Below are 57,671 nucleotides of genomic sequence, written 5' to 3'. Positions count from 1 at the left end.
CGGCAACTTCTCGGGCGACCAGGGAACCCTTGCCATGGCAGCGGTCGGCTCTAATGTTCCGCTTACCAGTCTTATGCTCAACCTGTTTATTGGCATGTCGCTTGGCTCCAACGTGGTCATTGCCAACGCTATCGGCCGCAACGATCAGAACATGGTCAAACGTGCCGTCCATACCTCGATTTTAATGGCGCTCGTGGGCTTTGTCGTCATCGCACTGGGCGAGATCTTTGCCGAGCCCATGCTCGCCGCGCTCAACGTGCCTGCCGAGACCATGCCGCTCGCCTCACTCTACCTACGCGTCTTTTTGCTGAGCATGCCCTCGATCTTGCTCTACAACTTTGAGGCCGCGATCTTCCGCTCCGTCGGCATCACCCGCATGCCGCTGCAGGCGCTTGCCGTGTCCACCGTCCTCAACATTGGCCTGGACCTCATCTTTGTCCCCGTACTCCACTGGGGCGTCGCGGGCGTCGCTATCGCCACCGCCATCGCCTACACCGTCAGCGCCGCCACGCTCTTTATCCGCCTGCTCAAGACCGACTCCGTCGTCCGCGTCACCCTACACGACCTAGCTATCGACCCCGTCGCCCTCAAGCGCATCGTCAAGATCGGCCTGCCCGCCGGTATCCAAAGCGCCGTCTTTGCCGTCGCCAACATCATCATCCAGTCCGCCATCAACAGCCTGGGCACCGAGGTCATGGCGGCATCCAGCGCCGCCATGAGCTTGGAGTATGTGTGCTACAACCTGCTCAACAGCTTTAGCCAGGCTTGCACCACCTTTGTGGGGCAAAACCACGGCGCGCGCCAGATCGACCGCTGCACCAAGACGCTCAAGGTCTGCCTGGTCGAAGGCGGCATCGTCGCGCTCACCACCATCGTCATCATCGTCGGTCTGGGGCGCGAGATCCTGGCGTTGTTCAACAGCGACCCCAACATCGTCTCGATCGGCTATATCCGCGTGTGTTCGATCTTCCCGGCGTACGCCTTTAGCATGTTCTACGAGAACATGTCCGGTTATCTGCGCGGCTTTGGCATCTCGCTCATGCCCGCCCTCATCACCATGATTTGCGTCTGCGGCATCCGCTTCTATTGGGTGTTCTGCGTGTTCCCGCACTTCCGCACCTTTGCGAACATCATGATGGTCTACCCCATCAGCCTGGGCACCACGGCGTTCTTTATGGTCGTGGCGGTACTGCTCTGCCACCCGGCACGCACCTACCGTCTGGCGCAAGCCAAAGCGACAGCCCGCTAAACACCACACTCAACGTCACGCCAGTCATTAATTAACAATATGCGAGCTCATATAGTCGATAAAACGCCTCGTGGCGATGGGCATGGTGTCCCAGCTGCGCCAGGCCGCCACTACGTCGCGCGAGGGGGCATGCACGATGGGACGCACGTGAATATCGGCCCGCATGCCCTCGACGGTACGGCGATACAGCATACTCACGCCTAGGCCCTCCTCCACCATCGCCATGATGGTATAGTCGTCGGTCACCTCGCTCGTCACGTGCGGCGACAGCCCATGCGCCGCGAATGCATCGAGCACCAGACTCTGTTCGCCCTCATCCAGCAGCACAAACGGCTCGGACGCCAGGTCGGCAAGTGTCACCTTTTCCTTTGCCGCCAGCGGATGCGCGGCCGGCAGCAGTGCCACCAACTCGTCGTGATAGACCACGCGCTTCTCGAGCCCAGCGGTAAAACCGCGTGCCGTAAAGCAAAAGTCAACCACGCCATCGTGCACCCACTGGGCGTTGCGCGTGTAATCGCCCTGCTTGAGGGTAAAGTGCACGCCCGGATGCAGGGCCCCAAAGTCGCGGATCACGCGCGGCAGCACGGTACGACTCACGTTGGTAAACGTCGCAATACGAATATCAGTCGAGGAGAGCCCCAGCAGCTCCTGGCGCTTGCCCTCAAGCTCGGCCTCGGCAGTTACGATTTGGCGCAGATACGGCAGATACTGCTTGCCGTCGCGCGTAAGCGACACGCCCTGCTTGCCGCGCTCGATAAGCGTGGTGCCCAGCTCGCGCTCGAGTGCCTTGACGGCCTGGCTCACCGCACTTTGCGTATAGCCTAGCTCGTCGGCCGCGCGTTTCAGGCTGCCGCAATCGACCACCATACACGCAATCTGATACCGCGATGCCATCGTGCCTCCCCATCGATGTAGCCGTAAAACGTTTTGCCAGGGCTTTTTCTTCCGACATTAGCATTTCTTAATCATACTGAAGATACATTCGCTTTACTACATCAAAATCTGGGAGCAGAATCCTTTTTACGAAACCGTTCTGCAACAAAAGGAGTCCCATGGATCGCAAAAAAGCAATCGCGCTCTCATTTTCCGTTCCCGTCGCATGGGGCTTTTCGTACCCCCTCATGAAGATCGGCATGGACAGCATGAACGCCACGAGCATCGTTGCGCTGCGCTGCATCATCGCCTTTGCGGCCTGCCTGCTGCTCTTTCACAAACGCACTTTCCGCATCAATCGCGACCTTATGGTTCGCGCCGCCATCATCGGTGCCATCATGGCAACCGAGCTCACCTGCATGTGTCTGGGCTCCAGCCTCACTTCTGCCTCCACCGCCGGCTTTTTACAGAGCCTGACGGTCGTGATTGTGCCGTTTGCCAACGCCGCCCTGCTGCGCCGCGCCCCCGAGCGCAAAGTGCTCGTCGGCACCGCCATCGTCACCTGCGGCATGCTGCTGCTCTCGGGCGCCGACTTTACCAGCCTGAATCCCGGCGCGATCATCATGCTGCTCTCCGCCTTTGTCTATGCCGGCCATATCATTGTGGCGAAGCGCTTTGTCGAAGATGTCGACCCGCTGGCTCTGGGCGTTTGGCAGCTAGGCTTCGGCGGCTTATTCTCGGGTATCGCCGCGTGCGTCTTTGGCGGCTTCACCCTTCCCAGTACGCCCAGCGAGGTCGTCGTTGTCGTCGCACTCGCACTCATCTGCTCTGCCTACGGTTTTATCACCCAAACGCTCGTGCAGCCCCACGTGCCTGCCGAGACCACCGGCTTCGCTTTCTCGCTCGAGCCGGTCTGCTCTGCCGTCTTCTCGTTCTTCCTGGTCGGCGAGGTCCTGAGCCCCATCGCCTTCTTTGGCGCCGCCCTCATCCTCACCGGCGTCATGGTGGCAACCGTCGAGCCTCCGCGCCTCCGCGCACATGGACAGGCTCGCATGGCAGGAGCGCCCGAGCACATCTCGTAGACCCCACTTCTCATACAGCCGCGGCATAAAGGCAACCGGTGTGCCTTTACAATAGATGTCAACAGAGCATCTGTCATAAAGGAGCCCCATGGACACCGCAGCTCGCGACCGCAACATAGCAACTTGGTTGGGCGATGCGCCGCAGCCGGTACGTGACACGACGAACCAGCTGCTCGAGCGCATCGCCCTTTTGCGTGCCGAGCAGACCATCTACCCGGCACAAGACGACATCCTCAATGCCCTCGCCTACACGCCAGCCGACCAGGTCAAGGTTGTCATCTTGGGTCAAGACCCCTATCACGGGCCCAACCAGGCCATGGGACTGTCGTTCTCGGTCCCCGCGACGCAAACCAAGTTGCCGCCGAGCCTGCGCAACATCTATAAGGAACTCAAAGCCGATCTGGGTTGCCCCATTCCCGCCACGGGAGACCTAACACCATGGGCACAGCAGGGCGTCCTACTCCTCAATACTACGCTCACCGTGCGCGAGCATGCCGCCAACTCGCACGCCAAACTAGGCTGGAGCACCCTGACCGACTACGTTATCGAACGCTGCTGTCAGCTGCCCCAGCCGGTAGTCTTTTTGGCATGGGGCCGCTTTGCCCAGCAAATGGTTGAGGGCAAGCTCGCCGCGACCGGCGCGGGCAAGGCAACCGGCAAGTTCTGCCTGGCCTCCACGCACCCCTCGCCGCTTTCGGCCAACCGTGCCACGGCAGAACTCCCCGCCTTTATGGGGTCGCGTCCCTTCTCCGCTGCCAATCGGCTACTCGAACAGCACGGCTCGACCCCCGTCAACTGGACTTGCCTCGACTAAAAATCGAGACATCAAAAACGCGCCCGACGGCTTTCCATCGGACGCGTTTCCTATTCGGGCCAAATAAATTGTGTGCGGCCGGCCTCGCCGCCATCGATCAGCAAACTCTGCCCGGTCATAAACCGGTTGGTCACGCCCACAAAGTAGATCCACTCGGCGATCTCTTGGGCGGTGGCCCAGCGCTTAAGCGGCGTGAGCTCCATAATCTGGTTCCACAGGTGCTCGTCATCCATCACGCAACGGTTGAGCGGCGTGATAACGCCGCCCGGGTCCACACTGTTGGCGATGGCCTGCGGTGCCAGGCGGTTTGCAAGGTTCTTGGTGTAGGCGATAACGCCGCCCTTGCTGGCGGCATAGGCGGGAAACTCCGATCCCGTATGCCCGCTCGCCGACCCCACATTGACCACGGATTTAATAGCTGGCGCCGGCTTGGCGGCGAGCCCCTCCCCCACAAAGGCGTAACGCTCGGTCACGTTGATGGTGCCACACAGGTTGGCGGCGATGTCATCGGCCGAATCCTGCGTACCGGCAACGTTCACGATTACCTGGGGTTCAAGGTCACCTGGAAACGAGTCCGGTTCGCGGACATCAACAATCAGATGGCGGTAGCGCTCGTGTTCGATCGCCGCCGGCAGCAGATCAAAGCCCACGACCTCGTGGCCCTCGTTCAAAAAACGCTGCACACACGCGGCTCCGATACCGCCCGAAGCGCCCGTGATCAAAACCCGCATACTTGCCCCTTAGGCGGTTGCGTGGCGCTCGAGGTACTCGGCGCCCACATTCTCACGCTCCCAGCCACGCACGACCTTGTAGCCCACGGGGCTCAGGAAGACCTCGCACAGCAGCTCGGCAACAGCGCCGGTCAGCGAGCACATAAGGACCTGCACCCAGGTCCAACCAAAGAACGTGTGGCTCACCACAATGGCAAAGACCAAGTTGTCGATAAACTGGCCAACACCCGTGGACACATAAGAGCGGAAGGCAAAGCTCGCAAAGTTATTCTTTTTGAGCATACGACCGAGCGACTGGTTGAGTGTGGAGTTAACCACGGCAGAAACGAGCATTGCCAGCGAAGAGCCCAGCACCACGTACCAGGTGCCGCCGATGGTGGCGTTAAGGGCGGTGTTGACCTCGATCATACCCGTGTCGTAGTAGGCGCCCCACATGCCGGGCGTGAGCGAGCATGCCCAAAAGCACAGACTCACGGCCAGATTGACCAGCAGCGCGAGGATAGAGATTTTGATGGATGCCTTGGCGCCAAAGCGCTTGCAGATCATGTCCTGGCACAAAAACGAAACCCAGCTCACCACAAAGCCGCAATCGAGTGCCAGATACGGCAGGCTGATAAGCTCTTTGTTGGCCAGCAGGTTCATCATGATGACACTCACGAAAAACAGCGAAACCGTTGCCGCGGGAATGCTCCGCAACAGGACCTTGTAGTCCTCCATGACCTTCTTGATCATTATGTACTCCTTTGGTTTTAGGTTTAACGAGCAGGATATCGGACCCGAACTGCTCGGACGCCCCGGTCTTGAGACGACGGTGGGTATGATAGCCGCTCACACGGCATCAGGCAAGTAAATGGCGCGGCAGCCCCGCAGGGTCACCGCGCCGATGCGTTAAAAGGCCACGTTGCCAAACTCCGACAGGATAAGGTCGGGGTTGTGGTCGGTTGCCCAATCCACGTTCCACGGACTCGTGAACAGCAGCAGCTTGCCGCCGCGCATGTCCTCGACGCGCAGGGTGTCGCGCGTGAGCGAAAGGCCCGGGATATCGATGGTGTCGGGGTCGTTCTGGATCCAGCGGATGTCCGTATAGGGCAGCGGCTGGCGACGAACCTCAACACGGTACTCGGCCTTGAGGCGGCGCTCGAGTACCTCAAACTGCAGCACGCCGACCACGCCCACGATGACGCTCTCCATACCGGCACCCAGCTCGCGGAAGATCTGGATAGCTCCCTCCTGGGCAAGCTCCTCCATGCCCTTGACGAACTGCTTGCGTTTGAGCGTATCGACCTGCGTAATGCGAGCGAACATCTCGGGGGCAAACGTCGGGATCTGCGGATACTGCACGTGGCGCTTGCCGGAGCACACGGTGTCGCCGATGCTAAAGATACCCGGGTCGAACAGGCCCACGATATCGCCCGCATACGCCTCGTCCACGATGGCGCGGTCATCGGCCATCATCGAGGTACCCGTGGCAAGCTTGAGCTTGCGGTTGCCCTGCACGTGGAAGGCGTCCATGCCGCGCTCGAACTTGCCCGAGCAAATGCGCACAAAGGCGATGCGGTCGCGGTGGTTCTTGTCCATGTTGGCCTGGATCTTAAACACAAAGCCGCTAAAGTCGTCGCGGCAGGGATCGACCGGCTCGTTGGTGAGCGTATCGGTATAGGCGCGCGGCGTCGGGGCCAGGCGCAGGAACTCCTTGAGGAAGGGCTCCACGCCAAAGTTGGTGAGCGCCGAGCCAAAGAACGCCGGGCTCAGCTTGCCGCAGGCCACGGCATCCAAGTCGAGCTCATCGCCGGCGCCATCGAGCAGCTCGATGTCGTCCATCAGGTTCTTATGGTTTTCCTCGCCGATGAGCTCGTCCATAGAAGGATCGCCCAGCTCGGCCTCGACCTCGGCGACCTTCTTGGTGGCGTTGGCGTGGCCATCGCCCTCAAAGGCAATGACACGACGGGTCTGACGGTCGAACACGCCGCGGAAGTTGCGGCCGCTGCCGATCGGCCAATTCATGGGATACGTATTGATGCCCAGAACGTTCTCGATCTCTTCCATGAGCTCAAACGGATCGCGAGCCTCGTGGTCGAGCTTGTTCACAAAGGTGAAGATGGGGATGTGACGCAGTGTGCAGACCTTAAAGAGCTTTTTGGTCTGGGCCTCGACGCCCTTGGCGCCGTCGATGACCATGACCGCAGCGTCGGCGGCCATAAGGGTACGGTAGGTATCCTCCGAGAAGTCCTGGTGGCCGGGGGTATCGAGAATGTTGACACAGGCGCCGTTATAGGTGAACTGCAGCACCGAGGAGGTGACGGAGATGCCGCGCTCCTTCTCGATGTCCATCCAGTCCGAGACAGCATGCTTGGCCGAGCTCTTGCCCTTGACCGAGCCGGCAGTCTGGATGCTGCCGGTATAGAGCAGCAGCTTCTCGGTAAGCGTGGTCTTACCGGCGTCCGGGTGGCTGATGATCGCGAATGTGCGGCGCGACGAGATTTCATCCGACAGGCTTGCCATGCGGATCCTTTCTTGCGTTCTATATGCATTACGTCGATGTAACTGCCCTATTGTAGCCGTGAAACCTCGCCATAGGGCACCTATCAGGACAAATTCATCAGTTGGGGTCTGGGTAGCCGGCTTAATCCGAATTTGTCTCTTGCGTAACTGTGCATAGTGTATATATACTGTGCCTACCGGTTATATACACGTGTAGCCCAACAGCTAAGGAGCCGCTGTGGACATTATCCTATCCAATTCGAGCGACAAGCCCATCTACGAGCAGATATCCTCGCAGGTCAAAGCTCAAATCCTTTCGGGCACGCTCGCTGCGGGAGCCAAACTCCCCAGCATCCGTGCACTCGCGAGCGACCTGGGCGTGAGCGTAATCACCACCAAGCGTGCCTACGCCGACTTGGAGCAGCTTGGCTTTATCTGCACCGTGCAGGGCAAGGGCTGTTTTGTCGCCGAGGGCAACCAGGAGCTTTTGCGCGAAAACCAGCTCTGCCATATCGAAGAGCTACTTGCGAAAGCGGCGAGCCAAGCCGAAACCCTGGGCGTCACGCGCGACAAACTGCACGAGATGCTCGACCTGGTAGCCCCCGAAACCATGCAGTAGCCATCTGCAAGAAAGGCTATACCATGCAAAACTTGCTTGAACTCAAAGGCATCTCACACGCTGTAAGCGACCGCTTTTCGCTGCGCGACGTCACGCTTGCCGTGGAGCCTGGCCAGATCATCGGCTTTGTTGGTGCCAACGGTGCTGGCAAAACAACGACGATTCGAGCTGCTCTCGGGCTTATAAAGCTCGATGCCGGCGAAGTGCACCTGTTTGGGCAGCGCTGTGGCGCCGACGCGCCCGATGAATCGCAACGCCATCTACGCTCCCGCGTCGGTCTTGTCCTGGACACGTGCCCCTTCCCCTCCACGCTCAGGGTGGGCCAGATCGAGTCGCTCGTAGGCCCGGCGTACCCCACATGGGACCGCGAAACGTTCGCCGGATTCATCAACCGATTTGGCCTCGATCCCAAGACAAAGGTCAAGGACCTCTCCCGCGGCATGGGCATGAAACTGCAGCTTGCCTGTGCACTCAGCCACAATGCCAAGCTGCTCGTTTTGGACGAAGCCACCGCGGGCCTCGATCCCATGGCACGCGAGGAACTGCTTGATGAGCTGCTTGCCTTTGTCGCCGACGGCCAGCACAGCGTGTTACTCTCGAGCCACATTACGTCCGACCTCGATCGCACCGCTGATCGCGTCATCTGCATCGAAAATGGCTCGATTATTTTTGACCTGCCGCGCGAGGACATTACCGACCGCGCCGGCATCGCCCACTGCACCCAAGCACAGGCCGCCGAGCTTATGGCTTGCGTCGAAGGCGCCCGTGCCGCCCACCACGCCTATAGCGTGGACGTGCTCGTGCCCAACCGTCACGAAGCGCTCGAGGCCTTTCCCGAGATTCCCTGCGATCGGGCAACCATTGATGACTATCTGCGCCTCATACTGAAAGGGGCTTCGAAATGAAACGCGCCTTTATGTCCGAACTCGCCATCGTTCGCACGCTCATCCCGAGCATTGCGGGCGTCGGCCTGTTCATCTTCGTCGTGCTAACCCTTGCCAACGCATCGGACGGCGATTCCGGTATGAGCGCCGGCGCCTGCGCGGTCAGCGCCATGTCACCCATCATAATCATGAACTCACTGGCTGGCTACGATAACCAAAACGGTTGGGAGCGCTATCGGGCAACGCTGCCGTTCTCGCGCAAAGACATCATCTGCGCACGCTACCTGTGCATTATTGCTTTCTCGGCCGTCATGGCATGCGCCGCCGTGCTTTTGAACATCATCGCCCTTCCGTTCTTCGGTCACACGGGCATTCCCTCGACGGGACAGACCGTCTTTGAGATCACAATAGCCTCCGCCGCATCGATGCTCATCTCCCTCATGATGGTGTTTTTGGCACAGCCGCTGTTCTTTCGATTTGGACACATGGAGGCGCTGCGCCTTTCCGTCGGCCTGTTTGCCCTGATGGGCTGCGGTACCATGGCAATGCTGAGCTCTTCCAACCCCATTAGCAACTGGCTCATGTCGATTGCCGGAGCGAATCCCGATCCTGCCGTCCTTGGCGGTCTGTGCGCAGGAATTGCCGTACTGGCCCTCGCGCTATGTGCAATCAGCTGCACCGTCAGCACCAAGGTCTATCGAGCACGCGATCTGTAATCGACAGCTAAAGGACTTGGGCGGCACCCCACCTCATTTACTAGATAAGACGAAGCAGCAACAACGCCGCCGCCCTTCGAAGCATGCCGTTTAGATCTTGGAAACCAAAGAGAAGTCGACAGCATATCGACAATTCGAGCCTTCACCAAATGGCTCCCCGGAACATAACCCCCGTCTCGCCGCGGCCATATCAAACCTTCATGGCGGGGCGGTATCCTCATGTCCATAAAACTCGCAGGATAAACCCATTATCCAAGGAGGCACCGCACCCGTGTCGTGGGTTGTCGCAGCATTTGCGTCAGCATTCTTTGCCGGCATCACATCCATCTTGGCCAAATGCGGCATCAAGCAGACCGACTCCGATGTCGCGACGGCCATTCGCACCTGCGTGGTGCTCGTTTTCGCCTGGGTAATGGCGGGCATTTCTGGATCCATTGGAACCATTGGCAGCATCGAACCCAGATCCTGGCTCTTTCTCGTCCTCTCGGGACTCGCTACCGGTGCTTCGTGGATCTGTTACTTTAAGGCGTTGAGCATCGGAAATGTCAATAAGGTCGTACCGGTCGACAAGATGAGCACCGTGCTCGCCGCGCTGGTCGCCATCGCGCTTTTTGACGAGACGAGCAACCTTGCGGTTAAGCTCGTGGGAACCGCTGTCATCACCCTCGGCACGTTTTTAATGATCGAGAAGAAGCAGTCCGCCGAACCCGAGCAGCAGCAAGACCGAACCTGGCTCGCTTACGCCCTCGGCGCCGCCGTGTTCGCGGCACTCACCTCCGTCCTCGCCAAGATCGGCATCGAAGGCGTCGAGTCAAACCTGGCCACGGCAATCCGCACCTGCGTGGTACTGGTTATGGCATGGGCAATCGTGGCAGCCAAGGGAAAACTGGAGCAGTTCGCGCACGTTGACCGGCGCGAACTCACATTTCTCGCAACATCGGGCATCGCGACTGGAGCATCGTGGCTGCTCTATTACTATGCCATCGCTGCAGGCCAGGTGAGTGTCGTGGTGCAGATCGACAAACTATCGATTGTCGTATCGGTGCTATTTGCGCGCCTGGCATTCAACGAAAAACTCTCCCGCCGCAGCGCCATCGGTCTCGTCCTCATCGTACTGGGCACCGCCGCGCTTGCAATTTGGAAGTAGCGCCGATACCGAACGAAATCCAGTCCACCCGCAAATCCGTGACACAGCGCCCGCACCGGACTTGAGATGTTTGTACTGACCGCGCGCTGCCGCGCTACTTGCGCAGCGGCTTGGGCAGTGGAATGCCAGCGGCAATGGCTGCGGCGATGATCATGCAGACGATACCCTTGAGTGGGAAACACATAAGCAGCAGGCCCACAACCATGACAGGCTGACGCATGACCGCACCCATCGTCGATGCCGTGCAGACGGCGACGCAAAAGACCGGATCTGCGCCGGTGAGGATGGCAAGGCCATAGCCCAGGCTTACGCCCGAGAAGATAACGGGGAAGAAGTGGCCGCCGCGCCAACCAAGGTTGATGAGGGCGGGCGTCAGCATGGCCTTAACAAGACCGGTCGCGATAAGCACGCCGGCGGGAATGGTGAGGTAGGTCTCCATAAGTACATCGGCCTGGGTCTCGCCGGCAAACATGGTGTAGGGCAAGACCGTGCCGCAGATGGCGAGCGCCAGACCGGCCAGCATGGCCTTGACGACAGGACGCTCCCCTATTGCATGGGACAGCGCCTCGCTCGCGTGCTCCGAGACAAAGTACAGCCAGCCGCAAACGGTGCCAACCAACGCCAGCGGGATGAGCCAGGCAAGCTCCAGGTTGCCCACCTCGGCGGCCTCGAACCTGGGCATGCCCATGCCGCCGCCCATAACCTGGCCGAGCAGCAGGTAGGTGCCCAGACCGCCAGCGATCGCGATACCGTAGACCACCGTCTTCTGTGCCTTGGGCAGCTTGATGGTGATCTCGCCGGACGCGGACCCATCGCCGGCGTCTTCGCCCTGGCCGTCGGCGCTACCGGCGAGCGGCGCCACAAAGCCAAAGACGGGCGCGGTAAAGAGCGCCGTCAGCGCGGCCTGGGTGCCCAACAGCGTGAGCTCCCTGAACTCGGCGCCAAAGCGGCGCATGCGGTCGCCGACCCAGCTGCACAGACCCGCGATAACGCCGGTCAGGCCGGCCTCCGGTCCAATACTTCCGCCAAACAGCAGCGGCAGCAATGCCGCGAGCGAAAGCTTGCCCAGGTTGTCGTACGGGTAGCGCCCGTCTTGCTTAACCTTAGCCATCACCTGGTTGAGGTCGTCGGTCTTGGTGCCCGTAAGCTTTTCGTACAGGCCGATCAGCAGGCCGCCCAGCAGGCAGACGAAAAACGGATACGGCAGAAAACCGAACGGGCCGCTGGCGAGTTCGGGCGACGCCGCGCCCAGCATGTGGGGGATCTCGGTCCACAGATAGTCGATACCGTGCTCCATCGCAAAAAAGAACAGCCAGACCGCGGCACCTGCGAACGCACCGGTCACGGCAACGCTAACTAAAAACAGCACGCGGTTTGTGGGTTTGGCAAGGTTGTCCATCGGGTCCTCCCGCGGTCAAAGTCGACATAGTTATGTTTTATTGTAGAGCGAGCGTTGTTTCGCGACTACTGGCTTGCCGAGCAGGCAGGGGTCATCCTGTCAAACCCGATGGGAACGGTTTCCCTAGCCGCCATTCACAGCAGCAGCAACCTGAACAGTGACCTTAAGAACATCGCTTGCACAGCAGACGCGATCGTCAACCGTTTTGAGCTCGCAAACCTATTCCCCGACGCAAAGGTAACCGAGTATCCGAATGACAACGAGGCACGCGAAGCCCTCAATAAGGGGGAGGCAAGTTGCATCATTGTCCCCAGCACGCGCTTGAAAACCATCCGCGACACCTACGATATCGAGGATTTCCAAACACAGGAGCTCACCGACACGGCACAGCTATCGTGTTTGATTTCGCGCGGCAAGCCCGTGCTGTTGGGAATCATTAATAAGGGCATCGTCAATGCTGGCGAATCGCTCTCTGCAAGCAGTTATTCCCCCACATCGTACTCGGCGCAAGAATCGGATGCGTTTCGACTTCTCTACCGCAACCGCATCGTCATTGCGGCAGTCGTCATCTGCATTTTGCTCACCGGCATCGTCATCCTTGTCTGGTCGCTTCACCGCGCGCAGAAAGAACAGCAGAAAGCCGATGCCGCCAACGCCGCTAAGACGGCATTCCTCACGCGCATGAGCCACGACATCCGTACGCCACTCAACGGCATCCTGGGTCTTATCGAAATTGAGGAATTGAAAGACGGCGACATGCAGGCCGCCCGCGAAAGCCGCGCCAAGGCGCGTGTTGCCGCCAATCACCTACTCTCGCTGATCAACGACATCCTCGAGATGGGCAAAATCGAAGACCGCAAGCTAACTCTGGAACATGCGCCTTTTAACCTCAAAGAGCTCTGTGACGATACGCTGGTGCTGTGCAAGCTCCGCGCATCCGATAACGGCATCACAATGCAGGACAATAGTCTGCCGTACGCCACGGGGCCATACATGATCGGCAGTCCCACCCATATCCGACAGATCATAATCAACCTGTTAGACAACAGCATCAAGTACAACAAGCGCGGCGGCTCCGTCACCTTTAGTTCAAAGACCAAGCCACTCGATGATGGGCGCGCGCTCTTTTGCTTTAGCGTTTCGGATACCGGCATTGGCATGGCTCCCGAGTTTTTAAAGCATATCTATGAACCGTTTGCCCAAGAAGGTGACGATGCGCGCAGTAAGTTCCAAGGAACCGGCATGGGCATGCCAATCGTCAAGTCGCTTATTGAACTGATGGGCGGTACGATTGAGATTTCGAGTGAGATTGGCGTGGGGAGTACGTTCAACGTCCAGATTCCGCTCGATATCGACAAGAACCCTCAGGCTAGAGAGGATGCGAGCAGGCAGACAAACAGCTGCTCGCTTGCCGGCATGAACGTCCTTTTGGCAGAAGACAACGAGCTCAATGCCGAGATTGCCCAGACTCTACTCGAAAGCGAGGGCATCGTCGTAACTCGCGCCGCCGACGGCAACGAAACGGTCGACCTATACGCTGGTCGTCCCGCCGGCAGCTTCGATGCGATTCTGATGGACATCATGATGCCGGGCATGGACGGCTATGAGGCAACCCGCGCGATTCGTCTGAGCGAGAAGGTCGATGCAGCCGATATCCCCATCATCGCGCTCACCGCCAACGCCTTTGCCGAGGACGCCAAGGCGGCACACGATGCCGGCATGAACGCCCATCTGTCCAAACCGCTCGACTTTAACAAGCTCAAAAACATACTCGCGCGCATCAAGAAAAACGGATCCGTTTCGCTATAGTTTGTGCTCAACCACCACGCACGACCAGAAAGGAAGCCAACGATGTTTAGGCCCTTACGTCGAAAGAAACGCGCCATCACCGACGAGGAAGCGCGCGAACTGCTCGCTACCTGCAAGCGCGGCGTCTTTGCCGTCAACGGCGACGATGGCTACCCGTACGCCATTCCCGTCAACTACTTCTTTGACGCCGAGCACGACAAGATTTATTTCCATGGCGCCAAGGCTGGCCACAAGGTCGATTCACTCAAGCGCGATGACAAGGTCTGCTTTACCGTTTACGGCAACGAGTGGTACAAGGACGGTGACTGGGCTCCCTACGTTATGAGTACCGTGGTCTTTGGCCGCTGTCGCCTGGCGAATGACACCCCTGCTTTTATCGAAGATAAAGTTCGCCAGCTCGCGCTTAAGTACTACCCTTCTGCCGAAGAAGTCGAAGAGGAAATCGCCAAGGACATTAAGGGCGTCCAGCTCTACGAGATTACAATTGAGCATCTTTGCGGCAAGCAGATTCAAGAAAAGTAAGCCTCTCAGCAGGTCTGCGCCCAATGGTTACAGATGCCTTACCACACGGGGCCTTCTAGCCAACTTGGCAGAAGGCCCCACATGCAGCGCACGCTTACCGTGCATTAAAAACGTAGCGGTCCAGGCGGTCGCACGCTTCCCTCACGCGCGAAAGCGGCAGCGCCAGATTCACGCGAATGTGGCAGGGCCCGTGGAACGGGCGGCCGTCCTGATACCCCACGCCCACGCGCGCCCCCTCGTCGAGCAACCACTGAATATCGCGGCCATGCTCGCGGCACCACTCGGTGCAGTCCAGAAACACCATGTACGTGCCCTGCGGACGTGAAAACGCGACGCCCTTCCAGTGCTTTTCTGCATACGTGCAGAAGTACTCGATATTGCCGGCAAGTACCTGGTTGAGCTCGTCCACCCACTCGTAGCCCTGCGGCTGATAGGCACCGATAAGCGCATGCATGGAGAGGACATTCATCTCGTTGTAGTGAGTCTTGTCGGACACGGCGCACATGCGGTCACGCAGCGTCTCGTTGTAGACAATGTGGTAGCTGCCGACCAGGCCCGCCAGGTTGAACGTCTTGCTGGGCGCGTAGAGGGCAACCGTACGCATGCGGGCATCCTCGCTCACCGACTGCGTCGGGATATGCTTGTGCCCCGGCAGGATGATATCGGACCAAATCTCGTCCGAGATCACCACGCAATCGTGCTGGCGATAGATGTCCATGGCGCGCTCGATCTCGTCGCGCTCCCATACGCGGCCGCAGGGATTGTGCGGCGAGCAGAACACCGCGGCATGGATGTGGTTTTGGGCGAGCTTGTGCTCCATGTCCTCAAAGTCCATACGCCACACGCCTTGATCGTCGAGCTTAAGCGGGCTGTGGACAATACGATAGCCCGCGGCTTCGATGGATTTGGTAAAGCCGATGTAGGTGGGGCTATGGACCAGCACCGCATCGCCCGGCTGGACATACGCGCGCAACGTCGACACGACACCGCCCAGCACGCCGTTTTCGTAGCCGATATGTTCAGGGCGCAGGCCCTCGACGCCATTGCGGCGGCTCTGCCATTCGATGATGCGGTCGAAGTACTCGGCGCGCGGGTTAAAGTAGCCAAACATGGGATGCTGAGCGCGCTGAATGATATGCTCCTGGACCGTGGGCACCGTGGCAAAATTCATGTCGGCCACCCACATGGGAATGCGGTCGAAGCCCTCGTCGGGTGCGTTCGGAGCCATACCGGGGATCTCGCCCCAGGAGTCAACGGCGATGGAGTCCATGCCGTGGCGGTCGATAAGCGAGCTAAAGTCGTATTTCATGCTGAGCTCCCGTGCAAAGTAGGCTGTTTCGATAGGCGTTATTGTCCACCAGCGTAGGCGATTTTGGCATGGGGTTTGGCGCTTAATTTGACGGGTGCAGACGGATGGCTGGTTAGTCTTGCGCGTCGTTGACGGCGACTACGGTTAGCTGGGTTTCATCGACCGTAAAAGATATGTCGAGTCCGGCGTAGGCCAAGTGGTAAACGCGGTTTGGCTCGTGCTTGCTGCCCGCGCGGCGCGGATCTTGGCGAAGAACCTCGACCAGACCGGGGAGCTTTGCGGGTGGGACCATGTCTTGAAGAGCTTGCGGGAACTCGACGTCGAGCTCTTGCCACGGAGCGTCCTCAATCCAGCCGCCGGTCGCATCCGGATGACAGTCCGCAAACGGGATGTAGGGCTTGATATCGTAGATGGGCGTGCCGTCACGCAGGCCGGCCCCCAGCACATGAATGATGGGGCCGTCGTCGGTGAGCTCCACGCGGTCGAGCTTGACGCAGGTAAGCCCAATGGGATTAGGGCGAAACGGACTGCGCGTGGCAAACACGCCCACGCGCTCGGCTCCACCCAGACGCGGCGGGCGCACGGTTTTCGACCATTTTGCGTTGGTGCCGGACCTGTCCTGCGTTTTGGCATCGGCGGCTATGTCCTCAGCCGTGCCGCCGGGCGTTCCGTTTTCGAAGCGCCACAGCAGCCATAGGTGAGAAAAGGAGTCCAGGCCCTCAACTGCTGCATTGGAGGCAAATTCCGACTCAAAAACGATGCGTCCCTGCAGATGGGGCGCCAAAAAGCTGTTGCGCGGAATGCCAAACTTCTGCGGCAGGTCGGTATGTATGTGTGCGATAGGTTCCATGCCGGTTATTGTACGGCATGGAGGCGTGGGGCGTTGCGCGCAATTCTTCGCCGCGGAGTCCTGTCGTGCAACCAACGGTTGCTTGGAAGGGCGCCTGCCGCCGCGTATGCTTAAGCCATCAACCAGCAGAAAGGAGCCGCTATGGCCTTTGCAGAAAAGCTCATTGCCATCCGTCGCGCCCATCATCTTACCCAAGAGCAGCTCGCCGCCAAACTCTTTGTCACGCGCCAAGCCGTCAGCCGTTGGGAGCGCGACGAGGTCACCCCGGGCATCGACATGATGAAGCTCATTGCCGCCGTAACCGGCGAGCCACTGTCCCACCTGCTCGAAATGCCCGAGCACTATTGCCAGAGCTGCGGCATGATACTCACGCCCGACGACTGCGGCACCGATGCCACAGGCGCCACGACCGACCATTACTGCAAGTGGTGCTACGACCACGGCAAGTACACCTACGACACCACCATGGAGGCGATGATTGAAGATTGTGCCCCGCGGCTGGCACAAAACACCGGTATGTCGCTCGACGAAGCCGTCTCGCTCATGGGAGCCGTGCTGCCACAGCTGGAGCGCTGGCACACCGTGCAGGAAAACGAGGAGCGCTACGGTGCCGAGGCGCGGTCGCGCTATGGCGATGAGGCTATCGATGCAGCAAACGAAACGTTACTGGACATGAATCCTCAGACATGGAACGACATGAAGGAACTTGAACGCGCTATTCTGGGTCAGCTCTCGATTGCCATGGGCGACGGCGATGCGGATGGAAGCGAGGCTCGCAAGCTCGTCGCGATGCATCACCGCTGGATAGCTCTCAACTGGGGCAGCGAGCCCCAAGACGAGGCCTATCTGGGGCTCGCCCACGGCTACCTCGCCGATCAGCGCTTTATCGACTACTACGACAAGCCATGCGGCACCGGAGCCACGGCGTTTCTAGTTCAGGCCATCGAGTCGTCGTTGACGCGCGCATAGACCGCGGCGGCTTTGGGTATTTCAATCAAAACCTCAACCGATTGGAGACCCATGGCTACTAATCATGAGCTCGCGCTGTACGTTATGACCGGCTGCCCGTATTGCATAAAGGTCAAGCGTTTCCTTGCCGATAACGGCGTGACCATTCCCGAGCGCAATATCTCGACCGATACCGATGCCGAGCAGACACTCATCGCCGTCGGCGGAAAACGCCAGGTTCCCTGCCTGTTCATCGACGGCAAGCCACTCTACGAATCGAGCGACATCATCGCGTGGGCGCAGGAGAACCTGCTCTAGCGTTCTATTGCGGTCGGCTGGCCCCAACCCATACGACCCAAACATGTACACCAGCATCCAAAATCGACATTTTTCGACATCTTTGGATGCTGGTGTACAGTTTTTTGCATGGGTAGTCATTGGGGACGTTCTTAAATGACTGGTTGTTTGAGACGACCTTTGGATTATGGCTGTTTGAGGCCATCTGACATCTCTGGAAAGGGCTCCTTAGAGGACCGTGTTCAAAAAATGGCAAATATGAGTACTGCTACTTGTTTAGTAACAGCGATTTTAATCATTTCAGGGATCATTCAACGCCCCAAGCGCCCGCAGACGGCGTTATTCCTCCCCATATGTTCAATAAAAGAGACGCCTAATGGTATTAAATCTCATCAGGGACCTCATTTTTGAAAAAAATAAATGCAACCATAATGGCAACAGTACTCATATTTGCCCTTTTTTGCACACAGCCCTCCAGAATAGTCGTTAGGGACGACTCAAAATGGCAATTCTGGCACTTAGACACTCTTTTCTTGAATGACTAGTTGTTAAAGAACACTCAGCGACTACTCCAATTCGCGACACACTGTGTCGCGAATTGAGCTGTTCTCACCACCGAAGACCGGTGAAAGCTCCTGACCAGAATCTCGATAGTTTGTTAAAGTGCCCCCTCTGCAGGTTCAATGAGCGCTCATGTTCCAGACTGGAAAGCGAAGAAATATCGAAGCCATCGATGCTCATTTCCTATCGAAAAAACTAGTCAATACACGCTAATTAGCTTGATAAACTGCTTGTATTTTTGTCTACAAAACTGTATACAAAAAGAGATTCCGAGAACCAGCGCTCGACATTATGTCAATCGATAGGGGGCGCTATGGACGCTAAGCAGCTCGAAAAGATGATGGGGTTTGCCCCCCGGAGAGTTGGAGAAAGCCGCGGAGGCATACGAAAAAGATAAGTGGCCGAAGGGTCGCACCATCAAGCTGGGAAGACCGCCGATCTCTGATGAGCCAAGCATTGTTTTATCGGCACGTGTGGGTGAGTCGGTTCTTGATGCGTTTGACGCAAAAGCAAAGCGCCATGGGCAGACACGCACAGAGCGACTCAGGGAGCTCATCACGATCGATGCAATGATTGCCTAGTTATCCACCGAGCCCAAAGACGTACGCCAGCATCCAAAGTCGACATTTTTCGACATCTTTGGATGCTGGCGTACGGTATTTTGCAACATAGTCATTCGGGACGTTCTTTTAAATGACTAGTCGTTAAAGTGCGTCCCCAACGACTAACTAGCCGTGGAAGCGTGCTATGGGCGCAAGTGGCTGTTCGCGAAAGACGCGCTCGACGGCGGCGCGGTATTCGTCGACCTTTTTGGTCTTGCGTACGAGCTTGTGAACGGTAGCGGGGTCGGCGAAGGCGCATTTGGCGTAGAACCACCACTCCTTCATGCGAAAGACCGCATTGCCGCCAATCTCTTCTGCATAGGCCGCAAACAGCGTGTCGTGGAAGCGCTGCAGCTCAGCAGCCGTTGCAGCAGGGCCACCCTTGACCATGCGAGCGAGCGCGGGATTCGCAAGCAAGCCACGCCCCAGCATTACATGGCGCGTGCCGGGATAGGCCTCCACCAGCGCGTCCATATCCTCAAGATCGAAAATGTCACCGTTATAGGCCACGGGGAACGGCGCGCGTTCCAGCGTCTCGCCGTAAAACTCCTTGCGCGGCGATCCCGTATAGCGGTCCTTTTGCACGCGCGGGTGCACGATCAGCTCTGCCAACGGCATGCGGCAATACAGATCGAGCACACGCTCGTATTCGTCGTCGCTCTCAAGCCCCAGCCTGGTCTTGACCGATACCGGCAACGGTGACCGCTCGCACACATCGCTCAAGAACACCTCGAGCTCGTCGAGGTTGCGCAGAAAGCCCGATCCTTTACCCTTGGCAACAACCGTACCCGAGGGGCAGCCAAGGTTGAGATTGACCTCGCGGTAGCCCATGTCGGCGAGCACCTGTGCCGCCCATACAAACTCGTCCGCGTTCTTAGACATCAGCTGAGGCACTACGTTGAGCCCCTGGTTATTGGCAGGATCGATCTCCTTAAACGCCTTGCCGCCAAAGCGGTTTCCCACCCGCGGCGGCGGCAAAAACGGCGTATAGTAGCAGTCGAGCGCACCAAAGCACTCCGCATGCACGCGGCGGAACACATGCCCAGTAATCCCCTCCATAGGGGCCAACGATAGAATCATCAACATCTACTCTCAGATCAATGCGGTAAAGGGACTGCCCCCTTGTCACATGCATTATGCCTTGTGCTTCAGATGATTCACAAGGCAGAGGTAGCTACTTGACGATAATCACCCTTCCATCCGTCGCCTCACGCAACGAAGGTGAATGCTTTTCCGCGAAGTGAACGAGTAAAATCGGACCCCCGAAGCATCGACACTTTTGGAAGACCAATTCCTGCGGTTTTATCACTCAAATCCTGCGGTTTTTGCATCCAAAAGTGCGAATGCTTCAGAGGTCCAGAATAGGTCGTTCACTTCTCGGGAAACCATTCACCTTCGATTTGCTGGCGCTCACAAACAGCGAGAGGCTGTCCCGCGACAGCCCCCTTGCGCGTCATTCGCCCCATGACAGCGGCTCCATGCTCCAAAAACGACGTTCATGATCACGACGACCGCCAACAGCACGCTGTTGACCGCTATGTCTGAACAACAGACACCCTCCACTCATCTATACTCAAGAGCATGTGCGCATCGCCCAAAAACGATGAGAGTCGAGGCCCCATGCAGCAGCTCACCGAACAAGAAAAGAAACGCATCCAGCGGTACTGCACATACCCCAAGATCGCAGCGACCGCACTCGTCATGTCGTTCGTGGCATGCCTGTTGATGTTGCCGCTCCAAATGATCAACGATATCGCGTTCCACCAAAAGGAATTCCAACCCGCGGGCATATGTACCGCCATCGCACTCACCGCAATCGAACTCGCCATCTTTTGCTATTGCGCTCTTGCGCCGCGCTTTGGAATGCAGGGCAAACAGTGGAAGGAGCTGCAGAGCAGGCTTGCGGTAGCCCAGACTAACAAGGACCGTTCCGCGGAGGTCGCCGGCGTGCTTTCCGCGCAAGCTGCCGGCCGCATGCTCAAGAACAGCGATAACGATCTCGCGCGCGACCTGGGCGGTGCCGCCGAGGTCGCCGGCGCCGTAGGGGCAGTCGCCACGGCGGCAGACGTGCTAGCCGAAACCTCGAGCAATGCCGAGGCCATGGCAAACGCATACGGCGTGACGATTCCAAGCGTCAAGAAGCAGGTCATAGCTCTCGCAGTGGTGCCCGTCATTGTGCTGCTTGGCGTCTACATCCCGCAGTTTATCCAGGGAAATAACGAGCTTCAGGCAAGAAAGGCTGCAGCCGCCGAGCAGCTCGCCATCGCGCAAGATGCCTTGGAGCCCGTGTGCGAACGCGTCGCAGCAGACGACCCATACGTGTCATATCACGACTACGGCTACCGCATAATCGGCTATCTACGCGATAATGACCTCGGCGCTCAAGCAGCCTATGTCTACCTTTCTTTTGATGCAGACAGCATGCTCACGGACGTCGATTACACCAGTCAGATCGACCCCGAGGAAAGCCTTGCAGACAACCTCGCCCGCGCCGAGCAGGATATCGCGACGCTCTGCACCCCGCTCAACGGGTTGGACATTTCCGTTGCCACACCGGGCCTCCTCACGCCATGCAGCCTGTCGGATGAATTTAAACAGGCATTTTTAGCCGGATCCCTATATGAAGAAATCAGCATCAAGACGGAGGACGAATCTATCAAGTCGTACTACACCTTTGACACCGAGCCCAAGGAAGAGTTCGACGAATACACCCATCCGGAAATTAGACTCATGCTCTCTGCAAAGAAGAACTAAAAGCTTACGCTCTAATTGCCGCTCGCAAACATCATCTATATCTCGAGGTCTAATACTTTTCCGAGAAGTGAACGGCTGTATTTGGACCCCCGAAGCATCGACATTTTTAGACGTCAAAACCGCAGGATTTGACTGGCAAAACCGCAGGAAATTGCATCTCAAAAGTGTCGACGCTTCGGGGGTCCATTTTGACTCGTTCACTTCTCGGAAAAGTATTAGACCCCGATTTACATGCCACTCAATGTGACAAAGTGGCTGCCCCTTTGTCACATTCGATGAAAAAGGGCACCGATGTTAGTCGATGCCCCAAAGCGGCTGTAGGTTAAGCCCTACAGCGTATGTCTAAGACGAATCGAACTATTCGTCCCAGGAGAGGTTCTTACCAGTCTTTTTTGCCAGCAGCAAGAACAGGCCGATAATAACGTTGCATGCGATGCAGAAGATGAAGACGCCCTGGAAGGAGCCGACAAGCTCATAGACCTTCATCATAACGGGCATGCCAAAGGCGCCGACGATATAGCCCACGGAGCAGATCAGCGCGAAGATGCGACCGAAATCGCGGGAGCCAAAGACGTCCATAACCAAAACGGTCAGGGCAGTGCCAGCGATGACGTACATTACGTCGTTCACGCCTGCTGCGAGGATGCTGAGCGTCGAGTTGCCGCTGCTCATCATGAGCATGACAAAGGAGAGGATGGAGACAGCGAGCCAGCCCAGAATAGCCTTCGTGCTGCCAAACTTATCGCAAGTGGTGCCGACGATCGGATTGAGGAACAGATCGAAGAGCGATGCAGCGGATACCATGAAGCCGCCCACCATGGGGCTAAAACCAACCTCGGAAGCATACGTCGGGAAGAGCTGGTTCATGCAGCAAGTGAGCTGAACGAGGCAGAGGAAGCCGATGCAGAAGAAGAAGGCAGGCGACTTAATGGCGCGCGCATAGCTAACGCCACGCGTGCTATCCTCGGTCGTCTCCTCGGTCTCGGCGTCCGGCTCGCCCTCGACGTAGCCATAGGGCAGCATGCCCTTGTCCTGAGGCTTATAGCGGATAATCAGGACGGAAGCGGGGAGAATGAGCACGGCGGAGACGCCAGCGAGCACCAGATAACCAGTCCTCCAGCCAGCGGCCTCGATGACAGAGGTGATGACGGGGCTCATGATGAGCATGTAAATCGAGTTCACTGCCCAGGCGAGACCAATTGCCAGGCCACCAGATTTTTTGAACCACTGGTCAATAACGTCGGACATGGCGACGCCGGTGGTGAAGGCGAAGCAAATGCCAATCAGGGCGCCAGCGGCGATGAACATCCAAACTTCGGTGTAGAAGGCCATGCCTGCGCCGGCGGCGAGCAGAATAAGCTCGACGACGGGGAGCCAAACCTTGCCAACAACCTTGGGGATAAGTTTTCCGACAAACGGAAGCGCCGCCGCAAGACCGATGAGCGTCGCGGTGAAGTAATACGAGAAGATTGAATAGTCAAACCCGAACTCCTCGCACACGGGCGCGACGAAGGAGCCGGCGATTACGCTATAGGATCCGGTCGTACCAGCAGACATGAGGCCAAGCGCGATTACGAGAACCCATGCGTAGACCTTGCTGCTCTTTAACTTTGCATTTTCCATTGATACAGCTCCTAGAGACCCAGAAGGGCACACATAACGGCCTTGATGGTGTGCTGACGGTTCTCTGCCTCACGGAAGATGACCGAAGCGTTGGCCTCAAAGCACTCGTCGGCAATCTCGAAGCCCTCGGTGATGATCTCGCGATGAAGGTCGTTCTTGCACTGGTCGAGGAGCATTTTGCCAACACGGTGATCTGCGTTATGGACAGAGGGAAGCTCATGCATGCAGAAGATGTCGGGATTGTTGGTGCGCTTGCACAGCTCGCTGGTGACGCGATAGGGGTACAAAGACTCGGCATCGCCCAGCCAGGAGTTGTAGTCGTCGGGATCCAGAACCTCTTCGCCGCACTCGGGGTTGATGTAGCGCCACTCCTCGGTAACGATAACGTCAACGCCATCCAGGGCATCGAGGTCAGAGGTGATGGTAAAGGTCCTATTGGGAGCGTACTTGGCGTAGCAGGCCTCCACCTCTTCGATCATTTCCTTGCACATCTGATGACGGAGGTCGTCGGGGCCGATGGCAAGGAAGTCCATGTCGAGCATAGCGCACAGACGGCCATACCACACCGGGGCGCCGGCGCAGTTGCCAACGAAAGCCATCTTCTTGCCGCGGCTCGTACGCAGACCGCCCCATTGCTCTTCCATCGTAAGAGCGTCAGCGAGCATCTGAGTCGGGTGATCGCCGAGAGTAAGGGCATTGATGACCGGGATGTCAACCAGGTCGGCGACGTCATAGAGGAACTGCTCGTCCTTCTGTGCGCGGTAGACGATGAGATCGTACATGCCGTTAAAGACGCGCATGGCATCCTTGACGGTCTCGCAGTCACCCATGTGGGAGTTGGTCAGATAAGTGAAGCCCATGCCCAAATCATTGCAGGAGGTCTCGAATGCGCAACGAGTACGGGTCGAACCCCACTCAAAGTTGGCGAGGACGTTTTTACCGGGGAAGTAGCGCTGGTCGACACCAGACTTCTTCTGAGCCTTAAGGTTCCAGGCAAGATCAATGAGATAGCGGAAATCCTCGGAGGAGAGATCATGGATGTTGATGTAGTCGCGACCGCGGAGGCTGTTGTTCATGCCTATTTCCTTTCCATTTAGTAATAGATGAATGTCGAATGTGTCCCCGAGGGAAACACGGATATCCCTCGGGGAGCAGTAAGTGTGGCGCCTAAATCAGACAGTGCAGGCTCAAAGGCTCGCTAGCAGCTGGCTGCCACGTCCTTGGTCCAGCAGTGCACGCCGCCGCCGGACAGGTTAAGCGCGAGAGAGTCAATCATGATGACTTTGCGATCGGGGAAGCAGCTCTCAAGAACGGCTTTGGCCTGCTCGTCCTTCTCCTTCACGACTTCGTTCATGCCCTCGTGGTAATAACGCTGACCAAGAACGACGCCATTGCAGATGAGGAAGTTGCAGTAGCTCGCTGCTGCGTAGAAGTGAACGGGACCCTCGGGCCAGGGAGTGCCATCCATAAACTTGCCGCCCATTTCGTCGATGAAGCCCTTATAGAGCTCGTAATCCTCATCGCCAGGGGCGATAACGACTTCAATCGGCTCGGCGGTGGGCATACGAACGATCTCGAAGGGCTTGCCCTCCCAGTCCGTTTCGTTGCTCAGGATCTCGTAGGCCGCCTCAATGCGGCGACGAGACTCTGCGCCAGCCTTGCTCGAAGCTGCCTCTTCATCGGACACCTCGGCAAGAAGAATCTTGTTCGGAGTGATAAAGCGACACATCTCATCAATGTGAGCCGCAAAGCTCATGCCAAAGACGGGAGTTCCGTCTTCCTTCTCGTCGAGGATGCCCAGTCGATAGTCGTCGTCCTCGAGCATAGGCTGCGGAAGCCAGATAACCTTGTTGAGGTTGTAGATGCGCTTATACTCGGCCTCAACTTCCTCTTTCGTGAACTCGGGGTTACGCTTGCGGCATTCCGTGTCCTCGATGGCGATCAGAGTGCCGTGACCGTCAAACTCGCGGTCGCCGCCCTCCGAAACCATTTCGGAATTGACGATATCGAAGCAACCGAGCGCAACCGCCATGTGAACGGCTGCCTTACGTGCGGACTGGCACTCCGGGGAGTTCTTGTCCCACACGCCGTAATAAGTCCAAGCAGGGTTGACCATATAAGAATGGCCCTTGTCGTCGACCATGATGCTGGGACCGTTGTCGCGGACATAGAAGTTGGAGTCTTCGAACTGCGTGATCTCGATGCGATCGAGATCAACCCCCTCCTCCTTCAGGCGCGAGCAAGCCTCCTCATAGGAGCCGGGGGTGCCGCAATTGAGGTTGACCGTAACGTCGCCATACTCGAGCAGAGCCTTGATCACGTCAACGCAGGGCTGGCGGTTATCGTAACCCTCTGCACGGATGTAATCGGGAAGCCATGTCACATAGACGTTGGAGCGCTTCTCGAACTCGCCCGGCATACGATAGTTCTCGTACATGGTTGGTCCTTCCGTCGGGTTTCCCGCGATGCTGTCCGGCCGCGACAATAGCGGGGTTTCACCTGCTATAGTACTACTATACCTACCGTTCGGTAGATAGTTTTGAATAATTTCCGCTCGCCTACTGATACATACCGTTCACCGTATATAGTGGTCATGTTTGGACACGAATTGATGTTCCGTTGCCATCCTTAATAATGTTGGTAGTGCGGAAATGATTTGCAATGGAGAAATGCAGCGTGAGCACAAGAAAAAAAATATTGGACGCAATGTACGATCTTGTGGCAGAAGTCGGTTATGACAAAGCGTCTATCGGAAAGATTTGCGACTTTGTCGGTATATCCAAGCCGTCGGTGTACTACTACTTTCCCTCTAAAGAGGAGATTTTCACTACGCTCTTGGACAGCATGTTTCCGACCATCGACTATCAGCGCGACTACTCGCTAATAGTCGATAGGGACGGGTTCAAGGCCGCGCTTATCGAGCTCGGCAATTCAGTTATAGGTGGTTATCGAAGCGATGAAAAGCGCCGGCGCGTGCTGGCCGAGGTTAGCGTTCAAGCAAATCGAATTCCTGCAGTTCAGGAACGTCAAGCGACGGCGACCAAACGAACCATGGATGCGCTTAAAGACATCCTTCTTCATGGTGCAGAGATTGGCGCGTTTTCCGATAGTGCCGACGTGATGCTCTACGTACAAATTCTTTATACCGTTCTGGAGGGAGCGAGCAATACGGTCGCTCAAGGTGAGGATATTGATGAAAAAGCGGTTTGGGCGGGAATAGTCGAGCTTATGTTCAAATAGGCCAGCCAAGCTGAAGCGCATGTTGGCACCCATGGTGCCTGCGGGCAACCTTTAAAACGAAAACAGGGGTTGACTCCAGTCTGGCTTGGAGTCGACCCCTGTTGCATGGCAATCTATGCCGATGCAATCGGCGCTTATTACTTTTCAGCAGCCTTACTGAGAAAGCCGGAAACGATAGCAAACGCAGCAATCATAAGGTTGCAGGCAATGCAGAAGATAAATACTCCCTGGAATGACCCTGCCATGCCGTAAACCTTCATCATGACCGGCATTCCAAAAGCACCGACGACATAGCCCGCTGAGCAAACGATTGAATAGATCCTTCCAAAATCGCGTGATCCAAAGAGCGAGAGGAGAAGCATCGGCATTGCGGTTCCAACAATGGCGAACATGACATCGTTTACGCCAGCTGCAATGATGGAAACGGTCTCATTGCTTCCGCCAATGATGAGAAGTAGGAATGAAAAAATGCTGACACCTGTCCACGCGACCGTTGCTTTAATAGCGCCGAGTTTGTCACATGTTTTGCCTACGAAGGGATTTAGGAAGATGTCGGAGAACGAAGCTGCCGAGACCATTAAGCTTCCTACGATGGGATTGAAACCGACCTCGCTTGCATAGGTTGGAAACAACTGGTTCATGCAGCAGGTGAGCTGCGCCACGCAAAGCAGGAGGACACAGAGAATAAAAGACGGCGTTTTCGTGGCATCACGGAGTGCCATGCCCGAGAGGGTATCTTCCCGCTCATCGACGCTGTGGCTCTCATGGGTTTCAGAGGTGGTCTCTCCGTACGGAAGCATGTTGCGATCAGAGGGTTTAAGGCGAATGATAAATGCACTCGCAGGTAAAATCATAGCTGCAGAAACGGCCGCAAGTACGATGTATCCCGTACGCCAGCCTTGTTGCTCGATGACCAGCGTAATGACAGGGCTCAACAACAGCGTACAGAGAGAATTAACGCCCCAAGCAAGGCCGATGGCAAGACCGGACGATTTACTGAACCATTGGTCAATAACATCGGACATGCAGACGCCCGTTGTGAACGAAAAGCAGATGCCGATCACCGCAGCGGAGACGATGAACATCCAGACTTCGGTGTAGAACGCCATTGCGGCGCCGGCGGCAATAAGGACAAGTTCAACGCAAATATGCCACGGTTTGCCTATTACTTTTGGAATGAAACGACTCAAAAGTGGAAGTCCAAGTGCAAGGCCAAGAAGAATCGCAGTGAAATAGAAAGAGAAAGAGGTGTACTCAAAGCCCAGGTCTTCACATACTGGAGCAACGAATGAGCCGGCAATAATGCTATATGTGCCAGTCGTTCCGGCGGACATTAAGCCGAGCGCAATAACGACAATCCAAGCAAATACGCTGCTCTCGCGAGGACGGTCTTTTTCGGCTGGTGCGGTGAGAGCCATGGTCACTCCATTTCTATCGGCATTACATCCTATATGCCTACCGATAGGTATATAAACCAGGGGACTCTCCGTCAAGCATTAAGCGGGGAAAGGGAGTTCTTAACGTGCCGAACGGTAATTGGGCCCTTGCAAAATCGAGGTCTAATACTTTTCCAAGAAGTGAACGACCGTTTTTGGACCCCCGAACCATCGACATTTTTAGACGACAAACCCGCAGGATTTGGCTGGCAAAACCGCAAGAAATTGCATCTCGAAAGTGCCGATACTTCGGGGGTCCGTTTTCACTCGTTCACTTCTCGGGAAAAGTATTAGACCTCGATTTACAAGCCACTCAATGTGACAAAGGGGCTGTCCCTTTGTCACATTATTCGGAACGTAGGGCCTCCACGGGGTCTTTCTTGGATGCGCTGCGGGCCGGCAGCAGGCCAGCGACAACCGTCAGCAGCACCGAAATCGCGATGAGCACCAACGCATCCTGCACGGGCAGGCTCATCAGATTGGGCACTTGTTTGGCAGCAAGCGCCCAGGCATTAACCGGAAAGCTCACGGCCACCACGACGACAATGGCAAAGACGCCAGCGATGAGGCCCTCGATAAAGGTCTCGGCATTGAATACGTTGGCCACGTTGCGCTTCGACGCGCCGATCGCACGCAGGATGCCAATCTCCTTTTTGCGCTCCAGCACGCTGATGTAGGTGATGATGCCGATCATGATGGAGCTCACCACCAGGCTGATACTCACGAATGCGATGAGCACCAAGCTGATGGTGTTCACGATGTCGGTCACCGAACCCATGATGATGCCCATGTAGTCGGTGTACGAAATTGCACGATCATCATGGCCAGCGGCTTTGACCTGCTTGTTGTACGCATCGATGTGATCGAGTACGCGCTCCTTGGCCTCAAAGTCGCGCGGGAAAATCTTAACCGAGATGGGGTCCGCCTCATCCGCATAGCCCAACGTGGTCAGATTGTTGTCGTAGGTGAGCTTCGACGCCTTGGCATAGCTCATCATGAGCGAACTCAGGTCCTCGGCGTCCATGTTGAAGTTAATGGCATTGGCAAAGGCGCTCGCATCCACACGCATAGCGCTCGCCAGGTTGGCAAAACTCGAAGACATCTGCGTCGCCATCTGGTCCATGAGCCCTGCCGCGCCCGCCTTGAGCTGGGACGATACCGTCGACGCTATCTGCTCGCTGATTGTCTTCATCACCTGGTCCATAGCCTGCTGCAGATACGGGGCCAGCTGCTTTTGCACATAGTCGGTCATCGCCTGCTGGAGACGCTCTGCCAGGGAATCGCCGCCGAGGGCCTTGAGCTGAGCCAGGCATTGTTGGGCTGCGGCATCATTCTCAAGATATGTCGAGAATGCGGCAGCGAGCTTTGACGCGTCTTTAAGATCTTCGGGTGACAGCGCCCTAAACTGATCAGACCGCAAAAAGCCCTCAAAAAGTTGGTTGGCAAGCGTTCCCACCTGCTGCATTTGCTCGGGCGTGAGTTCCAGACCGTCAAAGATACCCGAGAAATCTGGGGCCGGTGCTTTTGCCATGATGTCACTGAAGTCGATATCCTTGCCAACGTCCGAAAGGTCAATGTCCAGCCCGGACAAGTCAAGACCCGACAGGTCCATACCGCCGGCCGCACCCGAGAGTGCAGACGCATCAAACGAGAACGCGCTCTTGAGCGCCGCCTCGTCCACACTGAACATGCTGCCCAGATCCACGCCCTGTTTGGCTTCACTTTGCAGCTCGTCGAAGGTCTTGCCGGTAAACACGTCTGTCTCGGGGTGGGCAAGCTGCTCTTGGACAATCTGCGAATTGGCGGCGCGCTCCATAAGCTGGCGGGTCAGCGCATGCGTATAGGCAATGCCCGGAGACAACGCACTCGCATTGGCTGTCTCGTTAGGTCGCACCACGCCCACAATGTGCACGTCAATACCGTCGGCAACCTTGGCGGCCATAAAGTCGGCGTCGCCAGACATATCGGTCCACATGCCGGTCTCTTCGTTTTTGCGATAGGCATCGGCCGGCGACAGCACCTTAAACGTCGTGGACAGCGCATCGTCGTAGGTAAAGTCGGTACCGGTCTCGGGCGCTTCGACCCCACCGTCAGCCGTCATAGCGCTGTTAACCAGATTGTTAAGCTCATTGATATCCAGCGCACCGATGCTGTAGAGCGTGTAGTCGCCCACCGTACCGCGGCTCGAAAGCACCATCACGGCCTCGTTGGCAGACGTGGGCCAATGACCGGCGACGACATCGTACTGGCTGTCGAGCAGGCTCTGGTCGTCAATCATCTCGTTAAAGACCGAGGTTCCCATGGATTCCATGCTCACCGTTGCCGCCGAACTCGCACCTCCGCTCATGGCCTCGGTCATGGCGTTGGGCACCAGCCGGACAGGCTTCTCATCGCCCTTGCCGGCACGATAGACAACCGGCGATACACCGTAGCCGTACTGGATGGCGTTGACTTCTTTATCGATGCCGTCGCCACCGGCATCGAGCCATGCCTTAAAGCTCGTCATGTCATTGGACTTAACGCTCGCAAACATATCCTTTACGGCCGTGACCACGGGAATCTTATCGGTTCCCTGAGCTTTGCCGCCGGCGCTGTCGTCGGACGAATCCACGTTTTCAGGCGAGCCATCATCCGCAGCCCCCTGCCCGCCCATCATGGACGACAGGTCGTAGTCCTGCTTGGAGATGGTAAGCGGGTAACTCGAGAGCGTATCCTCCTCGACCTTTTTGATGTAGCCGTTTACGCCGTTGGACAGCGCCAGAATCGCCGCGATACCGATAATGCCAATCGAACCTGCAAAGGCAGTCATGGCCGTGCGACCCTTTTTGGTCATGAGATTTCGGGCAGAAAGCCCCAGCGCCGTCACAAAGCTCATCGAGGTTTTGCGCGTAGGCTTGGCCTCGCGGCGCGTGGCCTTGGCAACATCGAAGGGGTCGGAATCGTCGGTGATCTTGCCGTCCGCCAGGTTGACGATGCGCGTGGCGTACTGGTACGCCAGCTCGGGATTGTGCGTGACCATGATGACCAGGCGGTCGCGCGCCACGTCCTTGAGCAGGTCCATGACCTGTACGGATGTCGTTGAATCCAAAGCGCCGGTCGGCTCGTCTGCCAGCACGATCTCGGGATCGTTGATCAGGGCGCGGGCGATGGCCACGCGCTGCATCTGTCCGCCCGATAGCTGGCTCGGGCGCTTGTTAACATGCTCGCCCAGGCCAACTTTCTCCAACGCCTCGCGCGCACGCTGGCGGCGCTCGGCATGTCCCACGCCCGTAAGCGTGAGCGCCAGCTCCACGTTTTCCAAAATGGTCTGATGCGGAATGAGGTTATAGCTCTGGAACACAAAGCCGATGCGGTTGTTGCGATAGGCATCCCAATCGCGATCGTGAAAGTCCTTGGTCGAAATACCGTCGATCAGCAGGTCGCCGGAATCGAAATGATCGAGCCCACCGATAACGTTGAGCATCGTAGTTTTGCCCGAGCCCGAGGGACCCAGAATGGCCACGAACTCGTTATCGCGAAAAGACAGGCTTACGCTATCGAGCGCCACCTGCGTAAACGACTGCGTAACGTACCTTTTGCAAATACTCTTGAGCTCCAACATGGACGGCAACCTCTCCCACGCAGGCGCACTTGCCCGCTCTCCCCCGCCGTTCGTATTCGACGCGTTTGTCCTACTCTATCCCCATTTTTTGCCGGCGCCAGTGAGGAATGTAACGAAGCACGCCAAAAAACGAACGGGACGGCGCCTAAAAGAAGAGGCCCCGAGCGGGACCTCTATATGGTGGAGATTATCTTGAAAGGCAGCGGACTACTCCGCGCAGCGGCGCACGATCCTCGCCATGCTTTACGCGTTTTTTACTGCTCGCTATTCGCAATCGCCTGGTCGATAAGCTTGTCGAGTGCTGCGCGCTGCTCGGCGGAGCTGATGGCTCCCACGATGGGCTCCCCTACGATGTTGCCATTCTGATCGATGACATACGTTGTCGGGAACGAGAACAAATTTGACGTAAACTTACCGGCCTCGCTATCCGACTTGAACCAGATGTTCTTATACGTCACGCCCTTCTTGCTCAGCACGTCCTTGGCATCTGCAATCTCGCCCTTGTTGCCATCGAGCGTAAAGGAATTGACGCCCACGACCTGACCGCCCTTCTTGGCAAGCTCCTGATTCAGCTTCTCAAGATCGCCCAGCTCGCCCACGCACGGCTTGCAAGTGGTGAACCAGAAGTTCATGACGGTGACCTTGTTCTTAGAGAACAGCTCGTCGCTACTCACGTCGTTGCCATCCAGGTCCTTGCCCATAAAGCTGGGGAACTTCGTCGCCTCGCTCGAAGCATTGGCACCAGCCGTCATGCCAGCGGCCGAAGCGTCGACGCTCTCGCCTTCGCTCGGCGTGCTTCCACAGCCGGGGAACTCCTTCTCCAAGCTCTCGAGCTTGTCCTCGATCTCCTTGATCTGCTGTGCACCGGCCTTGAGCGTCTTGAGCTCATCCGCCGTGAACTCATCCTTGGCACCGTCGATGGTCTTGAGCAGGAAATCGCCGTAATTGCTACCGTCCTCAATCATTGCCGATTCTTTATTTGCCGCATTGAATACCTTTTCCCACAGCGCGTTATCACTCGAAAGGATATCGTTCTCCTTTTTCATGAGCTTCGCATACAGCTCATCGGCCTCGTCGGCATTGGTCGGCTTCTGCGCAGTGAGTTCTGCGATCTTAGGATCGGAGCTCGCAGATTCGCTCACATTGCCACCGGGCGCCGAACATGCCACAAGACACAAGGCCAATACCGGCACCATAAACAGGGCCGCAATCTTAGAAAGCTTCATAGTCATTCCTCCGTTTTGTCGAAGCTTGTTTACTTTTTATCGGCGGTCAAGGGAAGCTTTTCCGCCGACACATCCAGGCCATAGCGATAGCTGATGGCATCGACAGGACAGGCCCCGATGCACTTTCCGCACCGGATACATTCGGCATGATTGGGCGCGCGGACCACATCAACGTCCATCTGACAAACCCTTGAACACTTGCCGCACGAGACGCATTTGCATGCATCGACCCGAATCCCTAGCAGGGATACCTTATTCATGAGCGCATAGAATGCGCCGAGCGGGCAAATCCATTTGCAGAAGGGGCGGTAGAACAAAACGCTCAGCACTACCACGGCAATGAGAACGGCAAGTTTCCAAGTAAAGAGATGTCCCAACGCAGATCGAATGCCGGTATTGGCAATGGCCAGCGGAATGGCGCCCTCGAGCACGCCCTGCGGACAGATGTATTTGCAAAAGAACGGATCTCCCATCCCCAGGTCGTTGACCACCAGCACAGGCAGCAATACCACAGCAAACAGCAGCACGAAGTATTTGATATACGTAAGCGCCTTGAGCTTTTTTGTCGAAAGCTTTTTGCCGGGAATCTTATGAAGCAGCTCCTGCAGCCAGCCAAACGGGCACAGAAAGCCGCATACAAAGCGTCCCAGCAGCACGCCGAGCAAAATGAGCGTACCGGTAACGTAGTAGGAGAAGTTAAACTTAGATGAACCTACCACCGACTGGAACGACCCGATGGGGCACGCACCCGATGCCGCGGGGCACGAATAGCAGTTAAGCCCGGGTACGCAGACTGTTTTTCCCGCGCCCTGATAGATGCTTCCTTTGGCAAAGTTTGGCAGGTGAATGTTGGTGATGAGCGTTGCCGCCGCCTGAATGAATCCGCGAAATCTGGCCAAAACATGCGAAACGGTGTTTTTTCTTTTATCCAATTCCGATACACTCCAAGCACAGCCTAATCGCTTTGGCCAGCACGGCATCCGCCTCGCCACGCATAACGCCAAAGCACACCATGGCAATTCCGACGATCAACAAAGCGACCTGTACCACGGGTTTTACCGCTTTAAACAACCCAACCACTCCTTTCGTTACGCGACCATTGGACCATATCGACTATAAAATCCGTGTTAAGCGCGATTTGGAATGTGCAAGGAGACTGTTATGCGTATTTTGATCGTCGAAGACGAGCGAGCACTGTGCGATGCAATCGCGCGCAGCTTGCGAAACTTGGCGTACAGCGTCGACTGCTGCCACGACGGACAGAAGGCGCTCGACCTGCTGGGCGTCGAAGTCTTTGACCTCGTGGTACTCGACCTCAACCTTCCCCGTATCGATGGCATGACCGTGCTCAGGGAACTTAGGAAAACCGACTGCGAGACCAAGGTGCTGATTCTGTCCGCGCGTGGCGAAGTATCCGATAAAGTCGCCGGACTCGATGCCGGCGCCAACGATTACCTTACCAAGCCGTTTCATCTGGACGAACTTGCGGCAAGGATTCGCAGCCTTACCCTAAGACGCTTTACACAAAGCGACATAGTTTTAACCTGCGGAAAGCTCAGCTTTGACACCAAGGCGCGCATCGCTTCTGTGGACAGCGAGGCTTTATCTCTTACGCGCAAGGAAACGGGAATCTTGGAATACCTGATGCTTAATCAGGGGCGACCGGTAAGCCAAGAGGAGCTTATCGAGCACGTTTGGGATTGCAGCGTGAACAGCTTTAGCAACGCAACCCGCGTTCATATCTCGTCGCTCCGAAAAAAGTTGCGCAGCGCTTTGGGATACGACCCGATTCGCAATCGGATTGGAGAGGGCTACGTTATGGAGGATAGCGAATGAAAAGACTTTCGCTGCAATGGCGCATAACGATTATGACGGCGCTGCTCACGTGCACAGCGTGCGTGCTGACGAACTGCCTGGTCGGTTATACGGGCATGCGCTACATGGATGCCATCGGCAGTAACATCTCGGCCTTTAACGCAACCGGCGAAGATTCGCCCCAGGTGTTTGACCCAACAAAAGCAGCCCTCGATGACGAGGTCACGATCGTCGTAAACGATGCACAGGAATCTTTTGGCACGACAGCCTGGTGCATCACGGCTGGAGTCACACTCCTTGGCGGCGCGCTGGCATACTTTGCGAGCGGGCGTGCACTCAAACCGCTACGGGATTTTACCGCCCAGGTAGAGCGCGTGCAGCCTGACAACCTAAGCGAAATCAGACTCAGTGAAGATGCGCCCACCGAGCTACAACGATGCAGTGCCTCTTTCAACGACATGATCGCCCGTCTTGGCGAAGGGTTCTCTGCACAGCGTCAGTTTACCGGCAACGCCGCACACGAGCTGCGCACCCCGCTCGCCCTTATGCAAGCACAGATTGAGCTATTCATCTCCGAGCGCTCCGATTTGCAACCCGAAACAGCCGAGCTGCTCGGCCTGCTACAAGAACAAACCGAGCGCATGTCTCGAATGGCCAAGGTATTGCTCGAGATGAGTGAGCTCCGCAGCGTTCCTTGCGAGGACGATGTTGAACTTGGCCCCTTGTCCGAAGAGGTCCTCACCGACCTTGCGCCACTTGCCGAAAATAAGGGCATAGCCCTCAATTGTGCTGGAGACGCTTTAGTAATCGGGAGCGACACGCTCCTCTATCGGCTGGTGTTTAACCTGGTCGAAAACGCCATCCGTTACAGCCGCCCCGACTCGACTGTCAACGTCTCCATCTGCGACAACGACAGCCACGTGTTCCTGCGAGTCGAGGACCAGGGCCCGGGAATACCCAGGCAGTACCGAGAGAGCATCTTCCAGCCGTTCTTTCGTCTAGACACATCCCGCAGCAGGGCATACGGCGGCGCAGGACTCGGACTAGCGCTCGTTTGGGAGATTGCAGCGCTTCACGGTGGCACGGTAGAGGTCGAAACAAGTTCCGAGAACGGGACCGTGATGCTCGTGACCCTCTCAAAGGGGGCCACCACGTGATCCGACTGTCCAGGAATCCCACTCGACATTGTGAAACGCGTCCCAAAACTTGGACATGAGAAATGGGAGACAGTTCGCATCTATGCCGAGGACGAAGTCCTGGCGGGGATTCAGGATGCGCAGAGGAAGCTTGCGGCAGAAAACCCCGACAGAGTCGTGACCGTCGGCGGCAACTGTATGGTGTCGCTTGCCCTCTTCGATTACCTGCACGGGAAATACGAGAACGTTGGAATCGTCTGGATCTATGCGCATCCGGATGTATCCACGCTGAATGATGGCTACCCCAACGCTCACGCCATGGTACTTGGCAGCCTTTTGGAACAGGGTGCACCGCAACTCGTTTCGCGGATGCGGCATCCGGTGTTTAAGCCGAGCGATCTCCTGCATGTCGGGCTACAGCAGCTCCACGACTATCAGGAGGTTTGCTTAAACAAGCATAGGTGTTGCGGTTTTAGCCGATGTCCTCATGGAGGAAAACGACATGCTGGGTCTGTCTGATTAAAGTCCAACAGTTTCCATGAGGCATCTAGCACGGTAAAAGCTAAAGACCCGGGAGACCCCAAACTGTCAACCATCTTTACGGGTGCAAGGGAAACGGGCAAGACAGCCCCCTCTCGCTCCTATCCGAAACGGCGCTTGAACACGGCTGGATTGCAGCGAATGTCTCCGCCATGCCCGGCATGCTCGAAGATATCATCGAGCACACAAAGGAGGCCGCAGGCCGTTACCTCTCGCAGCCCCATACACGCGTGAGCGGAGTTCAAGTTGGGCAGCGGGGCGGTTTAGCGCGCCAATATAATCAAATCGTGCACTTCCATAGCCTCTCGTCTACGTGGTGTACCGTCGTCTCCCCTTTTATCAGAGTTGGGCGATTTTCAGGCACCCGAGCTGAACTCAAATTGAACTCAACGATGCCTTATCGGTCGAGGGCGTCCTAGCGAGAATATACAGAGGCGCACATTTCGCAGGGAACCTCCCATTCGTTATCATATCGGGATGCTGTCAAGGCAGCGTCAATGCGTTCGACCTACACCTTCTCGCTTTTCGAGGCCTCGTCTGCAGGACCATCGGAATCGATACGGAATCGATCGGCATACCATTCATCCGAAGCAATCACCTTATGGAGCATCTGGAGATGCAGGTCGACATAGTGGCAGAACGCCTTGCCGCATTCCACGAGAGGCGCATTGTTTCTCTCGTTGGGCTCGGCTCCAAAATTAAACTCGACCTCATAGCCCTCCCCAGGCACACCCATGCTCGGCAGAATATCAATGGAGAAGTGGACGAATCCAGACGTCACCTTGTATACATCTTTTACCTTTGGATCGAACTTCTCGAGTAAGTCTTGAAGTCTTCCATCGGACATCTTCTCACCCGAGAAATCTTTCAGCTTGTTCACAGGCACACCTTGAAACACCTGCTTGAGAAAGTCATCCTGGTCTTCGGCGGCGAATAATGCGAATGTCCGCAGGCAGACTCCAACCTGTGCGCGGAGAAGCTGGGCGACGCAAACAAGATTCCTCGACTCGAGCATGGAGATGAATCCGTCTATCAGTCTCATCGCATACTCAGAGGAGGATGCCAGATATAGATCCCATTGGGTAAAGTCGCCGTTCATGAAGGGAATCACTGCATTGCGCTCGGCGACTCTCAAGGCACTCAGGCTTTGTTCTATTTTCTCAGCTTCTTGTTTGAACTGTTCGCTATCCAAAATGCCCCCAAATGCCGGCTTCTCAACAAATCAAAAAAGCAAGAGAGACAGAGATTAGGTTCCTGCTCCACTGAACCCACGCTTCCAGTCGAGACACTCCTCCTCGAAGATCTCCCCAGAGTCCCGCCTCTCGCACCCCTCACGGAACTGTCCATATCAGTGTAGCCAATCCAAGCACAGCCCCACCGCACGGCCCAGTCGCTTCCGGTCCTGCGTGGCCCCGTGAAGGCGGAAGGGCGTGGTTGTCGTCATCGCGTTCCTTTCTCCTCGTACCTTTTTGGGCATGCGTCACGGGCCCCCGCGCGGCGCTGAGAGCGAATCGGCGCAGGCTTGGGGCCAGTTGCGTAGAGGTTGAGGTTCGGGTTTCGCCGGCTTACGCAGCTTGGCGGGCAGAGCGTCCGGGCTCGCTGCGCCTAGGGCGCGGCGGGATCCGCGACGCCGGAGGTGTCGATCTCGCCCAGATTGGCGAGCTGCTCGATGAGGGGGAGGCCCATCGGGTCGTCCACCTCGACGCCGCCGAGCACGATGGTGCTGTCGCGTGTGTCTATATGGGTTGTGAACACGGCCGGGTCGAAACCCGAAGCGATAAAGCCAATGCCCGCGAGGACAACACCCGCGGCAACGAGCCCGCCCGCCACGGCGAGGTAGATCTTCTTCGCACTGGTCATGGTACTCACTCCTTTCTACGCCGCGAGATGCGCGGCAGCGCCGCCCTTCTCGCCCTTACCCTTCCAGAAGGGCGAGGCGGCCTTCCTCGCCCAGAGCGCCGAGAGGCGCGCAATTTGTTTTGAGGCTGCCCAAGCGCCAGCACCAACGAAGAGCGCCACGCCGACGAGGCCGAGCCCCACGCCCGCCGAGGCGAGGGCGTACGGGAAGTGGCCGATGATGACGCCGCTTACGGCAAGCAGGAGCCCAACTACGCCCACGCCCCCGAGTGCCACCGCGACGATCCACACGCAGAGCGCCAGCACCCAGATGCAGATATAGACCGTGACGGCCACGGCGGCGAAGGCGGCGAGCAGCGGCACCCACACCGGGGAGCCCACGATGGCCAGCACCCACAGCAGCGCGGTGCTGCGCCGGCGCGTCCTCGCGATCGCGCGCGGCACGGCGGGCAGGTCGTCGAGCGTGGCCTCCGCCACCTCGCCGGGCGTGCCCATGGCGGCCACGGCCTCCTCCTCGCTCATACCGTCCTCCATGCGGTCGGCGATGGCCTCCGCATAGAACGCCTTGGTCTCCTCCACCTGCTCGGCCGGCAGGCAGGCGAGCAGCTCGCCCAACCGGCCCAGAAACTCATCGCGCGTCATGGTGCGCCTCCTCAACGTATGCGTAAATCTCCCGTACGGACGGCCACTCGGCCAGGAACTCCTCGATGCGCGCTCGCCCGTCGTCCGTGATGCGGTAGTACCGGCGCAGCCGCCCGTTGTGCTCGGCGGAGCGCGCCGTGATGCACCCGGCCTTCTCCAGGCGCTTGAGCAGCGGGTAGAGCGTCGACTCCGTGAGCCCCATGCTCGCCGGTACGTCCTTCACGATCTGGTAGCCGTAGGACTCCTCGCCGGAGACGGCCGCGAGCACGCAGGCCTCCAGGAAGCCGCGCTTCATCTGTGCCTCCATCCGCACACCTCCTCTCGTCATATACTGTGCTATACACACTATACGATGCAAGGTATTAGACGTCAACTCTCATCGCGAAGATTCTCCGGCCCCTGCGCGCTGTGAACGTGATGTCGCGGGGCGGTTGGCATTATGCATGAAACGTCAAGTAACGCTCTTTTGATCCACTTCCACTCGGCCCCATTCGCCTTGCACAACGCCCCCTTTCAACCTTGGGTTCAAGAGAGCCGCTAGGCTGGACGTGCCGGACGGTAAAGTCCTGGACGCCATGGTGGACTTCTCCGATGTCAGGGGGGGGTCATAGGTCTACGCCGATGGAGGCCCACGTACGCGGCAGGGCTCGCCCGTCACCGCTGGTCGCCGGACGGCCGCCACGCCTCGCTCGCCAACGCACAGGCAACAGCAGCAGTCCAGCGCTGGCTGGAGACGCCGGAATGCCCAGAAGATGCGTTTCCCATCGCTGCGACAGAGCTTTTTGCAGGGGTGGCAATTTTTCCGAATGCCAAGGTCAGCTAGGCTTCGACAGCCACCTTGGGAGCATCGCCAATAGACTCTTCCTTTATACGTTCGGCATAATCGTAGGCGATACCCACAAATTCCAGTCCCGAGCAACAGGAGTACAATTGCTGCTAATGTTGCCACCTGATGGGAGATGGAAGATGGACTGCGATGGCTACCCATGCGTTCCCATGCCGTTGATGTGTACCGCCTTTGTGCCGGGGCAGATTGACGCTGCGGTTGCAGGCATTTCCGACCCCGATTCGCGCGCCATTGCCACGGCAGAAGCGCTGTACTTTCGCGGACAGGCCACCCTCGCCGCCGAGACAGCACGCCCCCATCTTGACGCCACCGACCCCGCACTGCGCTATTCCGCATGCTTTATCTGCGGATATGCCAGTCTGTCGCTCAACCGTATCGCCGATGCCCGCCGTTGCCTTGCGGGCATCCTCGATACGCCAACTGACGAGGAATCACCCGCCGTCCACGCCACGCATATCCTGTTCGCCTCGGCCGCGAGCGTCCTGCTGCACTTGCCTTCCCCGTATTCCGCCGAAGAGTTTTATCCGCTTGCGGCGCATCTGCCCGAAGGCCTGCGCCTGTTCGCCAGCTACGTGATGGCGCACGCCTTGTATCTGCGCGGCGAATATGGCCGCAGTCTGGGCATGGCGGAAAACGCCCTGATCATGAAACAGGGAAGTTATCCGATCTCGGAACTGTTCCTGCACCTGGCAGCTTCCATGGCATGCATGAGCCTCAAGGACATCGACGCCGCAAAAACGCACTTCGGAGCCGCTTGGGACATTGCGCGCCCCGACGGCCTTATCGAGCTCATCGGCGAGCACCACGGCCTTTTGCAGGGGCTTATCGAGGCATGCCTAAAAACGCAATACCCTGACGACTTCGCGCGCATCATCGAGATCACGTACCGCTTCAGCTACGGCTGGCGGCGCATCCACAACCCCGATTCGGGCGAGGATGTGGCCGACGATCTAACGACCACGGAGTTCACCATGGCCATGCTCGCCTGCCGCGGGTGGACCAATGCCGAAATCGCTCGTCATATGGGTGTGTCGCCGGGCACCGTCAAAAACCGACTATCCGGCGTATACGCAAAGCTTGGCATCGGCACACGCGCCGAACTGGTCGCGCATATGTTGCGTTAGCGACCGGGCTGCCAAGCGCATCGAACGCGCTCCGGGGCCTGGCGCTTTCGCGCGCTCAAATTGGACATTTTGGCCATCGAACGGCACTACCGCCACGGGGCACCTTCTCGCAAAATTGGATTATTTCCTCCGATGTTTGCGGGATGGGAGCCAAAGATGCTTGATCGCCGTTCGTTACTTGTTGCCGGAGCGTCCTCGCTGGCGAGCATTATGTTGCCGCGCGTGCCGGGAAGCGCAAACGCCTTCATATTGCCGTTCGCGCCCACCGCAGCCTATGCCGACGAAAAAGATCCCTTCAGGGTGCTCGTTCTCTCGCGCACCATGTTTGGTGTGGTCGTGGTCGACGTCGCCAATAAGAATACGCCCATCGCAGGTGCCCAGGTCACGCTCGCGTCGCGTTATGCCGCGGGCAAGCAGCTCACCGCCACGACCGATGACGAGGGCACGGCCATCTTTGAGGTCGCGCCGCTTTCGGAAGGCTACGTGGACGAGGTAACGCTCCTTGACGCGTACGACTTTAACGGCGGCATCTCCATTAGCATGGCGGGCTACCGTGATGTCGAGATTCCCCTTGCGCGCATCCAGGGCGGCACCGCCATAACCGCGCCCACGCGTCCGCTTTCCGACGGCGAGCCGTACTTTCGCCAGCTCACATTCGACGAATGGGACATCCAGTACGCTGAAGCCACGTTTATGGCAATGCCAGCGGACGAAGCAGCAAACGACCAACCCGATACGCACGCCTTTACCGTTCAGGCACATCTGCCACAGGGCGGACAGGCAACGGTGCGCATCAACAAAGTGACGCCTGCCGCGGGCAGCTCACCCGAAACCGTCACGCAGATCGGTCAGATCAAGGCTAGCGCATCGGGCGCGGATAATCTGGCGACGTTCACGCTCGAAGACACGTTTCTCGACGCGGCATCGGGCCTTCTGGAAGAAGGGTGCAAACTGCGCTTTGTCCTCGACTATCAAGGCAAAACCTATACACTCTCCTCCCCCATGGCCGTTGTCACCGCGCCGGCCGCAAAGGCGGAATCGGGCTCGACCACCATCATTCCCACCACCATGGACCAAGAGATCACTCCGTTTGATTTCCCCGCGGCGTTTCCCGGCATCGGCGGCAATAAGTTCACGTGCTGGATACCCACATTTCCGATCCTCTTCGATTTCTCGTTTGCTGGATACGTGCTGTTTGGCGGAGGATACAAACCAGCCAGCTATATGAACGATTCGGGCAATCCAGATCCAGAGTACTGGAAGAAATCACCGCGCGAGTCGGGTGCCAAGCAGGCAAACCGCTACCTCGACGAGATGGAGGGGAAGTGGAATCAGTACAAGAGCATGAGTGCCGGTTCGGGCACCGATCCAAGAAACACTAAGCTCCTTCGCCACCATTGCACGCCGCTGTTCACGATGGATATCGCCACACAGCTGTACGGCTCGCTCGCCTACGATTGGGCGGGCAAAACCTGGGGCAACAACAACGACCCCACATACGGCAATATTAAGGCCCTCTTCCAGGTAAGAACCGACCTCAACTGGACCGAACAGTTCACCTTGGGACCGGTGCCGTTTTTCCTAAACGTCAACCCCTGGGTGCTGGCAAAACTGGCGCTCGCCGTGGGCGCCCACACGCACGGCAGCGGCGCGGCGTTTTTCAAGAACATTTCGCTCGACTATTCCAACACGTCGGGCTCGTTCACCATCCAGATCGGACTTGCCGTCACCTTTGGAGCCGGCATTGCAGGCGTCGCTTCGTCCGCTGTGCGTGGCGCCGCATCCCTCACACTGTTCATTGGGTACGAGAAGGCAGATGGACACCAGCTTCCGCGGCTGCGCGTAGGTGCAGACGTCGATGTCGATGTGATACTCCAGTTCGTAATGTTCAAGTGGACTACCAAGGCTTGGTCGGGGTCGTGGCCCACACTCATCGATTCGTGGAATATGTCGGTGAACAATGGCGACCAGTATGTACTCCAGCGCTCTGAGCTGGCATTGGGTGGAAATACGCCTTATACGTTGGATGCCTGCTTCGGCTCGGCCGGCAACGCCGAGGCAGGTGGTGTGCCGCAGTTTATCGCATCGGCCACCATCGTCACCAACGCCGAGCTGCTCGCACGCGCCGAGGTTAAGGCCACTGCCGTAAACGCCGCGCCTGTCGTGCGCGATTGGGATCAAGCGGTCACGCGCATTGAGCTCGAGGCGGATTCAGAAAGCGACGACACGGGACAGATCGAGCATTTCGTCCATGCACTGGTAGAGAACGACGAAAACGCCGCGCCGATGTATGCGTACACCCATATCGGGCAGGCGAAGGACGCCGCTGCGGACCCCAACGCCAATTCTGCCGGCGTGTCGGAAGACGAGCGTGGCGGTATCAAGCCCTCGAACGACAACGTGCTGTTTACTGGCGTGCTCAGCGAAGCTCACATGAAGCTGGCAATGATTGCCGGCGTAGAATGCCTGTTCCGTATCGCCTCGGTGCGCTACGGCGACAATGGCCGCTCGCGCCTGGTGGTGCACACAAAGGCAAACGGCACGTGGTCCGCTCCCACGCCCGTGGACTTTCCCCTTGGGTTTGGCGAGGGCGACGTGGAGCGCGACGGCATATTCGATTACGACTTCGACGTGGTGGAATATACGGACGGAAGAGGAAACCAGGACGCCTACGTGCTGCTGGTCTCGGGCGAGCGCCCCGCCGGCGACAACACCCTTTTCGATACGGCAAGCACAGCCGGCATACTGTCCGTCGTACGCCTGCGCATAAGCAACGACGGAGTTAGCGTGATATCGCACACGTCGTGGCGCAGCATCTCGCGCGGCCGCCTTCAGGAGGATGGCTACCATTGCCTGCAGTGCCCGCGCATCACGGTAGGCAAGACGCTGGTCGACGGACGCCTGTCGGGTGCCTACCTCCACCGCCGCGGAACCACCGCAGAAAAGGCGCTCGGCAGCGAGGCCGAGGTTGCGCTGGAATGCTTTACCCTGTGGTCGGATGATTTGGGCGACAGCCTCACGTTCCGCCAAGTTCTTCGCTTTCCGCAGGCACCGTCGAGTATCGAGTTGGGCGAGCCCGAGAATATCAACGGCAAAATGGTGGTGCCCGTTGCATACGAGACTGCAGGCGGTTGTGGCTGCGCATCGTACGCCGTGATCGGCCAGTCCATTGCAGGCTGGGGCGTTATGTCACCAGACGCCACGGTACCCCGTGCGGTGCCGTGGCCACAACATTCGGGCTTTTTGGCTACCGTCAACGAGCAACTGCAGCATATTACTTGGACGCGAGGCGCATCGGCATTTTCAACGCAGCCCGTGGGTGCCGCAGGCTGTAGCCCGGCATCGTTTAGCGTAAGCAACAACGGCAGGTGCGTGCTCTATGTAGAGAACACCGATGGCAAGGTGGGACAAACCTACGACGAAAAAGGCAACCCTGTAGCAGTGATGGGCAAACACTTCCGCATCTTCGCCAGCACCTTGGCAGGCGATCTGTTCACGGAGCCGTTCGTGATGTGCGAGCTGAACCATCCCGTCGATCAGATAACGACATTTTTGACGTCGGGGGGCATGCTCTCCGCGCTCGCCACGCACATTGTGAGCGCGGAGAAGAGCGAGGCAGAGCTGCACGGCATCGAAGTGCCCTTGGTGGCGTGTGCCACTCCGACGGGCGCGGTCGCTACCTCGGGCGCGGTGGTGCCCGGAGCAGCAGGCGAATCCTTCATGGTCACGGTGCGAAACGACGGCAACACCTTGCTGACCGCCGGCACGATCGATCTGTACCGAGAGGGCTCCAGCCAGCCGTTCTCCAGCGCATCCATCGGATTCAGAGCGAACGCACGCATGGCTTCGATCTACGACCCAGAGCTTGCCGAGGACGCTTCGGCCAACGACATGGCACGCGTGAAATACGCGCTCGAGACGTTGGGCACACGTTTTGCAACGCACCCGCTGGTAGCCGACAACGGCAACGCCGTGCTGGCACCGGGTTGCACGGCACAGTTCCGCATGAGCTTCGCCATCCCCGAGAGCTGGAGCGACGAAGTGGGCAAACGCGTAACGCTGTATGCGAAGGCGCGGAATCTGGTGGCGCTCGATCCCGTAACGCTCGAGGAAATTCGACCGGGCGCAAACTCGACACTGGGTGCCGTACTGCACGAGCTCCATGTGCCCGACGCGGCATGCGAACGCTCGGAGGTTCAGGTCGGCGTATGCGACAGCGCGGATACGATAGGACTTCACGACGCCCCGATGACGGCGGACGGCGATGGTGACACGAGTGGAGGTGGCTCCGGCGGAAGCAGTTCCGGTGGCGGAAGCAGCTCCGGCAGTGGCAAGGACCACGGCAATAACAAGCGCTCCGGAAAAGCGGGCGCACTTGCGGGCACGGGCGATGTCAACGCTCCCCTTACGGCAGCCGCTGCAGCACTCGCCGCGGCAGGAGCCGGCCTCGTCGCCTACAGCGCCCGCCGCACGGCGCTCGAAAAAGACACCGCCAATGAGGTCAATTCGGATAGGCCTCGCTAGCTCCTAGTTACTTTTGTGTGAGACGCCGACTCGGCTCATCGAACACCAAAAGGGGCTGGCCCCGATAACTCGGAGCCAGCCCTGAGTCGCCTGACGTAAGAATCGCGGCGTTACTTGAGCTTCAGTGCCTCCATCATGGGCACGGCGGCATCCCAGTCGATCTTCCAGCCAATCGACACGCGGACGGTCTCGCCCGTCGCGGGAGCCGTCGCAAATAGCGTATGGCCGTTGTCGGGACCGGTAAAGCGCAGCCACGTTATGCCGTTGTACTCGACCTGGTCGGTTGTCGTTTCCTTGCCTTCATAGATCTGCTCCAGGCTTGCAACTTCCTCCTCCGGCGAGCGCGGGAAGATGCTGATGTTCAGGCGTCCTCCAGTCTCGTCGTGGAAGAAGTTTGCCTTTTCGTGCTCTTCGTTGGACGAATCCAGCGTGTACCCATCGGCGGCCTCGATACTGTACGATGCGCAAGCGATGCCGGTCATATTGGCCGCGTCACCAGAATCGGCCACGCCGCCGGCCGCCTTGAACTCCTTGGTCTCGCATCCCGTGGTGTCAAAATGCATGGCCTCATGATTCTTGGCGGGGGCGTAAGCGTCTACGAACTCGACAGTGATGGGCCCGTAGTACGCCGTCTTGGGGGCCCAGAAATACACGTACTCAACGGTCTCGCCCGGGCCGATATCTGGCCTCTTGGAAAGATCGATGCCCTCGTGAAGCTCATCGGGAGCCTCGCTTGCAACGTAGTCGAGCACGGCCGCCTTGCCGGAAGTAAACAACGGGTCGCCTGCCTCAAGATCGCCCTGGGCAGCATGCACGTTAAAGGAACTGAACGTCCTGTTCTTTGTGTTGTTGTTGGTAATCTTGATGTGCAGGTAAAAGCCGTCCTGCTTCTTGGCATCACCGCGATAGAACGTACCGTGAGCCACCGATTCATAGGTAATGCCTGCCACCTCGACCGTCTGCGACTCATAGGCCTTGGGCTTCTCGGCCTTCTCCTGCACAGGTGCGCTCCCGCCCGAGCCACTCGGCGCATTACCGCCGCAGCCGGCCGCCGTACATGCCAGCACGGCCGAAAGCGTCACGGTGGGAATTCCTAACAGCAGCTTCTTCGTCATGGGCTTCATCATCCTCACCGCTCCTTTCGGCTTGCAGCTCATCCGTTGCCCGAGTCCCAAGTCGACCCCGTGGCATCGGCTTCCACTATGAGCGTATGACGAAACACGACGCCGGCGAAGTGACCCACGGCCCAAATAACGACCCGCCAGCGTTCCTTATGGGCCAAAGGGACTCGCACACGCACGCCCGTGGCCCATAAAACGAGACGCTTGTCCCAATGTTCGATTCGGAACAACAATCCGCACGACACGTTTTACCCGTTAATCCGAACGATTGTTCGATGGATTTCGTGTTGGGTGGAATCGCCCAAGGGCTGGGCTATGCTACCTTGACTATCTATATGACTTAAACGCAGCAAAGGAGCACCGAGAGAGCGAGTATGGCAAAAAACACCGCAAACTATGGTAACGACAGTATCCGCCAGCTCAAGGACGAGGAGCGCGTACGCCTGCGCCCCGCCGTCATCTTTGGCTCGGACGGACTCGACGGCTGCGCGCATGCTGCCTTCGAGATCCTGTCCAACGCCGTTGACGAGGCGCGCCAGGGCTACGGCAAGCTCATCACCCTTACCGCCTTTCGCGATGGTTCCATTCAGGTAGAGGACAACGGCCGCGGCTGCCCGCTCGACTGGAACCCCTCCGAGAAGCGCTTTAACTGGGAACTCGTCTTTTGCGAGCTCTACGCAGGTGGCAAATACAACAACAACCAGGGCGGCGACTACGACTTCTCGCTCGGTACCAACGGCCTGGGCTCGTGCGCGACCCAGTACGCCTCCGAATACATGGACGTCACGGTTTGGCGCGACGGCAACAAGTACTCCCTGCACTTTAAGAAGGGCAAGGTCGTTGGCGCCAAAAAGAAGGCACTCGAGATTGAGCCCAGCGACGAGGACCGTACCGGCACCACCATCAAATGGCGCCCCGATCTTGAGGTCTTTACCTCCATCAGCATCCCCCACGATTGGTATCGCGAGACCATGCGCCGCCAGGCCGTGGTCAACGCCAACGTGACCTTCCGCCTGCGTATTGAGGGTGACGATGGCGAGTTTACCGAAGAGGACTTTTGCTATCCCAAGGGCATCGAGGACTACGTGCTCGAGAAGGTCGGTACCGACTACCTCACCGAGCCCTTCTTTATCGAGGCCGACCGTCGCGGTCGCGACCGCGAGGACCTGCCCGACTACAACGTCAAGATCACCGCGTGCATGTGCTTCTCGCGCACCTTCATGATGCAGGAGTACTATCACAACTCATCGTGGCTCGAGAACGGCGGTTCGCCCGAGAAGGCGGCCCGCAGCGCTCTGACCAGCGCCATCGATGCCTACATTAAGCAACAGGGCAAATACAACAAAAACGAGAGCGGCATTAAGTGGCAAGACGTCCAGGACTGCCTAGTGCTAGTGACCAACTGCTTCTCCACCCAGACGTCCTACGAGAACCAGACTAAGAAGGCCATCAATAACCGCTTTATCCAGCAGGCCATGACGGCCTTCTTTAAGGAGCGCCTCTCGACCTACTTGATCGAGAACAAGGACGCCGCCAATAAGATTATGGAGCAGGTGCTCATCAACAAGCGCTCGCGTGAGAACGCCGAAAAGACGCGCCAGAGCATCAAGACCAACCTGCAGCAGAAGACCGACATGGCCAACCGCGTGCAGAAGTTCATCGACTGCCGCTCCAAGGACAAGAGCCGCCGCGAGATCTACATCGTAGAGGGCGACTCGGCAGCAGGCGCCATTCGCACCTCGCGCGATGCCGAGTTCCAGGGCGTTATGCCCGTCCGCGGTAAGATCCTCAACTGCCTGAAGGAGGACTACCCGCGCATCTTTAAGTCCGACATCATCATGGACCTCATGCGCGTGCTGGGCTGCGGCGTGGAAATCAAAGACAAGCGCATCAAGAATCTCGGCGCCTTCGACCTGGACAACCTCAACTGGAACAAGGTCATCATCTGTACGGACGCCGACGTCGACGGTTACCACATCCGCACGCTCGTGCTCACCATGCTCTACCGCCTGGTGCCCACGCTTATCGACGAGGGCTACGTGTATATCGCCGAGTCGCCGCTCTACGAGATCAACTGCAAGGAAAAGACCTACTTTGCCTACACTGAGCTCGAGAAGAACGGCATCCTCAAAGAAATCGGCGACCAAAAGTGCTCCATCAACCGCTCCAAGGGTCTTGGTGAGAACGACCCGGACATGATGTGGCTCACCACCATGAACCCCGAGACGCGTCGCCTGATTAAGGTGGAGCCCGAGGACGTCACCAAGATGGAAACCATGTTCAACCTGTTGTTGGGCAACGACGAGGCGGGCCGCAAGCGCCATATCTCCGAGCACGGCAAGGAATATCTGGACCAGCTGGACCTGCAATAGCAGCAAATCGATAACGACGGCCCATAAGAAGTTCAAGAGGAAATCGTGGCAAAGAAGAAGACGAAAACCCAGCCAAAGAAAAAGCAGGTCAACGCCGAGAACGTCATCGGCCTGCACTCCGAGGTCACCGATCAGCCGATAACGCAGACGCTCGAGGTCAACTACATGCCCTACGCCATGAGCGTCAACGTCTCGCGTGCATTCCCCGAGATCGACGGCTTTAAGCCCTCGCACCGCAAGCTGCTCTACACCATGTATAAGATGGGTCTGCTCAAGGGCGAGCGCCAGAAGAGCGCCAACATCGTGGGCCAAACCATGAAGCTCAACCCGCACGGCGATGCCGCGATCTACGAGACGATGGTGCGTCTGGCGACGGGCAACGAAGCACTGCTTGCCCCCTTCGTGGAGTCGAAGGGCAACTTTGGCAAGTACTATTCGGGCGACCTGAGCTACGCCGCCTCGCGTTACACCGAAGCCAAGCTCTCCCCTATCAGCGCCGAGATCTTCAAGGACATCGACAAGGACCCGGTCGACTTCGTCGACAGCTACGACGGCGCCATGAAGGAGCCGCGCCTGCTGCCCACCACGTTCCCCAATATCCTCGTCTCGGCCAACAAGGGCATCGGCGTCGCCATGGCGTCCGACATCTGCGGCTTCAACCTCAACGAGGTCTGTACCGCAACGATGCACTACCTCAAGGATCCCGATTGCGACCTGCTCGAGTACATGCCCATGCCCGACTTCTCGACCGGCGGCGAGATCATCTACCGCCGCGAGGAGATGGAAAAGATTATCGAGACCGGCCTTGGCAGCTTCCAAATCCGCTCCCGCTGGCGCTGGATTCCCGAAGAGCGCATCATCGAGGTCTACGAGATTCCCTACACCACCAAGACCGATGTCATCATCGAGCGCATCGTCAAGCTCTCCAAGGAGGGCAAGGTCAAGGAGATCGCCGACATCCGCGATGAAACCGACCTCTCGGGCCTGCGCATCGCCATCGACCTTAAGCGCGGTGTCGACCCCGACAAGCTCATGGCCAAGCTCTATCGCTCGACCACGCTGCAGGATTCGTTCTCGTGTAACTTTAACGTGCTGGTCGACGGCTATCCCCGCGTTATGGGCGTGCGCCAGATTCTGCACGAGTGGGTCAAGTGGCGTATTGGGTCCACGCGCCGCCGCATTAACTTTGACCTGGGCAAAAAGTCCGAGCGCCTGCACCTGTTGCACGGCCTTGAGGCAATTCTGCTCGATATCGACAAGGCCATCGCCATCATCCGCGGCACTAAGCTCGAGGCTGAGGTCGTGCCCAACCTTATGAAAGGTTTCGACATCGACGAGACCCAGGCCGAGTTTGTTGCCGAGCTCAAGCTCCGCAATATCAACGAGGAGTACATCCTCAACCGCACCAAGGACATTGCCAAGCTTGAGGGCGAGATTGCCGAGCTTGAGGAGATCCTCTCCAGCGAGGAGAACATCAAGAAGGTCATCAGCGACGAGCTGGCCGCGGTCAACAAGAAGTATGTGATGCCACGCCGCACGGGCAGAATTGAGCCCCATGAGGTCATCGAGGTGAGCCTGGAGCCCGAGGTCGAGGAGTACCCGGTCACCATCATGCTCTCGCGCGATGGCTACCTTAAGAAGATGACGGACCGCGTGCTCAAGAAGGCGACCACGCTCAAGTACAAGGACGGCGATAAACCCTTTATCGAGTTCCCGTCCTCCAACACCCACGAGCTGCTCGTGTTTACCAACAAGAGCCAGGTGTACAAGTGCAAGGTTGCGGCGTTTGAGGACACCAAGTCGGCCCAGCTGGGCTCATACCTGCCGACCGATCTTGAGATGGAACCCGACGAGAGCGTGATCTGGGTCATCGACCCCGAGGACTACAAGGCCGACGTGCTGTTCGTCTTTGAGAACGGCCGCGTGGTGCGCGTCGCGCTTTCTGGATACGTCACCAAGACCAACCGCAAGCGCCTCAAGAACGCCATCTACGGTGGCAGCAAGCTGCTGTATGCACAGGTGCTCAAGGAAGATCGCGACATCGCGCTGGTCTCGAGCGACTATCGTTTGATGAACTTCAACACGTCGCTGCTCAAGACCAAGACGACCACCAACACGCAGGGCGTCCAGGCCTTTACCGCCAAGAAGGGTCGCTCGGTCACCACCGTCGGCACGACCGAGGAGATCCTCGGCGCCGGCGTCTCTGCCGAGAAGTTCACCACGCAGAGCCTCCCCTCCGCCGGTGCCCTTATGAAGGAAAACGACATGCCGAGTCTGTTTGACTAAAACAACGGTGGCCAAACCGTCATGGTTTTGCAAAGCAGCGGGGCCCGGAGCGCAGAAACATCGCGCTCCGGGCCCCGCTCGCTGCAACGTAGTCGGAATAATAGAACTCCCCGTTTTTCACTCCTGCAATCCCACGGCACAAGGCATGTTAAGCCATTAGCAAAACTTGCAAAATTTAGCAAAAGTTGCAAAAATTAGCAAAACTTGCAAAGGAGTTACCATGGAGTACAGCAAGAACCCCTTTACCCCAACATTTGGAAGCATCCCTCCCTTTCTAGCGGGTCGCGAGCATATCCTGCGCGACATAAACCGTGGCTTTATCAATGGCCCGGGAGATCCCAACCTGTCGACCATTTTTACTGGCGCAAGGGGAACGGGCAAGACGGCGCTTCTCTCGCTCCTTTCAGAAACGGCGCTTGAACACGACTGGATCGCAGCAAATGTCTCCGCCATGCCAGGCATGCTCGAAGATATTATCGAGCGAACCAAAGAAGCCGCAGATAGCTATCTCTCACAGCCTCACGCGCGAATAAACGGCGTTCAAATTGGTCCAGTGGGCATCGATTGGACGTATGCTCAAGAGGCCCAGGGCAACTGGCGCACACGTATGAATGGCATCTTTAAGCAACTCGAAAAACATGACATCGGACTTCTCATCACCATCGATGAAGTCACAGTCGATCTCGAAGAAATGCTTCAATTTGCCTCTGTTTACCAGCACTTTGTACGCGAAGGTAAAAAAGTTGCCCTACTCATGGCAGGACTGCCCTACAAAGTATCGGCGTTGCTGCGTAACGATTCCGTCTCGTTCCTCAGGCGCTCCCAGTACCATCAGCTGGGACGAATCACTGACGTTGAAATTGCAAACGCATTCCGCAAAACCATTGAAGCAGGAGGCCGCTCAATCACGCCAGAAGCACTCGAGGATGCCGTGAAGGCCGTCGACGGATTCCCCTACATGATGCAGCTCGTCGGATATCGCACATGGGATGTTTCGGAGAACTCGCCCAAAATCAGCGCACCTGATGTCCAGCAAGGTTCCCTGCTCGCACGCATGGAGCTGCGCGATCGAATTCTCGAAACAACATATCGAGAGCTTTCCGATAAAGACATTGAGTTTTTGCTCGCGATGCTGCCCGATTCTGGCCCCAGCAGAGTCTCGGAGATAGCCAAACGCATGGGCGTCGCCAGCAACTACGCAAGCCAATACAAACGCCGCCTCCTGAAGGACGGCGTCATCGGAGAGCGCGGGCGTGGTCTCGTTGGCTTTGACATCCCCGCGTTCAGGGAATTCTTGAACGAGAAGGCGTTTTAGCATACCGGAATTGTCCGCAAGGGCATCGACGCATGGCGATCAGCAATCCTTATGGTAAGGGCAGCACGCATTTCCGCTAGCGCTGATTGCCATGCGCTCTTCTTGTCCTTAGGCCAGCTTGCGAGCGAGCTCTCGCACCTCTTTCAACTTGGGCGACGATGCCATGCTGTCGCGCTCGGTCATACCGCTGATGGTGACAATGCCCTGGTCCTCCCACTTGCAGTACGCGCAGGCTGACTTGTACATAGCGATCGCCGCATCATAGACGCCCTCGCTGTGGCTATCGAGCAAAAGGGCCGTCTTGGTGAACGGGAAGCCCGTAGCACCGAAGGCGTACAGGCGGTCGATGGCGGCCTTCTCCTGCGCAGTGATATCAAACCAGTAGATAGGCGAAGCGAAGACAACCATGTCGGCGCCTTTCAGCGGCTCGATCACGTCGGCCATGTCATCCTTCTGCACGCAAGTGCCCTCATGGGCGAAGCAATACTGGCACCCCAAGCAACCAGCGATCTTTTTGCCGGCAACGCGGATGACCTCGACCGTATGGCCGGCCTCGCGCGCGGTCTCGGCAAACGCCTCAACCATGGTGTCGGTATTGGCGCCCTTACGCGGACTGCCGCTCAATACAACGATATTCATAGAAATCTCCCTCCCTCATGCCGCAGGCGCGCGGCATATTTTTTGTTTTAACCAAAACGTACGGAGTTATTCAATCGCCTCGTTTCAGCTACTCCCACTCGACAATAGGAGCCACTGGCCAAAAGCCTGTCAACATCAAAACAAGTTTTCAATCTATCGATTCTACGTGAGGCAATGGTCCTCATTTGATACCCGCGCTGTTTGCGCACTAGGGAGCAAAGGAATCTGGCCGCCGCTCAAATAAGATCACCGCCATCTTGCATAAACGACGCCATGTTAAGGTGCCTGATGCCATCCCTCTCCTGCAATAGAGGATCAAGCGTGAACAAGTAGCGCGGATAACCATCCCTGATGTGGCCGAACGGCCTGTACTCGCGCTCCTCGACGCCTCTGTCGGCAATCGACATAGAGACCTGGATGTAGGCGTAAGCATTGCGCCTACGAGCGATGAAGTCACACTCGAGCTTCCCAATACGGCCCACAGAAAGCTCATACCCGCGCGATGCAAGATAGAGGTAGATCTTCACGTCGGTATATACGCAAGATGCGCCCCCTTTTTTCTCAGCGTCCATTTCATCAGTTATGGGGGTGCTTTTTTACATTTTATAAAAAAGCGTACCGATAACTTATTCCCACTCAGTTTCGAAAATCGAATGGTTTTGAAGTTTCGAAAGCGGCAGGGCACCATGCATAAGGGCATGTTGGGATCCGCACCAGTAAAACAGGAATTGACTCACGCGAGAAGGCGCCGCCCCGTCGCCTCGATGCGTGCGACAGGCAGATTAGGTTTGGGGAGTAGAACGGCCCTTGCGCGAGGCGTGAATTGTAATCGATAAAGCCGAGCTTTGAGAACATGCGGTTTATCTCGTCGAACGTTGAGTCAACAGGGGCTTGCGCCCCGTCGGCCGACTTGGCGACGCCCATGTCCATGATGCCGGGCACAAGTGTGAATGCGCCACGTGGAGGCGAAGGGGTCACCCGAAAGGTTGATGGTAAGCGAGCACCAGAGGTCAAGGTGGTCCTCGCCTTCCGGGTTTGTGAGGTCGAGGGCGAGTGCCCCTCCCTCGGTCGCGTACAGCGGCGGCAGGCACTCGGCCAGCTCCTCAGTCATAAGCGCTTGCATGTCCGTCTCCCCTCCAGGCCACGTCGGACCCCTAGAATCTTCGCCCCGCGGGCAAAGCCTCGGCGCGCACCATGGCATCTCGGCTTTGCCCCCTGCAATGTCGCGCAGCGGAGACACCACCTGAGACGGATGTCGATGCATCGAACCCGAGACCGGGCGCGGCGGCGGGGAGCCTCTCGCGCGAACAATCTGCTCGATCCTGCCGCACCCATCTTAAAAAAGTTCGAAAAACGTTCAATCGTACGACATCCGTCGAACAGTCGGGGGTACACACCACTACAGAAGGCCCACGGAACGGGGGGCGAGATGGTCGGCGACGGGTTCAAGGCACTCTCCGGCCCCACGCTCCGCTAGGGAGGGCGTCGGGAGGGAGGCCGTAATGGGTGAGAAGGACGAGCGGCCGGAGCGGGTGTTCCCCGGCAGGACAGACCCGTGGTTCATAGCGGCCATGGTGATTGTGGCGGGCGGTTTATCCGCGGCGTGTATCGCGTGTTTCCTGAGCTCGAGTCCCGCGCTCCTATGGGGCTGGTTCGCGCTGCTGCCCGTCCCGGCCCTCGTGGCCCTGGCCGCCCTTCCCGTCCGCAGCAACCGTCTCGAGCTCTACGGCGACCGCCTCGTCGTCGTGTACGCTAGGATGCGTTCGGTGATACCCTACGCCCACGTGCGGGGCGTCCGGCGCACCAGGACGCTCTGGGCGGGGACGGCCAACTCGCTCGACCGCGTCTATATCGAGGCGCCCTACGACGGCGACGCCATCGTCTCGGTGACCGACAACGATGCCCTCGTGGCAGAGCTCGAGCGTAGGTGCGGCCTGCGGCCCGGCTGCGAACAAGGCAACTAGCTTCGCAGGGCGGCTATCAGCGACTTGCTGCTCATCGTCATATCACGACGGTCAATTCTGGGTCGGGCTGGCGGAGCACGTCGAGGGCGGAAGGTATGGCGTCGCCCGCATCGTCTTCGGCGCGGAGCCGTCCGATGAGGAGATTCTGCGATTCGTTACAAGCGAATGGGAAAAGTTCTCGTTCTTCGGCGACAAGGCCACTGAAACAAGCAAGCCCGCGAAGAACCCCAAGCGGCGCGCTCGTGAGGCAGCGAAAGCCCTTAAACGGCCCGCGGTGAGCACCAAGGCACAACAGGCGCTCGCGGCACAGCGGGAAGCGATGAAGCGGGAGTCGGCTCAAGCAAGAAGTCAGCGTCGTGCGGATGAGGCGGAGACGCGCTTCGAGCAGCGAAAGTTGAAGCGCAAGCAGAAACATCGCGGGCATTGATCGCTATTTGCAGCAAGGCAAACCATATACAGCAGCGGCGCCAGTTCCACTTGAAGCCGACGCCGCGTAGACGCTGATGGTGACGGCTATGCACGGGCACGGGCGCGCCACCGCACTTCACAGCTTGTTTCTCAAGTATTTGGGACGCACACACGGCGTTCAAAAATGCGGAGCGACTCCACATGGCTCGAGACTGAGCCGAGATGCCCTACTTCTCGCCCTCCAGCAGCCCCACGATGCGGTCGATGTCGACGGCAAAGCGAGGCCTTCCCTCGCGCTCGTAGCGGTCGAGGTATGCCTGGCACTCGGAGACAATGCGCTTAGTGTTGCCATCGATGATGCGCTGGAGCGTCTCGTAGTAGGCCGAGCCCTCGGTCCTGAAGCGGCGCTGGTAGGCCTTGGTTATGGGGAACATCTTGATGTAGTGGATGCCGTGGCGGCAGCCGGGGCGCGTCGTGGGGCGGGGCGGCAACGCAAAGTACTGGTCTTTGGGCACGTTAGGGGCGATGTTGGAACGCAGCGGCACGGCGAAGTCCCTGCGCTTCCCGCGGAAACGCAGCCTCACCACCACGATGCAAGGACGATTGTGCTTAAGCATGAGCTCGCGGTCGCCCTCGACGAGGTCGAAGAAGTCCTGGGAGATGGATACGATCTTCATCGGTTACGCCCCCCTTCATACGAAGCGGGGCCCGCATCGCTGCAGGCCCCTACAGGTGGGCGATATTCTACGCCTTGCGGCACCCCGTCGCCCACGGAGGTTAAACGTACACGTAAGCCGTACTCTGAAAGCCGCGGCTTCCGGCAAGTAGTTTATACCACGAAAGGTCGCTTTCGATGCGCCTAGCTCGCAAAATAACACTCGATGGGCCGTCACCCCTGATCTTCTCGACCGTCTCCTCCGGGTACTTATTGCGTGCCATGGGCACCTCCGTCCTTGTTATCGCGATAAACATACCATGAGTGGCGTACGGGTCGAGAAGGGCTGGCGCCAAAAGAGCCCAACGGCCGTTACAGCTTCGTTAGAAACGCGCCCCACCATGGATGGTGAACCCGAAAGGCAAGGCGCGCGGGCACGGTGGCTCGGCCCGCGCGCCCGGAAGAGAAAGGACGAACCCATGGGTTACATGCTCGAGACGCGCGGGCTCACCAAGCGCTTCGGACGCGGCGACCAGGCGCAGGACGCCGTGGCCGACGTGAGCCTTCATATCCGCGAGGGCGAGGTGTACGGGCTGCTCGGCCCCAACGGCGCCGGCAAGTCGACAACGCTCAAGATGATCTGCGGGATGCTGCGGCCGACGGCCGGGGAGATCCTCTTTGCCGGGCACGCCTGGCGCCGCGAGGACCTCTACGCAATCGGCAGCCTCATCGAGGAGGCGCCGCTCTACCCCAACCTCACCGCGCGCGAGAACCTGCGCGTTCGCACCACGCTGCTGGGCCTTCCCGAGAGCCGCGTAGATGAGGTGCTCGCCGCCGTGGACCTCGCGGACACCGGGAAGAAGCGCGCCGGGCGCTTCTCGATGGGCATGCGGCAGCGCCTGGGGCTCGCGCTGGCGCTGATCGCCCGGCCACGCCTGCTTGTGCTCGACGAGCCCACCAACGGCCTCGACCCCATCGGCATCGAGGAGCTGCGCGACCAGATCCGCGGCTTCGCGGCGGCGGGTACGACGGTGATCGTCTCGAGCCACATCCTCTCCGAGGTGCAGCAGATGGCGGACACCATCGGCATCATCTACGGGGGGCGCCTCGCCTACGAGGATGCGCTTCGGCCCGGGCAGGACCTCGAGGAACTCTTCATGAGCGTCTGCCGGGAGGGGCGTCGAGCGCGCGGGGAGGTGGCGGCATGACGGGCGAGAAAGGCGGCCTGCTCGCGGGCCTGCGCGCCGAGGCCCTGAAGTCGCGCCACGCGGCACCGGTTCGCCTGGCCGTGCTCATGGCGCTGCCGATGCCGCTGCTCGGCGCGATGCCCTACCGGGGCGTGCAGATCTTTAGCGCGTGGAACTACTGGTACGCGCTCTTCCTGCCCGTGTCTCTCTCGCTCGTGGTGGCGTGCGTCGCGCGGGCGGACGCGCGCACGCGGATGCGGGGGCTTCTGGGCCTGGGCTTCCCGCTTAGGCGCGCCTGGTGGGCCAAGGCGCTCTGGTGCCTCGCGCTCTGCACGCTCTCGAACCTCGTGGTCTTCGGCATCTACCTCGCGGGCTCGGCGTTCTCCTCGCAGGGCCTCACGGCCGCGGGCACGCTCACGATGCTCCTCTGCGCGCTCGCCAACACGGTGACCGCGGCGTGGATGAT

At 58.1% G+C, this 57,671-nt stretch carries 50 protein-coding genes and 2 pseudogenes (1 of these 52 running past the window's edge); 27 read left to right on the top strand and 25 right to left on the bottom strand.

From position 1 onward, the window contains the following. On the top strand, window positions 1–1,249 hold the 3' portion of the coding sequence (locus DWZ01_RS04370) for an MATE family efflux transporter (RefSeq protein WP_117848217.1). It extends 134 nt beyond the left edge of the window; only the last 1,249 of its 1,383 coding nucleotides appear in the window; its start codon lies off the left edge, out of view; it ends in the stop codon at window positions 1,247–1,249. A 27-nt stretch (window positions 1,250–1,276) separates the two neighbouring features. On the opposite strand, the gene DWZ01_RS04365 is transcribed toward DWZ01_RS04370, so the two are convergent. Next, complete coding sequence (locus DWZ01_RS04365) at window positions 1,277–2,143, bottom strand: LysR family transcriptional regulator (protein WP_117848215.1); 867 nt, start codon at window positions 2,141–2,143, stop codon at window positions 1,277–1,279. Between the two features lie 158 nt (window positions 2,144–2,301). Here DWZ01_RS04365 and DWZ01_RS04360 point away from each other — a divergent pair, with 158 nt between their 5' ends. Together DWZ01_RS04360 and DWZ01_RS04355 are read left to right on the top strand one after the other, a co-directional pair. After that, a complete protein-coding gene (locus DWZ01_RS04360) occupies window positions 2,302–3,204 on the top strand; it encodes a DMT family transporter (protein WP_117848213.1) in 903 nt (300 codons plus the stop codon). A gap of 88 nt (window positions 3,205–3,292) precedes the next feature. Beyond that, window positions 3,293–4,018 carry a uracil-DNA glycosylase gene (locus tag DWZ01_RS04355; RefSeq protein ID WP_117848212.1) on the top strand — a complete coding sequence of 242 codons (726 nt, stop codon included), beginning with the start codon at window positions 3,293–3,295 and terminating at the stop codon, window positions 4,016–4,018. A gap of 50 nt (window positions 4,019–4,068) precedes the next feature. On the opposite strand, the gene DWZ01_RS04350 is transcribed toward DWZ01_RS04355, so the two are convergent. From DWZ01_RS04350 to DWZ01_RS04340, 3 genes are all read right to left on the bottom strand, one after another. Then, window positions 4,069–4,749 carry an SDR family NAD(P)-dependent oxidoreductase gene (locus DWZ01_RS04350; protein ID WP_117848210.1) on the bottom strand — a complete coding sequence of 227 codons (681 nt, stop codon included), beginning with the start codon at window positions 4,747–4,749 and terminating at the stop codon, window positions 4,069–4,071. Between the two features lie 9 nt (window positions 4,750–4,758). After that, complete coding sequence (locus DWZ01_RS04345; protein WP_226812554.1) at window positions 4,759–5,481, bottom strand: VUT family protein; 723 nt, start codon at window positions 5,479–5,481, stop codon at window positions 4,759–4,761. Between the two features lie 156 nt (window positions 5,482–5,637). Next, window positions 5,638–7,251 (bottom strand): peptide chain release factor 3, encoded by a 1,614-nt coding sequence (locus DWZ01_RS04340; protein ID WP_117848208.1) that lies wholly within the window; start codon window positions 7,249–7,251, stop codon window positions 5,638–5,640. 217 nt (window positions 7,252–7,468) lie between these two features. On the opposite strand from DWZ01_RS04340, the gene DWZ01_RS04335 reads away from it, so the two are divergent. The 5 genes and pseudogenes from DWZ01_RS04335 (at window position 7,469) to DWZ01_RS11060 (ending at window position 10,596) form a co-directional block, all read left to right on the top strand. Further along, window positions 7,469–7,849 (top strand): GntR family transcriptional regulator, encoded by a 381-nt coding sequence (locus DWZ01_RS04335; RefSeq protein WP_117717016.1) that lies wholly within the window; start codon window positions 7,469–7,471, stop codon window positions 7,847–7,849. A gap of 23 nt (window positions 7,850–7,872) precedes the next feature. Then, complete coding sequence (locus DWZ01_RS04330) at window positions 7,873–8,754, top strand: ABC transporter ATP-binding protein (RefSeq protein ID WP_117848207.1); 882 nt, start codon at window positions 7,873–7,875, stop codon at window positions 8,752–8,754. Next, on the top strand, window positions 8,751–9,449 hold the full coding sequence (locus DWZ01_RS04325; RefSeq protein ID WP_117848205.1) for an ABC-2 transporter permease: 699 nt from the start codon (window positions 8,751–8,753) through the stop codon (window positions 9,447–9,449). Before DWZ01_RS04330 ends, DWZ01_RS04325 begins: the two co-directional genes overlap by 4 nt. A gap of 271 nt (window positions 9,450–9,720) precedes the next feature. Next, window positions 9,721–10,134, top strand: a pseudogene (locus DWZ01_RS11065) (EamA family transporter); the annotation flags it as partial. Beyond that, window positions 10,129–10,596: an EamA family transporter gene (locus DWZ01_RS11060; RefSeq protein WP_369832482.1), complete on the top strand. Its 468-nt coding sequence runs from the start codon at window positions 10,129–10,131 to the stop codon at window positions 10,594–10,596. The pseudogene DWZ01_RS11065 and the gene DWZ01_RS11060, both read left to right, overlap by 6 nt. Window positions 10,597–10,690: 94 nt before the next feature. On the opposite strand, the gene DWZ01_RS04315 is transcribed toward DWZ01_RS11060, so the two are convergent. Then, window positions 10,691–11,995 carry a chloride channel protein gene (locus DWZ01_RS04315; protein ID WP_117769864.1) on the bottom strand — a complete coding sequence of 435 codons (1,305 nt, stop codon included), beginning with the start codon at window positions 11,993–11,995 and terminating at the stop codon, window positions 10,691–10,693. Window positions 11,996–12,049: 54 nt separating this feature from the next. Here DWZ01_RS04315 and DWZ01_RS04310 point away from each other — a divergent pair, with 54 nt between their 5' ends. Then, window positions 12,050–13,804 carry an ATP-binding protein gene (locus tag DWZ01_RS04310; RefSeq protein ID WP_117848203.1) on the top strand — a complete coding sequence of 585 codons (1,755 nt, stop codon included), beginning with the start codon at window positions 12,050–12,052 and terminating at the stop codon, window positions 13,802–13,804. A 42-nt stretch (window positions 13,805–13,846) separates the two neighbouring features. Next, on the top strand, window positions 13,847–14,326 hold the full coding sequence (locus tag DWZ01_RS04305) for a pyridoxamine 5'-phosphate oxidase family protein (RefSeq protein ID WP_117769868.1): 480 nt from the start codon (window positions 13,847–13,849) through the stop codon (window positions 14,324–14,326). 94 nt (window positions 14,327–14,420) lie between these two features. Here DWZ01_RS04305 and DWZ01_RS04300 read toward each other — a convergent pair whose 3' ends face one another. Together DWZ01_RS04300 and DWZ01_RS04295 are read right to left on the bottom strand one after the other, a co-directional pair. Next, window positions 14,421–15,635 (bottom strand): MalY/PatB family protein, encoded by a 1,215-nt coding sequence (locus tag DWZ01_RS04300; protein ID WP_117769869.1) that lies wholly within the window; start codon window positions 15,633–15,635, stop codon window positions 14,421–14,423. A gap of 112 nt (window positions 15,636–15,747) precedes the next feature. Continuing rightward, window positions 15,748–16,485 (bottom strand): tRNA (N6-threonylcarbamoyladenosine(37)-N6)-methyltransferase TrmO, encoded by a 738-nt coding sequence (locus DWZ01_RS04295; protein ID WP_117848201.1) that lies wholly within the window; start codon window positions 16,483–16,485, stop codon window positions 15,748–15,750. Between the two features lie 141 nt (window positions 16,486–16,626). Between DWZ01_RS04295 and DWZ01_RS04290 the strand changes: the two genes are divergently transcribed. From DWZ01_RS04290 to DWZ01_RS11055, 3 genes are all read left to right on the top strand, one after another. Further along, a complete protein-coding gene (locus tag DWZ01_RS04290; RefSeq protein ID WP_117848199.1) occupies window positions 16,627–17,454 on the top strand; it encodes a TipAS antibiotic-recognition domain-containing protein in 828 nt (275 codons plus the stop codon). Window positions 17,455–17,505: 51 nt separating this feature from the next. Continuing rightward, window positions 17,506–17,751 carry a glutaredoxin gene (locus DWZ01_RS04285; protein ID WP_117769871.1) on the top strand — a complete coding sequence of 82 codons (246 nt, stop codon included), beginning with the start codon at window positions 17,506–17,508 and terminating at the stop codon, window positions 17,749–17,751. A 1,013-nt stretch (window positions 17,752–18,764) separates the two neighbouring features. Further along, window positions 18,765–18,872 carry a hypothetical protein gene (locus tag DWZ01_RS11055; protein ID WP_369831642.1) on the top strand — a complete coding sequence of 36 codons (108 nt, stop codon included), beginning with the start codon at window positions 18,765–18,767 and terminating at the stop codon, window positions 18,870–18,872. 147 nt (window positions 18,873–19,019) lie between these two features. Here the strand turns inward: DWZ01_RS11055 and DWZ01_RS04275 are convergent, their stop codons facing one another. Further along, window positions 19,020–19,973 (bottom strand): tRNA-dihydrouridine synthase, encoded by a 954-nt coding sequence (locus DWZ01_RS04275; protein ID WP_117770483.1) that lies wholly within the window; start codon window positions 19,971–19,973, stop codon window positions 19,020–19,022. 540 nt (window positions 19,974–20,513) lie between these two features. Between DWZ01_RS04275 and DWZ01_RS04270 the strand changes: the two genes are divergently transcribed. Beyond that, a complete protein-coding gene (locus DWZ01_RS04270) occupies window positions 20,514–21,647 on the top strand; it encodes a hypothetical protein (protein WP_117848198.1) in 1,134 nt (377 codons plus the stop codon). Between the two features lie 357 nt (window positions 21,648–22,004). Here DWZ01_RS04270 and DWZ01_RS04265 read toward each other — a convergent pair whose 3' ends face one another. The 3 genes from DWZ01_RS04265 to DWZ01_RS04255 form a co-directional block, all read right to left on the bottom strand. Further along, entirely contained in the window at window positions 22,005–23,270 is a 1,266-nt protein-coding gene (locus DWZ01_RS04265; RefSeq protein WP_117770478.1) for an MFS transporter, read from the bottom strand. A gap of 11 nt (window positions 23,271–23,281) precedes the next feature. Continuing rightward, window positions 23,282–24,346, bottom strand: a complete 1,065-nt coding sequence (locus tag DWZ01_RS04260; protein ID WP_006234575.1) for an ornithine carbamoyltransferase — start codon at window positions 24,344–24,346, stop codon at window positions 23,282–23,284. A 122-nt stretch (window positions 24,347–24,468) separates the two neighbouring features. Then, a complete protein-coding gene (locus tag DWZ01_RS04255) occupies window positions 24,469–25,707 on the bottom strand; it encodes an agmatine/peptidylarginine deiminase (protein ID WP_117770477.1) in 1,239 nt (412 codons plus the stop codon). 224 nt (window positions 25,708–25,931) lie between these two features. Between DWZ01_RS04255 and DWZ01_RS04250 the strand changes: the two genes are divergently transcribed. Beyond that, on the top strand, window positions 25,932–26,510 hold the full coding sequence (locus tag DWZ01_RS04250; RefSeq protein WP_117770476.1) for a TetR/AcrR family transcriptional regulator: 579 nt from the start codon (window positions 25,932–25,934) through the stop codon (window positions 26,508–26,510). 137 nt (window positions 26,511–26,647) lie between these two features. Here DWZ01_RS04250 and DWZ01_RS04245 read toward each other — a convergent pair whose 3' ends face one another. The 5 genes from DWZ01_RS04245 to DWZ01_RS11050 all read right to left on the bottom strand — a co-directional run bounded on the left by DWZ01_RS04245 (window position 26,648) and on the right by DWZ01_RS11050 (window position 33,844). Next, window positions 26,648–27,928, bottom strand: coding sequence for an MFS transporter (locus DWZ01_RS04245; protein ID WP_117770475.1), 1,281 nt, complete (start codon window positions 27,926–27,928; stop codon window positions 26,648–26,650). A gap of 364 nt (window positions 27,929–28,292) precedes the next feature. After that, on the bottom strand, window positions 28,293–31,547 hold the full coding sequence (locus DWZ01_RS04240) for an ABC transporter ATP-binding protein/permease (RefSeq protein ID WP_117848196.1): 3,255 nt from the start codon (window positions 31,545–31,547) through the stop codon (window positions 28,293–28,295). Between the two features lie 254 nt (window positions 31,548–31,801). Beyond that, entirely contained in the window at window positions 31,802–32,773 is a 972-nt protein-coding gene (locus tag DWZ01_RS04235; protein WP_117848194.1) for a TlpA disulfide reductase family protein, read from the bottom strand. 29 nt (window positions 32,774–32,802) lie between these two features. Beyond that, window positions 32,803–33,705 (bottom strand): 4Fe-4S binding protein, encoded by a 903-nt coding sequence (locus DWZ01_RS04230; RefSeq protein WP_117848193.1) that lies wholly within the window; start codon window positions 33,703–33,705, stop codon window positions 32,803–32,805. Beyond that, a complete protein-coding gene (locus DWZ01_RS11050; protein ID WP_040219972.1) occupies window positions 33,698–33,844 on the bottom strand; it encodes a CD1871A family CXXC motif-containing protein in 147 nt (48 codons plus the stop codon). The genes DWZ01_RS04230 and DWZ01_RS11050 overlap by 8 nt, the downstream gene beginning before the upstream one ends. A 90-nt stretch (window positions 33,845–33,934) precedes the next feature. Here DWZ01_RS11050 and DWZ01_RS04220 point away from each other — a divergent pair, with 90 nt between their 5' ends. The 3 genes from DWZ01_RS04220 to DWZ01_RS04210 are packed head-to-tail and all read left to right on the top strand — an operon-like array spanning window position 33,935 to window position 36,243. Then, a complete protein-coding gene (locus DWZ01_RS04220) occupies window positions 33,935–34,609 on the top strand; it encodes a response regulator transcription factor (protein ID WP_304485482.1) in 675 nt (224 codons plus the stop codon). After that, a complete protein-coding gene (locus DWZ01_RS04215) occupies window positions 34,606–35,745 on the top strand; it encodes an ATP-binding protein (RefSeq protein ID WP_117848189.1) in 1,140 nt (379 codons plus the stop codon). Before DWZ01_RS04220 ends, DWZ01_RS04215 begins: the two co-directional genes overlap by 4 nt. Before the next feature lie 30 nt (window positions 35,746–35,775). Further along, the gene (locus DWZ01_RS04210; RefSeq protein ID WP_199412387.1) at window positions 35,776–36,243 is read left to right on the top strand and encodes an arginase family protein; all 468 of its coding nucleotides are present in this window, start codon (window positions 35,776–35,778) and stop codon (window positions 36,241–36,243) included. A 529-nt stretch (window positions 36,244–36,772) separates the two neighbouring features. On the opposite strand, the gene DWZ01_RS04200 is transcribed toward DWZ01_RS04210, so the two are convergent. From DWZ01_RS04200 to DWZ01_RS04185, 4 genes are all read right to left on the bottom strand, one after another. After that, window positions 36,773–37,456 carry a hypothetical protein gene (locus DWZ01_RS04200; protein WP_117848186.1) on the bottom strand — a complete coding sequence of 228 codons (684 nt, stop codon included), beginning with the start codon at window positions 37,454–37,456 and terminating at the stop codon, window positions 36,773–36,775. A gap of 413 nt (window positions 37,457–37,869) precedes the next feature. After that, window positions 37,870–38,124, bottom strand: coding sequence for a hypothetical protein (locus tag DWZ01_RS04195; protein WP_117848184.1), 255 nt, complete (start codon window positions 38,122–38,124; stop codon window positions 37,870–37,872). A 15-nt stretch (window positions 38,125–38,139) separates the two neighbouring features. Further along, complete coding sequence (locus tag DWZ01_RS04190; RefSeq protein WP_117848183.1) at window positions 38,140–38,763, bottom strand: DUF1700 domain-containing protein; 624 nt, start codon at window positions 38,761–38,763, stop codon at window positions 38,140–38,142. Beyond that, window positions 38,750–39,070 (bottom strand): PadR family transcriptional regulator, encoded by a 321-nt coding sequence (locus DWZ01_RS04185; RefSeq protein ID WP_022093836.1) that lies wholly within the window; start codon window positions 39,068–39,070, stop codon window positions 38,750–38,752. Before DWZ01_RS04185 ends, DWZ01_RS04190 begins: the two co-directional genes overlap by 14 nt. A 659-nt stretch (window positions 39,071–39,729) precedes the next feature. Between DWZ01_RS04185 and DWZ01_RS10800 the strand changes: the two genes are divergently transcribed. Both DWZ01_RS10800 and DWZ01_RS04175 read left to right on the top strand, forming a co-directional pair. Continuing rightward, window positions 39,730–40,734 carry a helix-turn-helix transcriptional regulator gene (locus DWZ01_RS10800; RefSeq protein WP_199408144.1) on the top strand — a complete coding sequence of 335 codons (1,005 nt, stop codon included), beginning with the start codon at window positions 39,730–39,732 and terminating at the stop codon, window positions 40,732–40,734. Between the two features lie 156 nt (window positions 40,735–40,890). Further along, window positions 40,891–45,258 carry a hypothetical protein gene (locus DWZ01_RS04175; protein ID WP_117848181.1) on the top strand — a complete coding sequence of 1,456 codons (4,368 nt, stop codon included), beginning with the start codon at window positions 40,891–40,893 and terminating at the stop codon, window positions 45,256–45,258. 110 nt (window positions 45,259–45,368) lie between these two features. Here DWZ01_RS04175 and DWZ01_RS04170 read toward each other — a convergent pair whose 3' ends face one another. Next, window positions 45,369–46,385 (bottom strand): hypothetical protein, encoded by a 1,017-nt coding sequence (locus DWZ01_RS04170; protein WP_117848179.1) that lies wholly within the window; start codon window positions 46,383–46,385, stop codon window positions 45,369–45,371. 368 nt (window positions 46,386–46,753) lie between these two features. On the opposite strand from DWZ01_RS04170, the gene DWZ01_RS04165 reads away from it, so the two are divergent. The 3 genes from DWZ01_RS04165 to DWZ01_RS04155 all read left to right on the top strand — a co-directional run bounded on the left by DWZ01_RS04165 (window position 46,754) and on the right by DWZ01_RS04155 (window position 52,352). Further along, entirely contained in the window at window positions 46,754–48,751 is a 1,998-nt protein-coding gene (locus tag DWZ01_RS04165) for a type IIA DNA topoisomerase subunit B (protein ID WP_117848178.1), read from the top strand. Between the two features lie 45 nt (window positions 48,752–48,796). Next, the gene (locus DWZ01_RS04160; protein WP_117848176.1) at window positions 48,797–51,037 is read left to right on the top strand and encodes a DNA gyrase subunit A; all 2,241 of its coding nucleotides are present in this window, start codon (window positions 48,797–48,799) and stop codon (window positions 51,035–51,037) included. A 220-nt stretch (window positions 51,038–51,257) separates the two neighbouring features. Next, entirely contained in the window at window positions 51,258–52,352 is a 1,095-nt protein-coding gene (locus tag DWZ01_RS04155; RefSeq protein WP_117848174.1) for an ATP-binding protein, read from the top strand. Between the two features lie 108 nt (window positions 52,353–52,460). On the opposite strand, the gene DWZ01_RS04150 is transcribed toward DWZ01_RS04155, so the two are convergent. The 3 genes from DWZ01_RS04150 to DWZ01_RS04140 form a co-directional block, all read right to left on the bottom strand. Further along, window positions 52,461–52,991 (bottom strand): flavodoxin family protein, encoded by a 531-nt coding sequence (locus DWZ01_RS04150; protein WP_117848172.1) that lies wholly within the window; start codon window positions 52,989–52,991, stop codon window positions 52,461–52,463. 236 nt (window positions 52,992–53,227) lie between these two features. Next, window positions 53,228–53,563, bottom strand: a complete 336-nt coding sequence (locus tag DWZ01_RS10795) for an ATP-binding protein (RefSeq protein ID WP_199412386.1) — start codon at window positions 53,561–53,563, stop codon at window positions 53,228–53,230. A 308-nt stretch (window positions 53,564–53,871) separates the two neighbouring features. Continuing rightward, a complete protein-coding gene (locus tag DWZ01_RS04140) occupies window positions 53,872–54,114 on the bottom strand; it encodes a hypothetical protein (RefSeq protein ID WP_117848171.1) in 243 nt (80 codons plus the stop codon). A gap of 379 nt (window positions 54,115–54,493) precedes the next feature. Between DWZ01_RS04140 and DWZ01_RS04135 the strand changes: the two genes are divergently transcribed. Both DWZ01_RS04135 and DWZ01_RS04130 read left to right on the top strand, forming a co-directional pair. Further along, window positions 54,494–54,955: a PH domain-containing protein gene (locus DWZ01_RS04135; protein WP_117848169.1), complete on the top strand. Its 462-nt coding sequence runs from the start codon at window positions 54,494–54,496 to the stop codon at window positions 54,953–54,955. Further along, window positions 54,891–55,382, top strand: a complete 492-nt coding sequence (locus DWZ01_RS04130; protein ID WP_199412385.1) for a YjdF family protein — start codon at window positions 54,891–54,893, stop codon at window positions 55,380–55,382. The genes DWZ01_RS04135 and DWZ01_RS04130 overlap by 65 nt, the downstream gene beginning before the upstream one ends. 208 nt (window positions 55,383–55,590) lie before the next feature. Here the strand turns inward: DWZ01_RS04130 and DWZ01_RS04125 are convergent, their stop codons facing one another. Further along, the gene (locus DWZ01_RS04125; RefSeq protein ID WP_117848167.1) at window positions 55,591–56,040 is read right to left on the bottom strand and encodes a hypothetical protein; all 450 of its coding nucleotides are present in this window, start codon (window positions 56,038–56,040) and stop codon (window positions 55,591–55,593) included. 457 nt (window positions 56,041–56,497) lie between these two features. On the opposite strand from DWZ01_RS04125, the gene DWZ01_RS04115 reads away from it, so the two are divergent. Continuing rightward, window positions 56,498–57,226 carry a lantibiotic protection ABC transporter ATP-binding protein gene (locus DWZ01_RS04115; RefSeq protein ID WP_035136943.1) on the top strand — a complete coding sequence of 243 codons (729 nt, stop codon included), beginning with the start codon at window positions 56,498–56,500 and terminating at the stop codon, window positions 57,224–57,226. Beyond that, a pseudogene (locus tag DWZ01_RS04110) lies at window positions 57,223–57,671 on the top strand (hypothetical protein); the annotation flags it as partial. The gene DWZ01_RS04115 and the pseudogene DWZ01_RS04110, both read left to right, overlap by 4 nt.

The organism is Collinsella sp. AF28-5AC, from assembly GCF_003457875.1.
Classification (GTDB): Bacteria; Actinomycetota; Coriobacteriia; order Coriobacteriales; family Coriobacteriaceae; genus Collinsella.
Note: the sequence above shows the minus strand (reverse complement) of the source record. Positions and strands in the feature narration are given on the sequence as shown.

Coding starts and splice junctions, on each gene's coding strand:
- DWZ01_RS04270 (WP_117848198.1), top strand. CDS start 20,514: ATGCAGCAGCTCACCGAACAAGAAAAGAAACGCATCCAGCGGTACTGC.
- DWZ01_RS04255 (WP_117770477.1), bottom strand. CDS start 25,707: ATGTACGAGAACTATCGTATGCCGGGCGAGTTCGAGAAGCGCTCCAAC.
- DWZ01_RS04350 (WP_117848210.1), bottom strand. CDS start 4,749: ATGCGGGTTTTGATCACGGGCGCTTCGGGCGGTATCGGAGCCGCGTGT.
- DWZ01_RS04285 (WP_117769871.1), top strand. CDS start 17,506: ATGGCTACTAATCATGAGCTCGCGCTGTACGTTATGACCGGCTGCCCG.
- DWZ01_RS04175 (WP_117848181.1), top strand. CDS start 40,891: ATGCTTGATCGCCGTTCGTTACTTGTTGCCGGAGCGTCCTCGCTGGCG.
- DWZ01_RS04265 (WP_117770478.1), bottom strand. CDS start 23,270: ATGGAAAATGCAAAGTTAAAGAGCAGCAAGGTCTACGCATGGGTTCTC.
- DWZ01_RS04250 (WP_117770476.1), top strand. CDS start 25,932: ATGGAGAAATGCAGCGTGAGCACAAGAAAAAAAATATTGGACGCAATG.
- DWZ01_RS04140 (WP_117848171.1), bottom strand. CDS start 54,114: ATGCAAGCGCTTATGACTGAGGAGCTGGCCGAGTGCCTGCCGCCGCTG.
- DWZ01_RS04135 (WP_117848169.1), top strand. CDS start 54,494: ATGGGTGAGAAGGACGAGCGGCCGGAGCGGGTGTTCCCCGGCAGGACA.
- DWZ01_RS04355 (WP_117848212.1), top strand. CDS start 3,293: ATGGACACCGCAGCTCGCGACCGCAACATAGCAACTTGGTTGGGCGAT.
- DWZ01_RS04220 (WP_304485482.1), top strand. CDS start 33,935: ATGCGTATTTTGATCGTCGAAGACGAGCGAGCACTGTGCGATGCAATC.
- DWZ01_RS04195 (WP_117848184.1), bottom strand. CDS start 38,124: ATGACCAGTGCGAAGAAGATCTACCTCGCCGTGGCGGGCGGGCTCGTT.
- DWZ01_RS04185 (WP_022093836.1), bottom strand. CDS start 39,070: ATGGAGGCACAGATGAAGCGCGGCTTCCTGGAGGCCTGCGTGCTCGCG.
- DWZ01_RS04260 (WP_006234575.1), bottom strand. CDS start 24,346: ATGAACAACAGCCTCCGCGGTCGCGACTACATCAACATCCATGATCTC.
- DWZ01_RS11060 (WP_369832482.1), top strand. CDS start 10,129: ATGATCGAGAAGAAGCAGTCCGCCGAACCCGAGCAGCAGCAAGACCGA.
- DWZ01_RS10800 (WP_199408144.1), top strand. CDS start 39,730: ATGGACTGCGATGGCTACCCATGCGTTCCCATGCCGTTGATGTGTACC.
- DWZ01_RS04165 (WP_117848178.1), top strand. CDS start 46,754: ATGGCAAAAAACACCGCAAACTATGGTAACGACAGTATCCGCCAGCTC.
- DWZ01_RS04315 (WP_117769864.1), bottom strand. CDS start 11,995: ATGGACAACCTTGCCAAACCCACAAACCGCGTGCTGTTTTTAGTTAGC.
- DWZ01_RS04235 (WP_117848194.1), bottom strand. CDS start 32,773: ATGAAGCTTTCTAAGATTGCGGCCCTGTTTATGGTGCCGGTATTGGCC.
- DWZ01_RS04275 (WP_117770483.1), bottom strand. CDS start 19,973: ATGATTCTATCGTTGGCCCCTATGGAGGGGATTACTGGGCATGTGTTC.
- DWZ01_RS04155 (WP_117848174.1), top strand. CDS start 51,258: ATGGAGTACAGCAAGAACCCCTTTACCCCAACATTTGGAAGCATCCCT.
- DWZ01_RS04295 (WP_117848201.1), bottom strand. CDS start 16,485: ATGGAACCTATCGCACACATACATACCGACCTGCCGCAGAAGTTTGGC.
- DWZ01_RS04345 (WP_226812554.1), bottom strand. CDS start 5,481: ATGATCAAGAAGGTCATGGAGGACTACAAGGTCCTGTTGCGGAGCATT.
- DWZ01_RS04290 (WP_117848199.1), top strand. CDS start 16,627: ATGGCCTTTGCAGAAAAGCTCATTGCCATCCGTCGCGCCCATCATCTT.
- DWZ01_RS04305 (WP_117769868.1), top strand. CDS start 13,847: ATGTTTAGGCCCTTACGTCGAAAGAAACGCGCCATCACCGACGAGGAA.
- DWZ01_RS04340 (WP_117848208.1), bottom strand. CDS start 7,251: ATGGCAAGCCTGTCGGATGAAATCTCGTCGCGCCGCACATTCGCGATC.
- DWZ01_RS04360 (WP_117848213.1), top strand. CDS start 2,302: ATGGATCGCAAAAAAGCAATCGCGCTCTCATTTTCCGTTCCCGTCGCA.
- DWZ01_RS04300 (WP_117769869.1), bottom strand. CDS start 15,635: ATGAAATACGACTTTAGCTCGCTTATCGACCGCCACGGCATGGACTCC.
- DWZ01_RS04170 (WP_117848179.1), bottom strand. CDS start 46,385: ATGATGAAGCCCATGACGAAGAAGCTGCTGTTAGGAATTCCCACCGTG.
- DWZ01_RS04330 (WP_117848207.1), top strand. CDS start 7,873: ATGCAAAACTTGCTTGAACTCAAAGGCATCTCACACGCTGTAAGCGAC.
- DWZ01_RS04245 (WP_117770475.1), bottom strand. CDS start 27,928: ATGGCTCTCACCGCACCAGCCGAAAAAGACCGTCCTCGCGAGAGCAGC.
- DWZ01_RS04215 (WP_117848189.1), top strand. CDS start 34,606: ATGAAAAGACTTTCGCTGCAATGGCGCATAACGATTATGACGGCGCTG.
- DWZ01_RS04115 (WP_035136943.1), top strand. CDS start 56,498: ATGGGTTACATGCTCGAGACGCGCGGGCTCACCAAGCGCTTCGGACGC.
- DWZ01_RS04190 (WP_117848183.1), bottom strand. CDS start 38,763: ATGACGCGCGATGAGTTTCTGGGCCGGTTGGGCGAGCTGCTCGCCTGC.
- DWZ01_RS04125 (WP_117848167.1), bottom strand. CDS start 56,040: ATGAAGATCGTATCCATCTCCCAGGACTTCTTCGACCTCGTCGAGGGC.
- DWZ01_RS04240 (WP_117848196.1), bottom strand. CDS start 31,547: ATGTTGGAGCTCAAGAGTATTTGCAAAAGGTACGTTACGCAGTCGTTT.
- DWZ01_RS04325 (WP_117848205.1), top strand. CDS start 8,751: ATGAAACGCGCCTTTATGTCCGAACTCGCCATCGTTCGCACGCTCATC.
- DWZ01_RS10795 (WP_199412386.1), bottom strand. CDS start 53,563: ATGGACGCTGAGAAAAAAGGGGGCGCATCTTGCGTATATACCGACGTG.
- DWZ01_RS04365 (WP_117848215.1), bottom strand. CDS start 2,143: ATGGCATCGCGGTATCAGATTGCGTGTATGGTGGTCGATTGCGGCAGC.
- DWZ01_RS04130 (WP_199412385.1), top strand. CDS start 54,891: ATGCCCTCGTGGCAGAGCTCGAGCGTAGGTGCGGCCTGCGGCCCGGCT.
- DWZ01_RS04150 (WP_117848172.1), bottom strand. CDS start 52,991: ATGAATATCGTTGTATTGAGCGGCAGTCCGCGTAAGGGCGCCAATACC.